At 47.5% G+C, this 52,699-nt stretch carries 47 protein-coding genes, 1 other RNA gene, 2 pseudogenes and 1 riboswitch; of the genes and pseudogenes, 17 read left to right on the top strand and 33 right to left on the bottom strand.

The annotated features are described in order from the left end of the window. Window positions 1–231 precede the first annotated feature (231 nt). Both Q1B11_RS16175 and Q1B11_RS16170 read left to right on the top strand, forming a co-directional pair. Complete coding sequence (locus Q1B11_RS16175) at window positions 232–618, top strand: GTPase (protein WP_299734349.1); 387 nt, start codon at window positions 232–234, stop codon at window positions 616–618. A 25-nt stretch (window positions 619–643) separates the two neighbouring features. Then, window positions 644–1,345, top strand: coding sequence for a hypothetical protein (locus tag Q1B11_RS16170; RefSeq protein ID WP_299734348.1), 702 nt, complete (start codon window positions 644–646; stop codon window positions 1,343–1,345). A gap of 97 nt (window positions 1,346–1,442) precedes the next feature. Here the strand turns inward: Q1B11_RS16170 and Q1B11_RS16165 are convergent, their stop codons facing one another. Further along, entirely contained in the window at window positions 1,443–2,600 is a 1,158-nt protein-coding gene (locus Q1B11_RS16165; protein WP_299734347.1) for a DUF819 family protein, read from the bottom strand. 222 nt (window positions 2,601–2,822) lie between these two features. Here Q1B11_RS16165 and Q1B11_RS16160 point away from each other — a divergent pair, with 222 nt between their 5' ends. Next, window positions 2,823–3,251, top strand: coding sequence for an OsmC family protein (locus Q1B11_RS16160; RefSeq protein WP_299734346.1), 429 nt, complete (start codon window positions 2,823–2,825; stop codon window positions 3,249–3,251). A 23-nt stretch (window positions 3,252–3,274) separates the two neighbouring features. On the opposite strand, the pseudogene Q1B11_RS16155 reads toward Q1B11_RS16160, so the two are convergent. The 11 genes and pseudogenes from Q1B11_RS16155 to Q1B11_RS16105 all read right to left on the bottom strand — a co-directional run bounded on the left by Q1B11_RS16155 (window position 3,275) and on the right by Q1B11_RS16105 (window position 13,544). After that, window positions 3,275–3,978, bottom strand: a pseudogene (locus Q1B11_RS16155) (IS1 family transposase). Between the two features lie 49 nt (window positions 3,979–4,027). Beyond that, on the bottom strand, window positions 4,028–4,576 hold the full coding sequence (locus tag Q1B11_RS16150) for a hypothetical protein (protein WP_299734345.1): 549 nt from the start codon (window positions 4,574–4,576) through the stop codon (window positions 4,028–4,030). 121 nt (window positions 4,577–4,697) lie between these two features. Beyond that, on the bottom strand, window positions 4,698–5,549 hold the full coding sequence (locus Q1B11_RS16145) for a DUF72 domain-containing protein (protein ID WP_299734344.1): 852 nt from the start codon (window positions 5,547–5,549) through the stop codon (window positions 4,698–4,700). 3 nt (window positions 5,550–5,552) lie between these two features. Then, entirely contained in the window at window positions 5,553–6,152 is a 600-nt protein-coding gene (gene recR / locus Q1B11_RS16140; protein WP_299734343.1) for a recombination mediator RecR, read from the bottom strand. 76 nt (window positions 6,153–6,228) lie between these two features. Continuing rightward, window positions 6,229–6,555, bottom strand: a complete 327-nt coding sequence (locus Q1B11_RS16135) for a YbaB/EbfC family nucleoid-associated protein (RefSeq protein WP_299734342.1) — start codon at window positions 6,553–6,555, stop codon at window positions 6,229–6,231. Between the two features lie 30 nt (window positions 6,556–6,585). Then, window positions 6,586–8,730: a DNA polymerase III subunit gamma/tau gene (gene dnaX / locus Q1B11_RS16130; RefSeq protein ID WP_299734341.1), complete on the bottom strand. Its 2,145-nt coding sequence runs from the start codon at window positions 8,728–8,730 to the stop codon at window positions 6,586–6,588. A gap of 166 nt (window positions 8,731–8,896) precedes the next feature. Then, window positions 8,897–8,993: signal recognition particle sRNA small type (ffs, locus tag Q1B11_RS16125), an RNA gene on the bottom strand. Between the two features lie 222 nt (window positions 8,994–9,215). Continuing rightward, window positions 9,216–10,607 (bottom strand): MATE family efflux transporter, encoded by a 1,392-nt coding sequence (locus tag Q1B11_RS16120; protein ID WP_299734340.1) that lies wholly within the window; start codon window positions 10,605–10,607, stop codon window positions 9,216–9,218. A gap of 104 nt (window positions 10,608–10,711) precedes the next feature. Next, window positions 10,712–11,278 (bottom strand): TMEM165/GDT1 family protein, encoded by a 567-nt coding sequence (locus Q1B11_RS16115; RefSeq protein WP_299734339.1) that lies wholly within the window; start codon window positions 11,276–11,278, stop codon window positions 10,712–10,714. A 1-nt stretch (window position 11,279) separates the two neighbouring features. Beyond that, a riboswitch (yybP-ykoY riboswitch) is annotated at window positions 11,280–11,459 on the bottom strand. A gap of 229 nt (window positions 11,460–11,688) precedes the next feature. Continuing rightward, complete coding sequence (gene pncB / locus Q1B11_RS16110; protein ID WP_299734338.1) at window positions 11,689–12,858, bottom strand: nicotinate phosphoribosyltransferase; 1,170 nt, start codon at window positions 12,856–12,858, stop codon at window positions 11,689–11,691. An 11-nt stretch (window positions 12,859–12,869) separates the two neighbouring features. Continuing rightward, window positions 12,870–13,544, bottom strand: a complete 675-nt coding sequence (locus Q1B11_RS16105; protein ID WP_299734337.1) for an isochorismatase family protein — start codon at window positions 13,542–13,544, stop codon at window positions 12,870–12,872. A 104-nt stretch (window positions 13,545–13,648) separates the two neighbouring features. Here Q1B11_RS16105 and Q1B11_RS16100 point away from each other — a divergent pair, with 104 nt between their 5' ends. Further along, complete coding sequence (locus Q1B11_RS16100; protein WP_299734336.1) at window positions 13,649–14,323, top strand: NUDIX hydrolase; 675 nt, start codon at window positions 13,649–13,651, stop codon at window positions 14,321–14,323. Between the two features lie 158 nt (window positions 14,324–14,481). Here the strand turns inward: Q1B11_RS16100 and cysS are convergent, their stop codons facing one another. Continuing rightward, window positions 14,482–15,864: a cysteine--tRNA ligase gene (gene cysS, locus Q1B11_RS16095; protein WP_299734335.1), complete on the bottom strand. Its 1,383-nt coding sequence runs from the start codon at window positions 15,862–15,864 to the stop codon at window positions 14,482–14,484. 207 nt (window positions 15,865–16,071) lie between these two features. Continuing rightward, on the bottom strand, window positions 16,072–17,745 hold the full coding sequence (locus Q1B11_RS16090) for a glutamine--tRNA ligase/YqeY domain fusion protein (RefSeq protein WP_299734350.1): 1,674 nt from the start codon (window positions 17,743–17,745) through the stop codon (window positions 16,072–16,074). A gap of 184 nt (window positions 17,746–17,929) precedes the next feature. On the opposite strand from Q1B11_RS16090, the gene Q1B11_RS16085 reads away from it, so the two are divergent. Both Q1B11_RS16085 and Q1B11_RS16080 read left to right on the top strand, forming a co-directional pair. After that, window positions 17,930–18,436, top strand: coding sequence for a peptidylprolyl isomerase (locus tag Q1B11_RS16085; RefSeq protein ID WP_067522018.1), 507 nt, complete (start codon window positions 17,930–17,932; stop codon window positions 18,434–18,436). After that, entirely contained in the window at window positions 18,437–19,165 is a 729-nt protein-coding gene (locus Q1B11_RS16080; protein WP_299734334.1) for a UDP-2,3-diacylglucosamine diphosphatase, read from the top strand. Here the strand turns inward: Q1B11_RS16080 and Q1B11_RS16075 are convergent. The 3 genes from Q1B11_RS16075 to Q1B11_RS16065 form a co-directional block, all read right to left on the bottom strand. Then, window positions 19,136–20,017: a hypothetical protein gene (locus Q1B11_RS16075; protein ID WP_299734333.1), complete on the bottom strand. Its 882-nt coding sequence runs from the start codon at window positions 20,015–20,017 to the stop codon at window positions 19,136–19,138. The genes Q1B11_RS16080 and Q1B11_RS16075 overlap by 30 nt on opposite strands. Before the next feature lie 44 nt (window positions 20,018–20,061). Further along, the gene (gene miaE / locus Q1B11_RS16070) at window positions 20,062–20,730 is read right to left on the bottom strand and encodes a tRNA isopentenyl-2-thiomethyl-A-37 hydroxylase MiaE (RefSeq protein WP_299734332.1); all 669 of its coding nucleotides are present in this window, start codon (window positions 20,728–20,730) and stop codon (window positions 20,062–20,064) included. 204 nt (window positions 20,731–20,934) lie between these two features. Beyond that, complete coding sequence (locus Q1B11_RS16065; RefSeq protein ID WP_299734331.1) at window positions 20,935–21,609, bottom strand: OmpW family outer membrane protein; 675 nt, start codon at window positions 21,607–21,609, stop codon at window positions 20,935–20,937. Window positions 21,610–21,896: 287 nt separating this feature from the next. On the opposite strand from Q1B11_RS16065, the gene Q1B11_RS16060 reads away from it, so the two are divergent. Next, window positions 21,897–22,757, top strand: coding sequence for a universal stress protein (locus Q1B11_RS16060; protein WP_299734330.1), 861 nt, complete (start codon window positions 21,897–21,899; stop codon window positions 22,755–22,757). Window positions 22,758–23,287: 530 nt separating this feature from the next. Next, complete coding sequence (locus Q1B11_RS16055) at window positions 23,288–23,560, top strand: HU family DNA-binding protein (RefSeq protein WP_067522001.1); 273 nt, start codon at window positions 23,288–23,290, stop codon at window positions 23,558–23,560. 96 nt (window positions 23,561–23,656) lie between these two features. Here the strand turns inward: Q1B11_RS16055 and Q1B11_RS16050 are convergent, their stop codons facing one another. From Q1B11_RS16050 to Q1B11_RS16020, 7 genes are all read right to left on the bottom strand, one after another. Next, window positions 23,657–23,986 carry a helix-turn-helix domain-containing protein gene (locus tag Q1B11_RS16050; protein WP_095210618.1) on the bottom strand — a complete coding sequence of 110 codons (330 nt, stop codon included), beginning with the start codon at window positions 23,984–23,986 and terminating at the stop codon, window positions 23,657–23,659. Window positions 23,987–24,137: 151 nt separating this feature from the next. Beyond that, on the bottom strand, window positions 24,138–24,308 hold the full coding sequence (locus Q1B11_RS16045; RefSeq protein ID WP_095210617.1) for a DUF1427 family protein: 171 nt from the start codon (window positions 24,306–24,308) through the stop codon (window positions 24,138–24,140). A gap of 73 nt (window positions 24,309–24,381) precedes the next feature. After that, a complete protein-coding gene (locus tag Q1B11_RS16040; protein WP_299734329.1) occupies window positions 24,382–25,632 on the bottom strand; it encodes a NupC/NupG family nucleoside CNT transporter in 1,251 nt (416 codons plus the stop codon). 316 nt (window positions 25,633–25,948) lie between these two features. Then, window positions 25,949–26,845: a 3-hydroxyisobutyrate dehydrogenase gene (mmsB, locus tag Q1B11_RS16035; RefSeq protein ID WP_299734328.1), complete on the bottom strand. Its 897-nt coding sequence runs from the start codon at window positions 26,843–26,845 to the stop codon at window positions 25,949–25,951. 227 nt (window positions 26,846–27,072) lie between these two features. Then, window positions 27,073–27,873, bottom strand: coding sequence for an enoyl-CoA hydratase (locus tag Q1B11_RS16030; protein WP_299734327.1), 801 nt, complete (start codon window positions 27,871–27,873; stop codon window positions 27,073–27,075). Next, window positions 27,873–29,042, bottom strand: a complete 1,170-nt coding sequence (locus Q1B11_RS16025; protein WP_299734326.1) for an acyl-CoA dehydrogenase family protein — start codon at window positions 29,040–29,042, stop codon at window positions 27,873–27,875. The genes Q1B11_RS16030 and Q1B11_RS16025 overlap by 1 nt, the downstream gene beginning before the upstream one ends. Window positions 29,043–29,124: 82 nt before the next feature. Next, complete coding sequence (locus Q1B11_RS16020; protein ID WP_299734325.1) at window positions 29,125–30,306, bottom strand: acetyl-CoA C-acyltransferase; 1,182 nt, start codon at window positions 30,304–30,306, stop codon at window positions 29,125–29,127. A gap of 369 nt (window positions 30,307–30,675) precedes the next feature. Between Q1B11_RS16020 and Q1B11_RS16015 the strand changes: the two genes are divergently transcribed. The 3 genes and pseudogenes from Q1B11_RS16015 to Q1B11_RS16005 all read left to right on the top strand — a co-directional run bounded on the left by Q1B11_RS16015 (window position 30,676) and on the right by Q1B11_RS16005 (window position 34,246). Next, window positions 30,676–31,638 carry a carcinine hydrolase/isopenicillin-N N-acyltransferase family protein gene (locus tag Q1B11_RS16015; RefSeq protein WP_299734324.1) on the top strand — a complete coding sequence of 321 codons (963 nt, stop codon included), beginning with the start codon at window positions 30,676–30,678 and terminating at the stop codon, window positions 31,636–31,638. A gap of 191 nt (window positions 31,639–31,829) precedes the next feature. Beyond that, a pseudogene (speG, locus tag Q1B11_RS16010) lies at window positions 31,830–32,366 on the top strand (spermidine N1-acetyltransferase). Window positions 32,367–32,641: 275 nt separating this feature from the next. Then, a complete protein-coding gene (locus tag Q1B11_RS16005) occupies window positions 32,642–34,246 on the top strand; it encodes an RING-HC finger protein (RefSeq protein WP_299734323.1) in 1,605 nt (534 codons plus the stop codon). A gap of 311 nt (window positions 34,247–34,557) precedes the next feature. Here Q1B11_RS16005 and fabV read toward each other — a convergent pair whose 3' ends face one another. Further along, window positions 34,558–35,760, bottom strand: a complete 1,203-nt coding sequence (gene fabV, locus Q1B11_RS16000) for an enoyl-ACP reductase FabV (protein ID WP_299734322.1) — start codon at window positions 35,758–35,760, stop codon at window positions 34,558–34,560. 306 nt (window positions 35,761–36,066) lie between these two features. On the opposite strand from fabV, the gene Q1B11_RS15995 reads away from it, so the two are divergent. Beyond that, window positions 36,067–36,636, top strand: a complete 570-nt coding sequence (locus Q1B11_RS15995) for a phosphatase PAP2 family protein (protein ID WP_299734321.1) — start codon at window positions 36,067–36,069, stop codon at window positions 36,634–36,636. Here Q1B11_RS15995 and Q1B11_RS15990 read toward each other — a convergent pair. Next, window positions 36,614–37,783, bottom strand: a complete 1,170-nt coding sequence (locus tag Q1B11_RS15990; RefSeq protein ID WP_299734320.1) for a 5-(carboxyamino)imidazole ribonucleotide synthase — start codon at window positions 37,781–37,783, stop codon at window positions 36,614–36,616. The two genes, Q1B11_RS15995 and Q1B11_RS15990, sit on opposite strands and share 23 nt — an antisense overlap. Window positions 37,784–37,855: 72 nt before the next feature. Then, window positions 37,856–38,320, bottom strand: a complete 465-nt coding sequence (gene purE, locus Q1B11_RS15985; protein ID WP_299734319.1) for a 5-(carboxyamino)imidazole ribonucleotide mutase — start codon at window positions 38,318–38,320, stop codon at window positions 37,856–37,858. Window positions 38,321–38,638: 318 nt separating this feature from the next. Here purE and Q1B11_RS15980 point away from each other — a divergent pair, with 318 nt between their 5' ends. After that, window positions 38,639–40,243, top strand: coding sequence for a hypothetical protein (locus Q1B11_RS15980; protein ID WP_299734318.1), 1,605 nt, complete (start codon window positions 38,639–38,641; stop codon window positions 40,241–40,243). A 179-nt stretch (window positions 40,244–40,422) separates the two neighbouring features. Here the strand turns inward: Q1B11_RS15980 and Q1B11_RS15975 are convergent, their stop codons facing one another. Together Q1B11_RS15975 and Q1B11_RS15970 are read right to left on the bottom strand one after the other, a co-directional pair. Continuing rightward, the gene (locus Q1B11_RS15975; protein WP_299734317.1) at window positions 40,423–40,989 is read right to left on the bottom strand and encodes a YceI family protein; all 567 of its coding nucleotides are present in this window, start codon (window positions 40,987–40,989) and stop codon (window positions 40,423–40,425) included. Window positions 40,990–41,019: 30 nt separating this feature from the next. Next, window positions 41,020–41,565, bottom strand: a complete 546-nt coding sequence (locus Q1B11_RS15970) for a cytochrome b (RefSeq protein WP_299734316.1) — start codon at window positions 41,563–41,565, stop codon at window positions 41,020–41,022. 118 nt (window positions 41,566–41,683) lie between these two features. Here Q1B11_RS15970 and Q1B11_RS15965 point away from each other — a divergent pair, with 118 nt between their 5' ends. Continuing rightward, window positions 41,684–42,577 (top strand): LysR family transcriptional regulator, encoded by an 894-nt coding sequence (locus Q1B11_RS15965; RefSeq protein WP_299734315.1) that lies wholly within the window; start codon window positions 41,684–41,686, stop codon window positions 42,575–42,577. Window position 42,578: 1 nt separating this feature from the next. Here the strand turns inward: Q1B11_RS15965 and Q1B11_RS15960 are convergent, their stop codons facing one another. Next, on the bottom strand, window positions 42,579–43,136 hold the full coding sequence (locus tag Q1B11_RS15960) for a hypothetical protein (RefSeq protein ID WP_299734314.1): 558 nt from the start codon (window positions 43,134–43,136) through the stop codon (window positions 42,579–42,581). Between the two features lie 93 nt (window positions 43,137–43,229). After that, on the bottom strand, window positions 43,230–44,282 hold the full coding sequence (locus tag Q1B11_RS15955; protein WP_299734313.1) for an aldo/keto reductase: 1,053 nt from the start codon (window positions 44,280–44,282) through the stop codon (window positions 43,230–43,232). Between the two features lie 202 nt (window positions 44,283–44,484). On the opposite strand from Q1B11_RS15955, the gene Q1B11_RS15950 reads away from it, so the two are divergent. Together Q1B11_RS15950 and Q1B11_RS15945 are read left to right on the top strand one after the other, a co-directional pair. Continuing rightward, entirely contained in the window at window positions 44,485–45,081 is a 597-nt protein-coding gene (locus Q1B11_RS15950) for an HNH endonuclease (protein WP_299734312.1), read from the top strand. Between the two features lie 61 nt (window positions 45,082–45,142). Continuing rightward, window positions 45,143–45,454: a TusE/DsrC/DsvC family sulfur relay protein gene (locus tag Q1B11_RS15945; RefSeq protein ID WP_299734311.1), complete on the top strand. Its 312-nt coding sequence runs from the start codon at window positions 45,143–45,145 to the stop codon at window positions 45,452–45,454. Window positions 45,455–45,466: 12 nt separating this feature from the next. On the opposite strand, the gene Q1B11_RS15940 is transcribed toward Q1B11_RS15945, so the two are convergent. Beyond that, on the bottom strand, window positions 45,467–46,564 hold the full coding sequence (locus tag Q1B11_RS15940; protein WP_299734310.1) for an enoyl-CoA hydratase/isomerase family protein: 1,098 nt from the start codon (window positions 46,562–46,564) through the stop codon (window positions 45,467–45,469). Window positions 46,565–47,383: 819 nt separating this feature from the next. Between Q1B11_RS15940 and Q1B11_RS15935 the strand changes: the two genes are divergently transcribed. Beyond that, complete coding sequence (locus Q1B11_RS15935; protein WP_299734309.1) at window positions 47,384–49,591, top strand: J domain-containing protein; 2,208 nt, start codon at window positions 47,384–47,386, stop codon at window positions 49,589–49,591. Window positions 49,592–49,648: 57 nt separating this feature from the next. Here Q1B11_RS15935 and Q1B11_RS15930 read toward each other — a convergent pair whose 3' ends face one another. Then, entirely contained in the window at window positions 49,649–52,468 is a 2,820-nt protein-coding gene (locus Q1B11_RS15930; RefSeq protein ID WP_299734308.1) for an insulinase family protein, read from the bottom strand. Between the last annotated feature and the right edge of the window lie 231 nt (window positions 52,469–52,699).

Here is a 52,699-nt window from a genome sequence, read left to right as displayed (position 1 = left end):
GGGTTCTGAAAAATAACTGTGCAAAAAGCGACCAAGTCAACTTTCAAATGCTCTTACATGTTTTGTCCCGTACATAGCACCAGTACATCCCGACTGAGTCATCCATAAATTGCGACATAATCTCTGGTAGTAATCCGCGGATAAAAAATAACACCAGCTAATGGTTACTTGGTTAACTCTCTGCACCCGTTTTTTGGTTTATTTGTCAGTAGTATTCTTAAGGGTAAGATTGTGAATCTAGAAAACCTGCTCGATGACGCCCTAGAGTACGCAACTAAAGATCAAGGCCACGTCAATATTCTTATTGCCGGGCGATCTGGCGTCGGCAAAAGTACACTTATCAATTCCGTATTCCAGTCTGATTTTGCTGAAACCGGTAAGGGAAAGCCCGTCACGCGCAACACAGTGGAAATAGTTAAAGAAGGCTTTCCATTGTCCATCTTTGATACCCGGGGGCTGGAAATGACCGAATTTTCCGACACCCTCGGTGATCTTGAGCGCATTGTTTCACATCGATGCAGTGACAAAGACGAAAGACGAAAGACGAAAGACGAAAGACGAAAGACGACACATTCATTTAGCCTGGATTTGTATTCAAGAAGATGGCAGACGCATTGAAGACGCCGAAATCAATCTCCATGATATGTTATCCAAATATATGCCGGTGATTACCGTCATCACCAAAGCCCGTTCAGACAATGGCTTCAAAGCAACCGTCGAGAGCCTGATGACGAAAAGCCGAAGGTTCGCCAGAGTTCGCGCTTTGGAAGAGAGCCTGGATGACGGCTACCAGCTTCCGCCAATGGGGCTCGAAACACTGATCAGTTTGTCTTCAGAAGTGATACCTGAAGGGAAACATAGAGCCCTTGCTGCAGCCCAAAAGGCAAACCTGCACTACAAAAAAACGCAATCTGTAAAAATCGTTCTTGCGGCAGCTAAAGCAACCGTAGCGGCGGTCGGCAAAAAGCCCATTCCACTCTCAGATGCTGGCGTTCTTGCTCCAATCCAGATAGGCATGATTGCCGGCATCCGCTCAATCTTTGGCATAAAGCTGGCTAAAACCGATATATCCTCACTGGTGTCGTCCGCCATTCAAGGAGAAACACCGATATTCCGGGAAAAGGATATTCTTACCAATGTACTGAAACTGATCCATCGAGAAGGCACTGCCAGCGGCGGCATCATCTCAGCTGCCACAGCAAGTGCCATTACCGTTGCACTGGGTGAAGCCTATATCTCGGTACTGAGCACATTCCAAACCAATCAGCCGGACAAGGTTCCAGATAGCTACTATATTTCGAGCAAATTACGAGAAAGTTTGGAAGGATATGAACTGGGCATGTAGCCTCGTTGAAAGCCACTCAGGCTGCAACACCCTGATTACTGTCAATATATGGAAAGGCTTTGATACCCACACCAAGTATCAAAGCCTTTAAACGTGACTAGCTCAGCATCTGCAAAATTTCACTGACCGTTAAGCCAACAAACGAACCAATCATAGAACCAATCAACGCCATAATAATGGCAATGGGCATCAGGTTCTTGTCGTAAGCAGCCGCAACCACCGCCGCAGAAGGGGCACTGCCAATATTGGCAATAGAGGCTATACCACACATATGCAGGTTCATGCGCAGTAAACGACCAAGTAATAATAGCAGGGCTCCATGAATCGCAAGTATCATGACACCGGACAATAAATACATTGGCGCTTTGGTAATCGCACTCAAATTCACCTCTGCACCAATCAACGCCACAATTACGTAAAGCATGATGGAAGAGATTTCATCACCACCACCGAGTTTTCCAACCGGGGTTGAGGCCAGAGCGATACCCGCTACTGAAGAAATAATAATGGCCCAAACCATTGGATTCAGCAGTCCAAATCCGGCAATAACCCCACCAAAATGATGAGACAACGCCGCTACGATTAATGATGCACCAAACATCAGCATCAATGATTGCGTATCGGTTTTGCCAGTTTGCCCCAAACCAGACAACCGCTCCATCACCTCATCAAGCCCATTGTCTTCAGCTCTTAAAAACGTCTGTAATCTGGCTTTGAACGGTTTTAGAGCAATAATGAGGATCAGCCAGAAGGAATAACACAGCGCCCCCATCAACAAGGTGTAAGCCATGGCCGAATCGCTAACGTCCAGCGCTTGCTTAACCGCCACAAAATTCTGGGTCCCCCCTGTCCAACCTGCAGACATCACACCAAATGTCAATGGTGTTTCATCGCCCAGGAAAGTGTTCATCAATAGATAAGTGACGACGAAACCAATCATGATGGTGACGGTAGAACCCAGCATTAATAAAATCAGCCGGGAGCCCAGTTTTCGAATGATGGAAAGGTCAAAACGAAGCGACATAAGGAACAACATGGCAGGGATCAAATTATCTCGAACCGCCGCCCGTGCTACAGCGACTTCCGGCGTCATTTGCCATACACCTGCCGTGTATAAAGCCATGGAGCCAAACATCACAAGAACGATACTGGGGAACCATTGAAAAAAACGGCTGGGATAGCGTTGCTCAATCCAAACCAGAAAACCACACAGCCCGGCCATGACGGCGATGAAAGGGAACCCCGTCGTTATCATATTCGACATCCTTAATGTTGTTTTTCTACAGTGTCCAGAGCCATGCCAAATTGATTTAAAAACACAAAAAACACCTGAAATCAGGCACTTGAACAGTAAAAGCCGGCAGCTACTGGTTTGTGCGAAGAATAAGCCAGCTGGCTAATGTTGCTTTGACCGGCATCAATAAATGCATCCCAATGTCTGGCTATTCTCTGCACCAGCAATTAACCGGAGTTATGAATGAAAGCTACGATTCAATGGACAGGCGACAAAGGGTTCGCTTGCGAAACGGAATATCTTGAAGGACCTCATCAGTTCCACATGGATGCACCCACCAAGTTTGGTGGCAAAAACGAAGCCGCTTCACCAATGGAAATGTTGCTCGCAGCAGCAGGCAGCTGTGCGGGTATTGATGTCACTTCCATCCTTGCCAACTCGCGACAGAACCTGAAAGATTGCAGAATCGCCCTCACCACAGAACGTGCACCAACACCGCCCACTGTTTTCACCAAAGTTCATATGCATTTTGATCTTTATGGTGAGAACCTATCCGAAAGAATGGTGGAGCGCGCCCTGCAACTCACCTTCGAAAAGCATTGCTCCGTTTCCATTATGATGATTCGCTCAGGCACGGAAGTTACCTGGGATTACACGATTCATGAAGCCTGATTGATTGCTTTGAAGGTAAAGGTTCAGAAGAGTTGATAGTACTCTCGGTAGATAAACTCTCCGATCACTTTGTCGTGAACTTCTTCTGACCTTGAAAAGCAGATAGACCTGCGACACAAGCGCTTCAGACGGGTTCTGAAATTGAGGTTTTGCCGTTCTATACGCTGAGTAAAATGTTTACCAATAATATGCTTCTCTTCTGGCAAGAGCTTCGCATAAAATGGCCAATCATCCGTACACTAGAACTCAAAACGATAGGGCTTCAGCAGGTTGAGTAGCTTTTTCAGAGTTGAATTCGTTCTGCGACCAATAGCGTGTGTAATTATCCGTTTGAACCGAGGTTCCCAAGCGTACCAGAGCCAGCGCTGATTCTTCTTACTCCCAACAAAGCTCCACTGCTCATCCATCTCACAGATCAACTAAACCTTTGCGTTTTCAAATGGGAGCTCTGTTGCTGATGGCGGAGATAGCTTTTTAAGTGGGCGATGACAGTGGTTCGGCTTATTTTGAGGACTCGCTCAATATCCCGGACGCCTGAGCCATTATGCGTGAGCTAAACAATCTGTTCGTGAGTTCCTGACTGGTTAGCGTTGTAGAGGTAGTCCAGCTGAAAGGTTTTATTGCAACAGCGGCAAAGAAATCGTTGAAGCCCTGATCTGGCTTTCCCATTTCTGACAATATCATCAGTTGTACGACAATGAATGCATTTAACTTCAACAAGAGCCATACAAAAGCCATAAAAGTACAGAACAAAACTAGCAGAATAGCAGGCTTTATTAATGCTTCCCCTCCATCAACTCTTCTGAACCTTTACCATTTTTTGAGCCTACATACTCCCTAACTTTATTTAACAGTACCTGATCATCATCTTCAAACTCATTATGAGACAAAATTATTCCTATATCCTCCTCCAACTCCACCCTCGCCTGCTTGAGCTCGCTAGGGACTTCACAAGTATGTTCAATAAAATCGGCAGGATACTTATCACTATGAGATTGAACATATTCCATATAGCGAACAAATCTAAACGATTCTAAAGCCACACTCAAATCAAGCATCATTTTTTCACCATTTTTTGGTGAAATAATATCAATCTTTCTACCACTCAGTTTTTTAAAAAAATCAGGTTCTGAGCTGTACAAATCTGACGCTTCGTAATCCTGTAGAAATTTAGACTCATTGCCATCTTCCTTTTTAACCTCTAAGCCAAATGATAATTGCTTGTTGTCAGGTAGATTAGAAGCATTAGTTGCAGCGCTGGACTCTCCTACGTCAAAACCTGTGTTATTTAAAGGCACATCATGACTTCCCCCAACAGATGACATTTATGGATCCTCACTTCAGCTTGATTATTAAATATCATTATTTAACTCTCTATAGAGTACGAGCACTTGGAAAAAGTTCATGGAAGGTAATACAAACACCTAATAACCTGTCGTTTGATTATTAGATAAAGTTCAGTTGCTCAGGATGAATATTCATTCGCAAAGACTCCCAGCCAGAGAGCTGATTCATTGTTGTGTGGAAGGCATTAGCTAATGCCGGAACCTCTGAATTACAAGGGCTATGCATAAAAAAGAATGGCTGCTTACCTTCTGTCGTCCATTCCAGCATTTTTTTTCGCCAGGGCTCCAGATAAGGATGATCATCGGTGGCATTCCCGATTCCTATAAAACGAACGATGGGGTATTGCCCCGTTGCGATAGCATGCACAGGCAACCGTGGCTTTTTTCTCTGAGCATCCCGTTCAAGTTCATTACGAGGATCTTTGGCAAACAACGATCGGCTATCAAAACAAACCCTATCAACATTTAACGACATTAGCAGTCTGTTTAACGTTCGCTCCTCATCGCCTTTCTGAAAAAAGGCTGAATGACGCACTTCTACGGCATAAGAATAAAGGGATGGGAGCTGAGCGAGAAACCGTTCAAGCTCTGGTAGACGACTTGGGGTAAACGATTTAGGCAACTGAATCATAAATGGCCCTAGATAAGACGCCAACGGACTCAAACGTTCAAAAAACAGGTTTACTTGTTCACTGGGCTGGAGGCGTCCGCTATGGGTAACTTCACGAGGTAACTTGAAGCAGAACCGAAAACCATCTTGCAGCTGAGAAAGCCAACTGGCAACGGTGTTTTCACTGGGCAAGGCATAAAAGGTGGTATTCCCTTCTACCGTATTAAAAACCTGGCTGTAGTGTTGCAGATAAGAGCGGCTGTTGGCATTACCGGGGTACAAACTCCCCACCCAATCCCGATTGCTCCACATGGGTAAGCCGAGATGGTAAAGAGCGCTCATCAATCAAATCTCAACCCGTTTACGACCAGCCAATGCATGAGCCAGTGTACCGCCATCCACAAACTCCAGTTCACCACCCAGCGGTACACCGTGCGCAATACGACTGGTAGCAACGCCCAGGGTTTTCAACTCTTCCGCAATGTAGTGAGCGGTGGCTTCGCCCTCCACGGTTGGGTTGGTGGCAAGAATCACTTCTTCTACCTGATTGTCGGTTGCTGTCTGCAGTAGCTGATCAATGCCAATATCATCCGGCCCAATGCCATCAATGGGCGACAAATGTCCCATAAGCACAAAGTAACGACCACCGTAGCCACCCGCCTGCTCAAACGCCATGACATCAGAAGGATTCTCGACAATACAAAGCAGTTTCTCATCCCGGGATGGGCTGGCACAAATCTGACAGACGGGTTCTTCCGTCAATGTACGACAGTGTTTGCAACGCCCAACACCATCCGCAGCCTGCTTTAAAGCGACCGCAAGACGAACAGCGCCATCACGGTCACGCTCCAGCAAATGCAGCGCCATGCGCTGTGCTGAACGTGGCCCCACGCCGGGCAGGCAGCGCAAAGATTCCATCAATTCCCTGATCATCGGGCTGAACATAGAGTAGACCTGAACGTAAACCTGAACTTAGACAATAATGCCGGCATCACCTGATGGCGATGCCGGTAACATTAATTTAGAAAGGGAGCTTCATACCTGCAGGCAAACCCATGCCTGCCGTCAGTGCGCCCATTTTTTCTTTGTTAGTGGCTTCGATCTTACGCACTGCGTCGTTAACCGCTGCAGCAATCAGATCTTCCAGCATTTCTTTGTCTTCTTCCATCAAGCTTGGGTCGATGTCCACTTTGCGGATATCATGACGGCCGGTCATTACCACTTTGACCAGACCAGCACCGGATTCGCCGGTGACTTCCGCATTGGCCAGCTCTTCCTGGAGCTTTTGCATATCTTCCTGCATTTTCTGGGCCTGCTTCATCATGTTGCCCATGCCACCTTTAAACATATAAACCTCTGCAATCAGTCGTTTAAAAATCTATTTAATCACATTGCCTATGGGCTGGATGCTGTCATCCAGCACCGTGGCGGAAAAAGCCTCAACCAGGTTCTGCACCTTGGCATCGGAATAAATACTGTCTTTCGCTTCCTGCTGACGCTCTGCGATTTTACGCTCTCGCCAGGCGGCAGGAGTTTCACCAACAATACGACCAGTGTCAATTGTCAGGGTAATGGACTGCTCAAAATACTCACCCAACGCCTTTTCAATGCGCTGCCGATGGGTGTCGTTATACAACGTGCTGCGTTCAGCATCTAGACGCAGCGCAATAGTGCCCTGCTCTTTCTGCACCAACTCACAGTGAGAACCAATGGTGCCGGTCACACCACCGAGCGGCAAGCCACGGTATACTTGAATCCAGCTGGCTTCATTCAAGGCATCGAAATCCACCCGGTGTTCTTTTGCGGGTAACTCAACAACGGCTCTGACGGGGGATGCCTGGGGCTTAATTTCTGGAGCGCTGACAACCGGTTGCTCCTGAACATAAGATGCTTCTGCACTGTTTGAAACCGCCGTTTCTGCTGACCATTCCGGTGGAGGCGCATCATTAAAAGACTCTTCCTGCCCATAATGATCTGCCTGCTCATAAGCGGATATCGGCACTTCTTCCATGGCCGGTGGTGCATGGTTATCCGGTACTTGAACGTCCACCAGTGAAGATGGCGGCGTTTCTTGTTGAGCAGCTTCTTGTTGAACCGCCTTTTGTTGAACAGTCTCTTGCTGAACAGCTTTTTGTTGAACGGTCTCTTGTGGCTGATCGTCGATGACCGGAGGCTCAAAGTTATCTTTGACAGGCTCCTGTGTCTCTGAGTGTTCTTCTACTTCCACCAGCGCAGCAACCTTCTCCACAACCTGCTGGTCATGGGCAGGCGACTCAACCACTGGCTCTGGTGATGATAGATTAACTGCCTCAGGCTCCGGATCTGAGGTTTCACCCTCAGCCAGAGAATCAGACGACTTCGACTGAGTATTATCGTCAGAAGACGTCGGCGACGGTGTTGTTACCGCAATCTTTAATGTTTTCGGTGCCACCGGCGCACCATCCGGTCGGAATGCCAGCATCCGCAACAACGCCATTTCAAAACCGCTTCTTGGGTCTGGCGCTAATGGCAGGTCTTTTTTCCCCACCAAACCTATCTGGAAATACAGTTGGACATCTTCTGCCGTCATCCCAGAGGCCAGTTCCAGAATTTGCTCCTGATCACCCTGACTGTTATCCACGGCATCGGGCACCGCCTGAGCAATGGCAACACGATGCAGCATGGAAAGCATGTCATCCAAGACGGCAAGATAATCGGGAGAATGCTCAGCCAACGTGGCAACCGATGCTAATACATGGGCTGCGTTTGCGGAGGCCAGAGAGGTGACCATTTTCAGCACCTGCCCTTGATCGATGGTGCCCAGCATGGCACCGACGTCGACTTCGCTGACCTTACCATCACCAAAAGCAATGGCCTGATCCGTCAGGCTAAGGGCGTCCCGCATACTGCCATCCGCCGCTCTGGCCAGTTGCCATAGGGCGGGGGTTTCAGAAGGAATCTGCTCCTGCTGAAGTATGTTTTCCAGATGCCCAACAATCCGTTCCGGCGTCATGTTCTTTAAACTGAACTGAAGACAACGAGACAAAATAGTGATGGGCAGTTTCTGCGGATCCGTGGTTGCCAGCAGGAATTTCACATGGGGAGGCGGCTCTTCCAGCGTTTTCAACAGCGCGTTGAAGCTGTGGGCGGAGAGCATGTGCACCTCGTCAATCAGGTACACTTTGTAGCGGCCGCGAGTTGGCGCGTACTGCACGTTATCCAGCAACTCCCGGGTGTCTTCCACCTTGGTGCGGGAGGCTGCATCCACTTCGATCAGATCAACAAAACGACCGTCATCAATTTCTTTACAGGAAGAACACTGACCGCAGGGTTTGGAGCTGACACCCTGTTCACAATTCAGACACTTGGCAAATATCCGGGCGATGGTGGTCTTCCCAACGCCCCGGGTGCCAGTGAACAGATAGGCATGGTGCAACCGGTTCTGATCCAGAGCATTAACCAGCGCTTGTAGAACATGAGATTGCCCGACCAGCTCCTGAAAAGAGCGGGGCCGCCATTTACGTGCAAGAACCTGATAGCTCATTGAGTCGCGTTAATACCTGAAAGATGTACGATAGAATGCATTCTATGCTAACCAAGAAGACCTTGAAATGCACGAGTTAGACTGGATGTAAGCGAAGGAAGAAGATATTTGCCGGAGAACCCGAAGCAGATGCAAAAAAGATGATCCAAAAAATATTGGAGGCAAACCCTGTCAGCCACACCCCGGCACATAACGTCACCACTACCGTTGCTCCCTTCCGGGCCTGGCGGAGTTCGTGGTTGATTATTGCGGGGGAACCAACAGGGTTCACCATAAAGACCGAAGACATCGCGTCTCGATGCAGCGCATTCTCCACAAAACTCTGCCCGACGTCAACTCCCTATATTCCACTCTATACCCAAAGCATTTCAAGTTGCTACGCGGCGGCAAACGAGTGAATCCCCATGAGCTTACAGCTAGTAAGTGATTGGGGTGAGCGAAAGCAGCCAACAAAGTAGCAACTTGAAAGGCGACGGGTATAATACTTAAATTGCCGGCGTCAGCGGTACAATCGCATCCTGCCTGGTCAGCATCTCTTTTTTCAGACGTGATCGATAGTTTCTCAATAAAAAGACACTGCTCTGCAGCACCAACAAATCGGCGATCAGCACATTGGCCCAGACAAACGTGTTATCAATAGCCAAAGGCAACAGCAATAAGCCAGCAACGGGAAAGACCAGGCTGCGCAACAAAGATAACAAACTGGACGCCTTAGCTCGGGCGGTAGACTGATACACCGTCATCATCAAAATATTAATGCCCATGGGAATAGCAGCAAAACCATAAAGACGCATGGCCCACCGCCCAAGCTCAATCATTTCCGGCGATGGATTGGCAACAAATGCCGACACCACCTGCCCGGGAAACAGCACTACTACTGTGGCAAAACCGGCACACAAAATCACAATAAGCACTAAACCCAGGTTCAGTGTTTCAAGAATCCGATGATGCTGACGAGCACCGTGATTGAAACTCACCAACGGCTGAACCGCCTGACACACGCCGTATACCAACAAGCCCAGCAGCCACATACAGTTCAACACGACAGTGTACACCGATAGGTACAACGCACCGCCCAAACTCAGCAGAATCCAGTTAGAGGCCAGAATCACAATCCCCACCGACGCTTCCATAAACAAAGTGGGCAGCCCAGTCATCAGAATCAGTTTGATTTCCCGCATCCGCAACCAGGCAAAACGAAGTTTCAGATTGGCAGAGCCACCACGGAAATGCAGCAGTTGAACACCTGCCATCGCCAGTTGCGCTAGACCCGTAGCCAAGCCTGCACCAAACATCCCCCAGTGAAAGACCATCATAAACAGCCAGTCTAAAAAGACGTTCAATGTCGCACTGGCGATCATGGCTTTCATAACAAGCGATGGGTTGCCATCGTTACGGACAAAATTAGACAACACCCAACCAATAGCATACGGCGCTGCAAACCATGTAAGGGCAATCACATAATCTTTGGCCATGGGTGCCAGATCACCCCGGGCACCAAAAGCCATGATAATTTCATCCGCCCAGATCATGGTGACCAATGTCAGGCTGACCATTACCAACGTCACCAAGGTGAGTGCTTGCTGAAACAGCTTCTGCCCTTCTTCTTTATTCCCTTCACCAAAACGAATACTCATCACGGCGGCACCGCCCACACCAATCATCATGGCGATGGCAAACATAAAGGAGAAGTAAGGTAATACAAGATTAATCGCAGCCAGCCCCTGCTCACCCATGCTGTGCCCGATAAACATAATATCCGCGACAATATAGAGCGATTTAATCACCATGCCGGTAATCGCAGGCATTAAAAAATGGCGAAAACATTTACGCACCGGGTCTTGCCCGAGATTCAGGGGTGCAATGGGTTGTGGCATGGACATATCTCGAAGGAAACCGTTGCCAGAATGAACGGCAACGGGATTCTAGAGACACTAGGTTTGGAGGGCTATGAGTGGAAACCGATATTAGGCGCCTGTCGTCAGATCAATGCGATCACACCTAGCACCGCGAATAGTAGCGCGGCTCCTCGACGAATCCAATTCAGCGGTAACTTATTGGCCAGTTTCTCTCCAAAAAATACGACGGGCACATTGGCCAGCAGCATGCCAACCGTTGTGCCAATAATAACCATGGTTGTCGCTGAATACTCCGCCGCAAGCAGTATCGTCGCCACCTGCGTTTTGTCGCCTATTTCAGCGATAAAGAAGAGAAATGCGGTGGTAAAGAAAACCCCATAGCCATTCATGGTCGTTTCTTTTTCATCCAATTTATCAGGAATCAACGCCCATAGCGCCACAGCAAAGAAGGAAGCCGCAACAAGGTATTGCAGAACATCAGGGGAAACCCAGTCAGTTACCAAGCTGCCAACCCAGGCCGCAGCGGCATGATTCAACAGGGTTGCCAGCAGAATCGCCAGCGTAATCATCCAGGGAGCACGGAAACGAAGTGCAAGCATCAAAGAAAGGAGCTGGGTTTTATCGCCAATCTCTGCCAGAAACACGACAAAGGTAGAAATAGACAGCGTAGAAAGTGAAAGCGTTTCCATGAACGAACCAGGCGGGAGCAATTCAAGTGGCACAACCGACCTCCCGCCATGGGGCTCAGCTATACCACAGGTCTTGTCCAGCATATTCATATGCTGCTATCGCCATGAGCATTGAGGCTCAAGCATGTTGACGATAGCTACCGCTGTTACAACGGTCAGACTACTCCCCCGAGGTAGGAAGGAATTTACAGAGATCACATCATAAAATCAAACAGTACTCTTCCGTATAATCAACCAAGGGTTTGCCCTGAAATAGCTTCGACATTTGGAACTCTCTATCCGTTCACCCTGAGCGGAGTCGAAGGGTGCTTACCGCGATCCCTCATGGCTCGGGGGTCACATCCTTCGACAGGCTCAGGACGAACGAATTTTGAATACTACGAAATGTAGGAGTTATTCAGTGACTATTCCTAAGCCGCACTTAATCGATAATCAAAAGTGGATTTCAGCAATTCAATATAAGCCGGATCTTTGCACAGTGTTTTACCAGGACTGTCAGACAGTTTTGCAACCGGGCTGCCATTGAGCTCGGTCAATTTCAAAACAATATTGGGGGCTTTATACCCCATATCATTGGTCAGATAGGTTCCTATACCAAAGCTGACGTTTATTTTGTCAGCAAACCATTGATGGATATCCAGCGCTTTTTCAAAGTTCAGTTTGTCACTGAAGACCAGACTTTTTTCGCGGGGATCAATACCCAACTTGCGATAATGATCGATAGCCAACTCTCCCCAGATAACAGGATCACCGGAATCGTGTCGCATTCCCTGGTAAGCATGAGCCAGGCCAACATCAAAGTCTTTCAGAAAGGCTTCCATACTGATGGTATCCGTCAAGGCAATACCCAGCTGGCCATGATACTCCTCCAGCCAGACATTCAACGCATCCTGCTGACTGGTGCGCAGGCTTTCACCTAACACCTGATGAGACTGCAGCCATTCGTGAGCCATGGTGCCCACCGGTTTCAACCCCAGACTTCTCGCCAGATTTAAATTACTGGTTCCTACAAAGTTCTGAGGCAAACGCTGCTTTAACGTTTCCACTACGTGATAATGCCAATCCCTGGAAAAACGACGACGGGTACCGAAATCCACCAACTGAAGACGGCTGCCTTCTGGCAAACGTTTCAGTTTCTCATCTAATCGCGCCTGCCCCTGGGCAATCACATCACCTTGAAAACCATACCCATGGAGTTCACTGATAATCGCCAGCAGGAAAATCTCAAAGTGCGTAACCTCACTCCATAAACCTTCTACCGAGATCAATAACTGCCCGTAGTGCTGCTCTATGGAAACAGCGTTTGGGTCTAGCCGGAAACGACTGAGATAGCCCAGATATTCTTCACTGATAAATGGCAAGTTCGATAACCACTCCAGCTCATCAGAGCCGAGTCTCAGGTCGCCAAGAAATTCACACTGTCGTTTAAGGTGCTTTTTGGTCACCGCCAGTGTTTGCTCATCACGACAGTGAAACTCCATGCGCGCCCATGCATCCGGATAACGCCGGAACATCGACTGCTGCATGGTGTATTTGTAGAGATCGGTATCAAGAAGGGTTGGTATGACAGGGTGATCCATATACCCCTCCATCAGTTAGCAACGGTATCAGCGGCGACATCATCAACGGACAGCTCTGTAACACTGTCAATCATAATGGCGCCCGCTGATTTTAATTCTTCAAGGGCTGAAACTACAGTACTTTCACCCAGCCCCCGGCAGGCAGCCCGATTTATATAAACGACAAAACCCGCACGACGCAGTTGCAACGCCGTGGTTTTTACACAGAAATCCAGCGCAAGGCCGCCCACTAATACGGTTGTAATACCGCGGCTTTTCAGGAACTCAATAACACCGGTACTCATTTTTTCTTCGAGATCGTGAAAACAGGCGCCATAAGGATGAATATTCGTTTCGACACCTTTCCAGACAAAGTAATCATACTCCGTTACATCCGGCAGGCCATCTACCAATTCAAAACCCGTGGTGCCCGGAACGGCATGGAGATTCCAGCGAAGATCCACATTCTTATAACCTTCAATCGGTGTTAACTGAGGGGATTCTTCCGTAGCTACCCATACGGCAGTGGCAGGATGTGCATCCTTGGAACCCACACGGACAGCCGCCAATTCCGCCTGACGATTCAATTCATCAGCTATCAGGTGCCCTTCTGGAACCGGCAGTTCATCAGGGCAAAGCGGAGTGAAACACTTCTGGGCGTCCACATCAAAAGCGGCTACGGTCTCTCGGGTCCCTATGGAGTACATATTTTCACCGTGACAAAAGGAATCAAGTTCACTAACATAGTGAATCATGTTCCATAAGCTGTCAACCACGCTTCTGTGAACTCGCTATCAATGAGGGAGCGCCAATGAGCTTAAGTACCGCCTTAATATCTGTTGATCTGGTTGTCTTTCAACTGAGTGAAAATGGAGAGTTACAGGTACTGGGCCATGAAACGCCAGAATCCCCAAAACCACGCCTGCCCGCCGGTCGAATTGATGCCAGTGAGGATCAGTGCCTGGAAGATACCGCCAAACGACAATTGGCTCGTTTTATCTCCACGCCCGCCAGTTATTTTGAGCAGGTAGTAACCATTGGCGATAACCAGAGAGATTCTCGCGGATGGTCAATGACCGTCGTCTATTACGCACTGGTTCGCCCCTGCCCCAATAACATTATTGAAAGCAGCGCCCGATGGATTGATATGTCGAAAGGCTTGCCTGTTACATCGTTAGCGTACGACCACGATCAACTGGTAACAGAAGCCCTTGAACGTTTAAAGAATAAAATTCAATACAGCGTACTTCCGCTGTATCTTTTGCCGGATGAGTTCATTCTCTCGGATATTCAGAAAGTCTTTTCGGTGGTGCTGGGCAAAGCACCACCCATGCGCTCTATTCGCAACCGTTTTCTCAGCTGTGATATTTTGCAGGAGACGGGAGACAAACGTTATGGCAGTAATCGGCCAGCGGTGCTGTACCGCACCAATCCTGATTCAAAGCAGTGGTTGTTTGATCGGCTTTATCAGACAGTAAAGATGTGAAAAGGCCACAAACCTTGTTGCTCAGGTTATGAGCTGCGTAGGTCGGTAAACCTGCAAGGTTTGCCGACAATATCACAGGAAATGCAACAATGGGATGTGGGTCACGTCGGCAAACCCGTTGGGTTTACCGACCTACCCTATTGGGAACAAACGCTCAACTAGCGCTCAATCTTCCAGGTCGTACCTTCACGACTGTCCTGCAGAATAATGCCCTGCCCTGCCAGCTCGTCGCGAATGCGATCGGATTCCGCGAAGTCACGGTTTTTCTTGGCATCCGCACGTTTCTGAATCATTTCTTCAATCCACGATTCATCCACGTCGGAACCGGACTTCAGGAACGCTTCCGGACTTCCCTGAAGAATGCCCAGAATACCGCCCAGTTTCACCAGCAGTGCCGCCAGAGGCAGAGCAGCGGTTTCGTCCTGACTGCGAACGGTATTCAGATGGCGCACCAACTCAAACAATACCGCCAGAGCTTCTGGTGTATTAAAATCGTCGTCCATCACTTTGAAGAAGCGTTGCTCGAACTCATGATCTTCCGCTGCAGCAACACCCGTCAGATCCAGCCCTTTTAAAGAAGTGTAAAGACGCTCAAGGCGAACACCGGCTTCTTTCAGGCTCTCTTCTGAATAGTTGATGGAGCTGCGATAATGACTGGAGATCATAAAGTAGCGAACCAGCTCTTCGTCGTATTTATCCAGCACTTCACGGATGGTGAAGAAGTTGCCAAGGCTTTTGGACATCTTCACGTTATCCAGACGAATGGCGCCAGAATGCATCCAGGTGTTCACGAAGGTGGCATGATTGCAAGCTTCGCTCTGGGCGATTTCGTTTTCATGGTGGGGGAACTTCAAATCCGAACCACCGCCGTGTATATCAAAGGTGTCACCAAGGCAGCTTTTGCCCATCACAGAACATTCGATGTGCCAGCCCGGGCGACCTTCACCCCAGGGGGAGCTCCAGCTTGGCTCACCCGGTTTGGCGCCTTTCCAGAGAACGAAATCCAGCGGGTCTTCTTTTTTCTCTTCCACTTCGATGCGGGCGCCGGCTTCCAGCTCTTCCAGAATTTTGCCAGAGAGTTTGCCGTAACCATCAAACTTGCGAACGCGATAATAAACGTCACCGTTCCCAGGTGCGTAAGCAAAACCTTTTTCGATAAGCTGCTCGATCATCTCCACCATGCCCGGCACGTATTCTGTGGCTTTGGGTTCATGGTCTGGCGGCAGGTTGCCTAAACGCTGAAAGTCTTCCTGCATGGCAGCAATCATCCGACCGGTTAATGCCATGAAGTCTTCACCGTTTTCCGCAGCTCGCTTGATGATTTTGTCGTCCACATCGGTGATGTTGCGAACGTAGGTCAGATCATAACCCCGGGCGCGCAGATAACGGGCCACCACATCAAAAGCCGTGACCGTGCGAGCGTGACCAATGTGACAGTAGTCGTACACAGTCATACCACAGACGTACATACGCACATGGTTGTCTTCCAGCGGGGTAAACGGCTCTTTTTTTCGGGTCAGGCTGTTATAAATCTGCAGCACTTTCTATTTTCCTGTTTTCAATTTTTGCCACATCTTATGGCTCCCATGCTCCGAGGCTGTCGCAAAACTCCAGAAACCTCGTTCCCATGCTCCGCGTGGGAATGCATACCCCAAACATCAGGGTGTCCGGCTCCCACGCAGAGCATGGGAACCAGGGGTTTTGCGACACTCTCAGACCGTGGGAACGAGGTGCTTGGGAGCTTTAAATCAAGCTTTATTTGCCCAGGTATCTTTCAGACCAATGGTCAGGTTGAACACTGGGTGTTCTGGCTTGTGATCAAAACGATCGGCGACAAAGTAACCTTCCCGCTCAAACTGGAAGCCCTGCTCTGGTTCTGCATTCACCAGAGATGGTTCTACCCATGCCTGCTTCACCGTCAGAGATTCTGGATTGATGTGATTCAGGAAGTCCTCATCACCACGATCCGGAGACGGATGGTTAAATAGACGATCGTAGATTCTCAGCTCTGCCTGCTTACCTTCGGTGGCAGACACCCAGTGAATCACACCGCGCGGACGGATACCTTCTGGCGGATCTTCACCCACAGTGCCCGGCACATAAGACGCGTGAACTTCTTTGATCTCTCCGTTTTCATCACGAATGACATCATCAGCCTTAATCACATAGGCACTTCGCAGACGAACGTATTCACCAATGACCAGACGCTTGAACTTCTTACGGGAGAGCGTGGTGTCTTCGGTAAAATCTTCCTGATCAATATAGATCTCACGGGTAAACGGCAGTGTACGTTGACCCAGCTCCGGACGGTTTGGATGCGCCGCTGCGATCATTTCCTGCACTTCGCCTTCTGGCAAATTGGAAATCACCAGCTTCAGTGGCGACAATACTGCCATGGCACGAGCCGCATTGGTGTTCAGGTCGTCACGAATGGCGTGTTCCAGCATGGAAACATCAGCAGTACCATCGGAACGACTCACGCCCACCATATCGGCGAAACGACGGATCGACGCTGGCGTATAACCACGACGACGCATACCGGAAACCGTTGGCATGCGGGGGTCGTCCCAGCCGTGCACTACCTTCTCATCCACCAGCTTCTTCAGCTTACGCTTGGAGGTGACGGTGTAGTTCAGGTTAGTACGGGCAAATTCGTACTGCTTCGGTTTTGCCGGCACCGGCAGGTTTTCGATAAACCATTCATAAAGTGGACGGTGATCCTGAAACTCCAGGGTACATATGGAGTGTGTGATGCCTTCAATGGCATCTTCCTGACCGTGGGCAAAATCGTAACTTGGGTAGATGCACCATTTATCGCCGGCCTGGTGATGAGGCACTTTGCGAATTCGATATAACACCGGATCACGCATGTTCATGTTCGGGCTTTGCATATCGATTTTGGCACGGAGAGACACTTTGCCTTCTTCGTACTCCCCGGCGCGCATTTTTTCAAACTCCGCCAGATTGTCTTCCACACTCTTGCTGCGGTGGGGGCTATCCACACCGGGCTTGTTGAAGTCACCACGGTTGAGCCGCATGCTTTCTGCGTCCTGATGATCCACATAGGCTTTGCCTTCGCGAATCAGGTGCAGCGCCCACTCATAAAAGGTATCAAAGTAGCTGGAGGCATAACGAACGTCGCCGGACCATTGAAAACCGAGCCACTTCACGTCTTCCTGAATGGCATCGACGTAAACCTGTTCTTCTTTCTCCGGGTTGGTGTCGTCGAAACGAAGATTGCACTCACCCTGGTACTTTTCTGCCAAACCGAAGTTCAGGCAGATGGATGTCGCGTGGCCAACATGGAGAAATCCATTGGGCTCCGGCGGAAAGCGCGTGTGAATACGAGGCACCCGGCCTTCGGCCAGGTCTTTTTCAATAATCTGTTCCAGAAAGTTTCTGGCTTTGTCGGTAGCAGTCATTGTCACTGATGCGTCTTTGGAGGGTTATTGGTGATAGAACATCACCATAATCGGGCGAGATTATCATATCCGCAATCTCTGTAAAACAATCCGATGCCCGACGTGTTTTACACGGACGGCAGAAACACCTAAAATCCGTTGCTTACCGCTGCAAAAGCGGCCTGACTAACGAGAGTGGTTCCCCATGGTTGTACTACACACGAATTTTGGTGACATTAAGTTGGAACTGGACGCAGAAAAGGCGCCTAAAACCGTTGCCAACTTCCTTGAATACGTAAACAGCGGTCACTTCAACGAGACCATTTTTCACCGGGTAATCGATGGCTTCATGATTCAGGGCGGCGGATTCGAAGCCGGCATGAAGCAGAAATCCACCAAAATGGCGATTGAGAACGAAGCCGATAACGGTCTGAAGAACGAAGCCGGCACCGTCGCTATGGCCAGAACCATGGACCCGCACTCTGCGTCTTCCCAGTTCTTTATTAACGTTAAAGACAACAGCTTTCTGAACCACACCTCTAAAAGCCCAGACGGCTGGGGTTACTGCGTATTCGGCAAAGTGGTTGAAGGCATGGACGTGGTCGAAAAGATCAAGAAAGTGAAAACCACCATGAAAGCTGGTCACCAGGATGTGCCGGTAGAAGACGTGGTGATTGAATCTGCAGAAGTACTGGAAACTGCGGACGCCTGAATGAAGGCGCTGTTTATTTCAGACCTCCATCTCACACCAGATTGCCCGGCGGTTGCCCGGGCTTTCTATACGTACCTTGAAGAAAGAGCCATGGAGGCAGACGCCCTCTATATTTTGGGTGATTTCTTTGAGTACTGGGTGGGCGATGATGCCATGGACGAGTTTCAGCACGATATTGCCCGCCGGTTAAAAGTCTATACAGACAGTGGTCGGGCGGTTTATCTGATGGCTGGAAATCGGGATTTCAGTATTGGCAAAGGATTTTTAAAAGCCACCGGCGCCCAATGGCTGAAAGACCCTTCTTTAATCACCGTTAATGACCACAGAATCCTGTTAATGCATGGTGACCTGCTGTGCACTGAAGACCGACAATATCAGCGATATCGACGTATTATTCAAAACCCGTTGGTGCTGGCTCTGCTGAGGATGACATCCCTGAACTGGCGCAAATCGCTGGGTCAGAAGATTCGTCATAAAAGCAAACTGGCAAAAAAAGGCAAAGTGCTGAGCATTATGGATGTATCCGAGCCTGCCGTGAGAAAAGTGATGGAGAAGTATCAGGTCAACACGTTGATCCATGGCCACACCCATCGGCCCGACATTCATCAGCACTCACTGAACAGTGGAACCGGGACACGTTATGTTCTCGGGGACTGGACGGACAAAGGCTGGGAAATCGAACTCAGCGAGCATGGGCTGTCACTGAATGCGTTTCCGATCAACCTTTGAATAAACATCATCAAAGCGCTTGATGACTGACTCAGGCAAGTAACTCTTCAAGTGCTCATTCATCCGTTCACTTGAGCCATTGGAGGCCATCAGATCGATCCCCCAAAGCAGCCCCAGCATCAGAAAATCAGCGCTTTTTTCACTACCCCCTCCCTTGAATGATCGGTGATGGGAGTCAATATTCAATTCAAGCTCAACAAGTGTTGAGCTCATATTCTCTCTCTTTTCAACCAGCTTGCCAAAACAGGTCTGAAAAGCATCACTTTGATAAAAAAATGCCCGCCGATTATTGCTGTTTGGATTACTTACCCAGTGCCAGTTTGAAGCAAGAAACAGAGGCAGGCTTGACCTGTCAAAATAGCGGTTGACCTCTTTGCCTCGGGCATGCAGATATAACAGGATGTACAGATAATAAACGACAGTTTGCACTACATCACTGGAAAAGCACCCCTCAAGAGCAAGGCCATGATCTCGCTTCTTATCTTTATTTCTAGCACTTTTAGCCAGTTCATCAGATTCAAAGCTGTCTGCCACTTCTTTCTGCAAGCTTTCAACAGAAGGCAGTAACACATCATCGCTAAAGGCACTTTCAAATACCTGCTTCAATGTCTTTTCGCAGCGGTGATCAAACTTTTGGATAGAATAACCACTGATTCTTGTCAGCCGCTTCATCAAACTAGAAACCGAAGAAAAATCAGTAATTACATATTGCTCTATCGGTTTTTGCAGATGATCATTCTTGTCCGGATTAAACAACTTTTTCTGAGGCGCTTCCTGGTGATCATCATCATTTATTGCAGTCTCTTTAGTAAAACCCGGCGACAGGCGTCTTTCCGGTATCCCTTCCGGCATAATCACACCCCTTTATTAACGCAAACTGAAGAGGCATATCCTCATCAATCAGCGGGGACACCACTGTGAAAACGAAACGTGGCATCCTGTGATTCAATAGCACCTTGCTCTTTTGCTGCAAATACCTGAACTCGATCAACAATTGACTCTCCACAAATAGACTCGGCAAGGGCAAGATAATCCTGAAAATGGCGGCTCTCGGATTTCAATAACGAACGATAGAATTTCGCCAGTTCTTCATCAAGGTAAGGCGCCAGAGCAGAGAAACGTTCGCAGGAGCGGGCTTCGATAAAAGCGCCCATAATCAGCGTATCGATCAGTTTTGCCGGCTCAAAGGTTCGTATCTGCTGACTCATCTCACCAGCATAACGCCCTGCTCCCAGGTAGGTATAAGGAATATCCCTTTTCGCCATTATCGCCAGCACCTGCTCATAATGCCGAAGCTCTTCACGGGCAAGACGGGACATTTTATTCAGAAGATCCAGCTGGTTTACTCGTTGAGCCTGATCAAGCGCTTCTTCTCTTTTGGCAGACCAGGATTGCCCTGAACGATAACGACTCATTATCGCTATAGCGCTCTGGGCCGCTTTTAATTCATTATTGGCGTGATCAATCAGAATCACCGGTAGATTTTCCGGCTTTCGGGCCTCTTCAATCCAGGCATCCGGAGTACGGCAGGGAAGGAATTCTAGAATAGGCGATATATCGGTCATAACTGGCTCGCTGTTTGGAGCCGGTATGTTATCACAAGGAGCTTTAGGAGTAGCAACGGTCAGGACATATCATCCAGCGTTTTCTTTTTCTTATACATCATCAGATCAAGCATGCCCACCTATCATCAGGCACATTTCCTAACAGAAAAACCACAGTCAGAGTCACCAACTGCGGTTTCGATTTTACTGAACAGTGCTCGTTCGTTAGAACTTATAAGCGACACCCGCCATATACACCCACGGGTCGATTTCTACGTCAATCTTATAGTTTGTGCTGCCATCAATACTCTTGAATGTACCGGTTGTATCAATATCCATGTACCAGACCGCCGCATTCAAACTCCAGCTTTCATCAATTTGATAATCAAAACCAGCTTGAGCGGTTAAACCCAGCGAATCATCCAGCTCCAGACTTTTGAAGCTACCCTCATTTCCTTTGATAAATTCTTCATCAAAAAAGACAGTGTAATTCAAACCCGCACCCACATAAGGCTGGAAACTCGATTCTTTACTCATTGGGTAATACTGCACACTCAGCGTTGGTGGCAGATGTTTGGTTTTCGCAAACTCACCCAGGCCTGCAATTCCACCTTTTCCTTTTAGCTTGTGGGAAAACGGCGTGGCCGCCAACAACTCAACACCAATGTTATCCTGAATCATATAAGTCAGAGTCAGTCCAACCTGAGTATTGCTGTTTAAATCAACAGTACTGTTGGATTGCTCAGCACCATTGGCATAGAGATTTCCGCTATCAACATTCGGGCTAACAGTGGCAAGGCCACCACGAACAATGTAATCCCCTGCATCGTAAGCCTGCACCGCACCGGACAACAAAACAGATGCACTGATGATAGCGAGTGACAGGTTGTTTAATTTCATTTTTTATCCTTATTTGTCAGCGTCGTGTAATTAGTTTGCAGGGGCAGTGTATTAATTCAACAGCTGATATTTATTGATTTGGATCAATGTTTTTCAAACAAGAAAAAACAAACTTTCTCATTACATTTCTCACTTTTTTAATGAAATCTTTATTTGTTTATTTAATGATCATAAATTCCGATAAACTTATTGACCCAGATCATTAAAACACCGGTTTGCCTAATGCATCATTGAACAATATAAATAGAAATATAAACCATTAGTCACAGTAAGGGAGACAGACAACAATGCGTGGAATCAAACGAGTTCTAGTGGTTGTTGATAGTCGAAAGGATCAGCAACTGGCACTGGCAAGAGCAGCTCAAATCTGCCGGATCGCCAAGGCCGCCATGCACATTCTGGCGCCCAATCCTAAAGCCTGCGCCGAATCCATGACGCGCCTGGAAGCCATGGCTAAACCGCTGATGGAAGAAGGTCTGGAAGTCTACCTCCATGAAACCTGGAGCGGCTCTGTGATCGATACAATCATCCATATCCGTCAGATGGAACGCTGCCATTTGGTAGTGAAAGACGCCAAGCTGATGACCACACTTCAGAAAGCGTGTGGTACGGCGGAAGACTGGAGCCTGCTCCGTCGCAGTCGGGTGCCTGTATTACTGGTTCAAACCGAAGGTACCTGGCAGAACGGCGCTATGGTGGCATCCATCAATGCCGATCCTCGGGATTACTACCACAGCATTCTGAATCAGGCGATTCTGCAATACGCCAATGATTTCGCCAATGGCTTTTCTGCAACACTGCACCTCGCGTCTGCTCATCCAACCGTGATGATGGCCATTCAGGATCATGGTGACGGTAAGGTGGATAAAGATCATCATATGCGCCAGAGCAAGGAATACGCGGATGAGTATGGTCTTGAGGAGAAAAACCTTCATGTTCGCCCCGGGCCGACGGAAAGCATGGTGCCTGAGCTCATTGAGGAGATTGATGCCAAGCTGCTGATTCTGGGTACCCATGCCCGCAAAGGCATCAGCGCCATCGCCATCGGCAATACGGCCGAACAGCTGATCGCCGATGTGAAGACCGACATCCTGATCCTGCAACCCAAACATCATATGATCCCGCTAGAGCGTGAACTGGATCATTAATACTTAGGATTTATCCTGAAATAACTTTCACATTTCAATTATCGTTGTCCGTTATCCGATGTCCGAAAAAGCTGGAAGCATCCTCGCTTTTGCGGGTCACGGATTACGGGCTTCGGATAGCGGTCTCAACGACGCTTCAAGACCTCAATAAATGTGGACCATATTTCGGGACAGCTCCTAGCCTTCCATGCTGTCTGACTATAACTGACAGGCAGCATCAAATTCCTGCCCTCTTTCTGAAAAGCTTCTATATTGTCTAAGTGACTTTTGATCGTGAATGGCTAAGCTCTAAACGCCGGCCACCAAAACATCAATAGTTGTTATTTCCTCTTTTAAGAGTATCAGTTTCGACACTGACTCTTATCGCCACTCAGGTTTAGCCCTGAGTCAATCACTACCGGAACCTGTTGATAGCGTCTGCCTATGATTTTCCTGCGTATTCCTCACCTTTCGCTGAACATGACTGGCACGCGCTAGAACAGGTTTCTGGTATTTCTTTCCACATAACTGGTAATTTCCTGAGACTGGATATGAACAAGAAAGAATTGGTAGAACAAGTCGCCGAACAAGCCAACCTTTCCCGCAGCAAAGCGGAACTGGTGGTTAACGCTTTCGTCCATCAGACCCAGGAGTCCCTGGCCCGGGGAGGGGTTGTGCAGCTTATTGGGTTTGGCACCTTCTCAGTAACCGACCGGGCGGCTCGAAAAGGCCGAAACCCGCAAACAGGCCAGGAAATTCATATTCCCGCCTGCAAGCTACCTCAGTTCAAACCCGGTAATAAATTTCGGGATCTGATCAAGTAGGTCGTTCTGAAATAAATGAACACATAAAAAAAGCGCCTCAGGGGCGCTTTGTTAAATTCAAAAGAGCTTCAAACTTCTTGGTATGTACCTAAAAAATTACCCCATTGCTCGCATCACATTCAGAATGGCTCTTTTCTTCATCAACGTCATTCGATGCAGCTGATTAATAATCTCATCATCCACATCAGAATCATTCACGCCATCGCCCGGATGGATCAGGTACTGATTTCCCCTCCCCGTCGCCAACCATTCAAAAGAGACATTCAGAACCTCTGACATTTTCCTCAGATTCTCCAGGCTCGGGCTGCTCATGGCGGTTTCCCACTGAGCTAAAGCACTTCTGGATACACCAATCATATCTGCCAGCGCCTGCTGGGATAATTTTTTATCCTTCCGTGAACACAATATCCTTGTTGTCAGATCCATCACTTACTCTCAAGAAATCCGTATCAAACAGCAGACATAAAATGTGTCGGCCACAGAAAGGAGTTCTTTCAAAACAATGGATATTCACTGACCAGTGGAAAGGACGGAGCATAAACCTCTTCCGTGAGGTGCCCTCCCTGAGATTAAAGCCTCAACCAGAAAAAAGCGCGATCAACTCGCGATGACAGAGAAATCCCAGGTACACACCGACAATCCCCATAACACCAGCAAGAGTCGGAGGCGCAGGAATAGGAAGGCGGAGAAAGCTGAAGAGAACACCAACAGCAAAGCCGGTAAACGCGGCAAGAAAGACGGAATACATAAAACGGCTCCAACACAATTGAAACAGTCTTAGTTATAGGTCATACCGAGGAGGTATGACCTATAAAATCACATTACAGAGCCAACATAAGGCCTGCAATGGTCGCACTCATCAGGTTAGACAGCGTACCAGCACACACCGCCTTGATACCCATACGGGCAATATCCTGACGTCTCTTTGGTGCCATCACGCCCAGACCACCCAGCAAAATCGCGATAGAAGAAATGTTAGCAAAACCACACAGCGCGAAGGTGATGATCACCTGTGTACGCTGAGACAGCATTTCAACACCCGCGGCAGCCGCTGCTTCAGGGTTCAGATACTTAACAAAGTCCAGGTAAGCCACGAATTCGTTCACCACGACTTTCTGACCGATGAAGCTACCGGCAGTGACGATCTCATTAAACGGGACACCAATCAGGAAAGCCAATGGGCTGAACACATAGCCCAGAATGATTTCCAAGCTCAGATCAGGGTAACCAAAGAAACCACCACCCCAACCAATAATACCGTTGATCATGGCGATCAATGCGATAAAGGCCAACAGCATGGCACCGACGTTAGCCGCCAGCTTCATGCCGGAAGACGCACCAGAAGCCGCCGCATCAATGACGTTGGCAGGCTTTTCATCAGCGCCTTCTTCATCAGAGAGTTCGGAGTCGTCTGGTGTTTCGGTTTCTGGCTTGATCATCTTAGCCATTAACAGGCCACCTGGCGCCGCCATGAAGCTGGCAGCAATCAGGTATTTCAGTTCAACACCCAGACCGGCATACCCCGCCAATACGGAACCAGCCACAGAAGCCAAACCACCCACCATGATGGCAAACAGCTCAGAATTCGTCATACGACCAATGTAAGGACGAACTACCAGAGGAGCTTCAGTTTGACCAACGAAGATGTTAGCCGTCGCCGACAAGGACTCTGTACGACTGGTGCCCAGTAATTTCTGCAGCGCACCACCGAGAATCAAAACGACTTTCTGCATAATACCCAGGTAGTAAAGAACCGCCACCAGAGAAGAGAAGAAGATGATGATCGGGAGTACGTTGATGGCAAAAATAAAGCCCAATTTAAAGTTGCCCAGATCACCAAACAGGAAGCCAATACCATTATTGGCGTAGCTGATGACATTACTGACAACATTGGAAACATTACCCAGGATTTCCTGACCCAGCGGCACATAAAGAACGAGGGCGCCCAGACAGACCTGAATGGCAAACGCGCCACCCACCGTTCGAATATTTATGGCTTTCCGATTATCGGAAAGCGCAAAGGCAATGGCCAGCAAGCCGGCTATGCCTACGAAACTCATCAGGATTTCCATGAGGACTACCTACCTTCAAGTGGAGAATGGTTCTGTGAATTAGATTTTGCGGGCATTGTATAATCAGACTTACAAAAACAGAACAGTTTCATAACAAACTTGATCAAAAGAAGGTCAGAACTTATCCAAACATTGAGTTGAATCAACATTTTTTCGAAAAACTGATCCAGAACCGGCAAGCATCTTGCTTCAAATCAATTCAACGTGCATTCAAAACAATTTACTGCCGGCTGACAATTGCGGGAAGTACGAACGTTGTCCATAAAGTATTTTAGCCGCTACTTTATAGACAACAGTGAGCGTCTGATGAAAGAAGTTAAGCGTCGTACAACTTGATAATACTGGAAAAGTCCAACGTGGTTCCAGAGCGAGCACTATGCATTCGATAAAGGTTATCTGCCAGAGAGCCCAGAGGAGTCGCGGTGCCACTGGCTTTCGCAGAATTCAGTGCAAGCCCGAGGTCTTTCGCCATCAACCCCACCATAAAGCCACCCTGATAGCCATTGCTGGCCGGTGTTTGAGGCATCACTCCGGGCACTGGGTTGTATTTGTCCAGCACCCAATTACCACCAGAACTCTTACTCATGATTTCTGACAACACGGCCGGATCAAGCCCATTATTGATACCCAGTGTTAATGCTTCTGAGGTACCGGCCATCAAAATAGCCAGCAGCATGTTGTTACAGATTTTTGCCACCTGCCCTGCGCCTGCTTCACCTGCATGGAAAATATTCTGCCCCATCACTGCCAAAAACGGTTTTGCCTGATCTACAGCAACCTGAGAACCGCCCACCATAAACGTCAATGTTCCAGCAGCTGCACCCGCTGTGCCGCCGGATACCGGCGCATCAATAAATGGAATGCCACGGGCAGTGGCATCTGCTCCTACTTCTCTGGCAACATCGGCTTCGATGGTGCTGCAATCAATGACCAGGCAATGCTTTGGACAGTGCTCTGAGAGTCGACTAAACACACCCTCTTCACCAAGATACAGTGACTTCACATGTTTTCCGGCGGGCAGCATGCTAACCACCACATCGGAGCCCTTCACTGCATCGGTTACCGAATCTGCAGTACGACCGCCGGCCTGCTCGAACTGACTCAACGCGTCGGGCATCAAATCAAACCCACAAACATCATAACCGGCTGTGACCAGGTTACGCGCCATGGGACCGCCCATATTACCAAGACCGATGAAAGCTATCTTTGTCATTATTATTATCCTTTAATCGTCGCCTAAGGATTTGCCCTGAAATAACTTCCACATTTCAATTAGCGTTGTCCGTTATCCGCTTTCCGTTGTCCGAAAAGCTGGAACTACCTGCGCTTTTGCGGATCACGGATCACGGACTTCGGATAGCAGTCTCAACGATGCTGCAAGGCCTCTGTAAATATGGATCTTATTTCGGGACAGTTCCTACGGTTTAATCGTCTAACTGATTAATCGTAAAACCACTCTGGTTTCCGTTTTTCCAGAAAAGCACTTACGCCTTCCTGCTGGTTTTTACCCTTGAACAATTCCAGAAAGAGTTCCCGCTCAATCGGTAAAACATCCGCAGAAAAACCAGAGCGCCCCATTTGAATCAGCTTCTTACATGCTTTGAGCGCATCCGGACTTTGCCTTCCGGCTTTCTCGGCCAGGGATTTGGCCTGGTCAAGGCCTTTGCCTTTTTCCGTCACCTCTTCCACCAAGCCAATAGCCAGCGCTTTTTCTGCATCGATTTTTTCGCCACAGAGAATCATCCGCTTGGCCCACGCTTCGCCTACTAACAAGGTAAGATTTTGAGTACCGCCCGCACAGGGCAATAAACCGACACCGGCTTCTGGTAATGCCATAACGGCTCCCGCTTCAGCCACGCGAAGATCACAGGCCAGTGCCACTTCAAGACCACCGCCCATGGCGTAACCATTGATGGCCGCAATGGTGAGTCCGTTGAAGTGCGTTAACGCCTCAAAGGCTCTGCCAAAGGCTTCGGCAAAAGGCCTTGCCTGATCTGGCGTGAGGTTATCAAAACGCTTCAAATCTGCACCGGCACTGAAAAATTTGTCGGAAGCGGAAGTGATCACCAAAGCCACCACATCCGGTTTCTCATTAAGTTCGTGAACCATGCCCTCCAGCTCAATCAGACTTTCTGGCGTCCAGGTGTTCGCAGGTGGGTTGTCCAGTGTTAAGACTGCAGTCTTCCCTTCAACACTCAATTTCAAGACCGATGATGCTTTCATTGATAACGTGACAGGCATTATTGCAACTCCATTCCGGTTTCCGATATTCCCTGATCCAACAAACGACGGGCGACAATCAAACGCATAATTTCATTGGTGCCTTCGAGGATCTGATGAACACGAGTGTCTCTCACATAACGCTCCAGCGGATATTCTTTGATATAGCCATAGCCACCATGAATCTGCAGGGCTTCATTACAGACGTTAAAGCCCACATCCGTCGCAAAACGCTTTGCCATGGCACAATAGGCAGACGCTTCAGGATCTTTGTTATCCAACTTAAACGCCGCCAGTCGTACCATTTGACGGGCAGCCACCAGCTCGGTGTTCATATCGGCCAGTTTGAACTGTAAAGCCTGAAACGCTGCCAGCTCACGTCCAAACTGTTGCCGTTCTTTCATATAAGAACGCGCAGTATTTAATGCCTGCTGCGCAGTGCCCAGGGAGCAGGTGGCAATATTAATCCTGCCGCCATCCAAGCCTTTCATGGCAAAAGAAAACCCTTGCCCTTCTTCACCGAGAAGATGATCCGCGGGTATACGGACATTGTCGAAAGCAATTAAACGGGTTGGCTGGGCATTCCAGCCCATTTTCTCTTCCTTCTTGCCGTATTCAATACCGTTCAGATTGGCCGGCACCGCAAATGCAGAGATGCCTTTTGGCCCCGTCTCACCGGTTCTGGCCATTACCAACAGCAAGTCAGTACTGCCAGCACCCGAGATGAACATCTTCGAGCCGTTAAGCACATACTCATCACCCTCACGAACAGCGCTGGTTTTCAGTGAGGCGGCATCACTGCCTGAGCCGGGTTCCGTCAGGCAGTATGAAGCGAGTTTTTCTCCGCTGACCAGCCCTTCACCCCAATCGGCTTTCACTGATTGGGTGGCAAATTCACCGATCATCCAGGTAACCATATTATGAATGGTGATATAGGCGGTAGTTGCCGTACAACCCATGGCCATCTGTTCAAAAATAATGTGGGAATCCAAACGGGATAAACCAAGACCGCCCATGGCCGTGTTGGTATAGAGGGAACAGAAGCCAAGCTCGCCCGCAGCCTGGATCACATCAACAGGAAAGTGGGACTCAAGATCCCATTGTGCAGCGTTAGGTGCCAGTTCAGCACTGGCGAACTGCTGAGCCAGATCACGAAAAGCAATCTGCTCTTCAGACAGGTTGAAGTCCATGGTTGTGTACTCTTATTCTTTTTATTGTACTGTCTATTGACCGGCAATTCTTACCAAATTACCGACCAACCTGTATTCAACATCAGATCATTTCAATGGCAACCGCTGTGGCCTCACCACCGCCAATACACAACGAAGCAACGCCTTTTTTGCCACCGGTTTTCTTAAGGGCATTTAACAACGTCACCAAAATCCGTGCACCACTGGCACCTAAAGGGTGACCCAGGGCACAAGCACCACCATGGATATTGACCTTGTTGTGATCAAGCCCCAATTCACGCATCGCCATCATAGCGACGACAGCAAAGGCTTCGTTGACTTCGAATAAATCCACATCGCTGGCCTGCCAGTCAATTTTCTCCAGCAGCTTACGGGTGCAGTCAACAGGAGCAATGGTAAATTCTTCCGGCTTTTGGGCATGGCTTTGATAACCAACAATCCTTGCCACTGGCTGAAGCCCTTTCGCGACTGCATCACTTTCACGCATCAACACCAGTGCCGCTGCACCATCAGAAATAGAACTGGAGTTCGCTGCGGTCACAGAGCCATCTTTAGCAAATGCCGGACGCAATTGACGGATTTTTTCAGGGCGTGCTTTACCCGGCTGCTCATCAATCGCTACCAATCCCTTACGGGTCTCAACAGGCACAATCTCATCTTTAAATGCCCCGGTTTCAATGGCCTTCTTAGCACGATCCAGAGATGCCAGTGCATAGTCGTCCATTGCCTCACGGGTTAAATCAAAACGATCTGCTGTCTGCTGAGCAAAAACACCCATGGCTTTACCGGTATAAGCATCTTCAAGGCCGTCGGTAAACATATGATCTTTTACCTGACCATGGCCAATGCGCATACCCGAACGGGCTTTATCCAACATATACGGCGCATTACTCATGCTTTCCATGCCACCAGCAACCACAACATCTGCCTCACAGGTCTTTAGCTGGCTTGCACCCAGCATGACGGTTTTCATGCCAGAACCACACAGTTTATTGACCGTGGTCGTTGGTACAGAGACCGGAATACCCGCACCCACAGCAGATTGTCGTGCGGGCCCCTGGCCGGTGCCAGCCGGTAAAACACAACCCATGATGACTTCTGATACTTGATCAGACGCAATACCTGCTCGCTCAAGAGCCGCCTTAATCGCTACGGTGCCAAGTTCAACCACAGGCACTGACGACAAATCACCCTGAAAGCCACCCATCGGTGTCCGGACTGCAGATACAATGACAATATTCTCGTTTACCGGGTTAGAGGACATATCAAGACTCACTTGTTTGTTCTTTTTCTAGTATGGAAAAACTGGGTAACGTCAATGTTCATCCAGTGGTATAGGAGGCTGTCAGACTTACCACTGACCTACTGCCTTCCAGTCTGGTATGGGATGCCCATCAATAAACAACAACATCCACTTATTAACGCATCATAGCGTTTATGATCACAAAAAACGACACCGTTTTCCTGTCTGGCATAGCCAAGGCATTAGTCAAAAACGGTCATTCTGTGATTAGACAAACAACAGATTACTGATACTTTTTATAAGAAGCTGTTCATGATCTTTTGCGAATAGCGAAAGCGAGGAGAAAGATTGTGAACAGCTTCTAAAAACTAATCATACTAGGAGAACCCCATGCCTGCCCCCTCTCTACGCAAGCCGCTTTCATGTTTATTACTGGTTCTGGCTGCCACACCCCCTCTCATCAGTGAGGCATGTACCACCTTTGCCTCGGTTGGCACAGCCAATAAAGATGGCGGACTGATTATGGCTAAAAATCGCGATTCCCTGGCAGCCTATGAACAGCTCACCATCAAAAGAGAAGCAGGAAAAAGTGCCTATCTTGGTCTTTTCTATAACCATTCAAACCATTCGCCCTACCCGTATCTGGCAGCAGGTATAAATGAACACGGCCTGTCTGTGGTTCAAAACGAATCCGCATCCATTAACAACGCTAACCAGTTTAACGATAAAGATCAGTCTGCGGTTTTGTATGAGCTACTGGAAAATTACCAATCCGTCGCTGAAGTTCTCAACGATGAAGAAAAACTATTCGGAAATGGTATGGCCAATTTCCTGATCATCGGTGACAAAACCGAAGCCATTCTGGTGGAGGTTGGGCCGAATAAAAAGCAGTACCAGATAATGAGCGCCCGCGAAAATAACAACCGGTTATATCACACCAACCACTACGTCCTGGATTCAATGAGGTCACTGAATCAAGTGTACTACCCAGACTCTGCGGATCGCTTTGACACCATTAAAGCCATGATGCAGGCCAATACGTCGGAACTGACCGCAGTCGGCGATTATTATCGCTGGGTGAACAGCGCACAAAACGGTTATTATGACAGCATTATTCGGGAAGTGACTGTCGCCAGTTGGATTGCCGAGGTACCCGACAGCGGCACACCCCAGCTCCATGTTCGCTTCACATCGCCCAGCCAGAACTTTGAACGTTTTCAGATATCCCTTACAGATTCGTTTTGGCGTGATGCGCCAACCGCCGTGAAATCACAACCACTCAGTGGTAAAGGTATCACCAGCGAGCCTGTCGGCAGTGAACGCCGTTACCGTTACACTGAAGGCGAGTTATAGGACAGATCTCCCTGAAAAATCAGTTCACTCATCAGTTCATTTACCAGTTAAATAGTGCAATCACGTCAAAGGTCATATTTTTGATAGTCACCAGCATCGGTAATCACTTAGAATCCCGAAAAATACCTCCCCGGTTTACTCAACAAGTGGCTATTTATATTCATTGGTCACAAAATCATTGAGATTTTCGGATGAAAAGCAGTATCCGTTTACGAGCTCTAGAGAAGAAAGACCTGCGCTTTATTCACTCGCTGAACAACAATCGCAGCATCATGTCCTACTGGTTTGAAGAGCCTTATGAGTCGTTCGATGAGCTGGACGATCTTTACGGCAAACACATTCACGATAATACCGAGCGTCGCTTTGTTGCGGAATACACCCCGCAACACAGCACCACACCGGAATCCGTTGGGCTGGTGGAACTGATTGAGATTGACTATATCCATCGAAAAGCAGAATTTCAGATTATTATCGCGCCGGGGCACTAGGGAAAAGGCCATGCCAGAGCCCTGATCAAATCCGCACTGGATTATGCGTTCACCATACTGAACCTTAATAAAGTGTACCTTGTGGTTGCAGTAGAAAATGAGAAAGCAATTCACCTTTATCGTGAAACAGGCTTTATTGAAGAAGGAAGACATATTCAGGAGTATTTCACGAACGGCCAATACTGCGATGTTCTACGGATGTACATTCTGCAACAGACATATCTGACAAAAGCGCCGTGAGCTCAATGCTTAATTAATACCCCCATTCATTAATAACTACTCTGATATAAAAATCAGACATTTCAGTGAACCTAGTACCACTTAAGCCATCTAACCCTTAATTCATAAATATTACGGGGAAGCTGGCTTAAACCCTTATTAATAGCTTCACTCGTTAGAAAAAATGAGGTTTAACGATGGAAGTAGCAACCACCCCCCTAAGCCCTGGGAATATCAATCACAACCCATTTGATCAAAGCTTTAGGGCTGCTATCATCCGCCGACAGGAAGGCAGGATGTTTAACTATGATGTCACACACGTGCCTGGCAGAGGAACTATTCAGTCTGATGCCCCCAACGAGTCATCAGGCTCTAACGAAACCGACAAGATGTGCAGGCATGTTGCCCGCATTGCCACTTATGAGACAGCTGAGGACTCCCTTTTTCCCCTAGCAGAATTCGGTTTTTTCCATATTGGTAATAACCGGTTGCAGTGCTTTAGCTGTCAATCCATTATCGCTGACTTGCCTGATGGGTATTCGGTAAGCGACAGGCACTGGCATAAAGCCAACTGTGCACTTGCTAATGGTAGCGAAAACAAGAATATCCCTTTATCTGGAGCTCAACCTGCATTTTCAGGCAGCTTTCCTGCTGCGCACTCCACTCAGGAAGCTTCAGGTCTGCTTCCTTCAGTTCGCCATCCTGAAGCAACAAACAGAAGCCCCTTTGATGAGCTGGAAGATTTTTTTCAAGACAGAAGCACACGTCCATCTACGTCGAACCAACAAGGTAACGGCCAATTATCCGCAACAAGCACCAGTAATACACACCAACACGCTCAGAGGACTACTCAGGAGCCTACTCAAAATCATTACCCAGAGAATCAAGCACATCGACATCCAGATGCAAACTCTGCAAGCGTTAATCTTGAACGTTTGCTCGCCGAGCAATACCCTTGCCTTAACCCTTTTAAGCCTGAATATGCTGATCTTGCCGATCGAATAGCAACTTTTTACGACGTACAGGGGCGCTGTATATGGCGTGGACTAACAAACGCAGAACCTATAGACATTGCCGCTTCGGGCATGTTTTATCTAAATAATGAAGATCGGACAAAATGCTATTACTGTAATGGAGGCCTGAATAATTGGGAACGTGACGATGACCCATGGTTCGAACATGCCAAATGGTATCCCCGTTGCGAGCACTTACTGAGAAAAAAAGGCCCTCTTTATGTTCATGAAGTCACCTGTCAGTTCCCTGACCTGGAGCGCCCTGACCCCGATGGCCTCTTAAGAGAACCTCTGAGACAACAAGCACCAGGGCGGAGGCAGGTTGTGTCGGGGATTCAGAGACTGAATACTTTAAACAATGGGCGCGAGACACCTTCCTTCCCAATCATTGACCCTCAAAGGGAACGACAAAATCAAGAGAGCAAAATACGTGGCTGGATGGACTCCAATGAATGTGCCAATGCCGCAAAAGATATGGGCTTTGAAGAGTCACACATCGTTATGGTCATTAAGAGAAAACTGGATGGAGGTAATAATAGTCAGGACTTCTTTCCATTCTCCTCAGTCGTTGATCTTGTAGACGCGCTGGTGGAAACACAGAATGAGTATGAGAGTCTGGCCTCAAACAACGAAGAACAGGCAACCACCTCCGAACCACACGTTGAGCAAATGTCTGGAACATCTCAACCCCAAGAACAGACACCGGAAGCCGAGATTGCCAGACTGGAAGCTCAAAAAAAATGCAAGATATGTAACAGAGAGGAAAGCTGCGTAGTATTTGTACCCTGTGGTCATTTAAATGCCTGCGTGCCCTGCGGGGAAAGGGCAAGCAATTGTCCTGTGTGCAAGAGACACATCACAGAAAAGGTCAGATCCTATCTTTCTTGATGGGGCAACTTCGCAGTCATTTAAACCAACGATATAGAGGTTCTCAACGGTCACATAAACGGTCCACTGAGAACGCTCCCTGAGGTTTTCATTAGTCAATTGCGATCATACTTCCCGACAATGTTGCCGGATATCGTCCCATCATCCAATCGTAAGTGGTTGCTGTTGTCCAAATCTGGAGCTTGTCCATCAGTAGGGTATAGGCGTTTTTTCCTGATCATCACTTCAAGACTGAGTTATTTGATCATTCGCTCAGTCTTGAAGCATCTTTGTAAATTAATGTAGAACTTCAACAGCCTATAAGGAGAAGTTTATATAGTAGTAACCTCAAAATCATCCTGTAGATTGACATCCGTTTCATAATCAACCCCGTCTACACCAAAACCAAACAGCTTCAGGAACTCTTCTTTATAAAGGGTATAATCCGTTAACTCCCTGAGGTTTTCATTGGTCAATTGCGACCATACTTCCTGACAATGTTGCTGGATATCGTCCCGTAGCTCCCAGTCATCCAATCGTAAACGGTCGCTGTCGTCCAACTCCGGTGTTTGTCCATCAGTACGGTATAGACGATCACGGAACATCCGGTTGATCTGCTCGATACAACCCTCATGCACCCCTTCTTCACGCATTTTCTTAAAGACCATGGAGATATAGAGCGGCATTACCGGAATCGCTGAGCTGGCCTGGGTCACGACACTTTTCAGAACCGCGATATTCGCAGAACCGTCGATGGCTTTCATATTGTCGTCGATAACATGAGCTGCACGATCCATGTCTTTCTTAGCCACACCCAGCGCGCCTTCCCAATAGATTGGCCAGGTTAGCTCTGTACCGATATAACTGTAAGCAACACTTTTGCAGCCTTTCGCCAGAACACCGGCTTCAGACAGGGCTTTCATCCACAATTCCCAATCCTGACCACCCATAACGGTAACGGTTGCCTCGACTTCCTCTTCCGTTGCGGGTTCTACCGTGGCTTCGAATAGTGTGTCTTTGTTGGTGTCCACGGCGGTCGCCGTATAAGGTTTACCCATGGGTTTTAACACTGAGCGAATGACTTCTCCGGTGTCCGGCATTTTACGCACTGGCGATGCCAGAGAATAAACCACCATGTCCACCTGGCCCAGGTCCTGCTTGATCAGCTCAATGGTTTTCTGCTTGGCAGCATGGCTGAACGCATCACCGTTCAAGCTTTTTGCGTAAAGACCGGCTTCATGAGCCAGTTTTTCAAAAGCTGCGGAATTGTGCCAGCCGGCGGTGCCAGGTTTGGTTTCAGAGGCCGGTTTTTCAAAAAACACACCGATGGTGGCAGCGCCAGAACCAAAGCCTGCCGTGATGCGAGAAGCCAGCCCATAACCACTGGAAGCACCAATCACCAGCACTTTTTTAGGGCCATTGTCTACCGGGCCGAGGGATTGAGTGTATGCAATTTGCTCTTTAACATTGGCTTCACAGCCCACCGGGTGAGTGGTGGTGCAAATAAACCCGCGGATCCTTGGCTTGATGATCATCGTTGTCCCCAGCTGGAATCATACAGTGCAGGGTGAATCACCCTGATGGTAAATAACGGAGTAGCTTATCCAAAAGCCGTAACGGGGAAAAGATAAAGTACGTTTAAGACGGTAGCATTCTAGAACTGTTACGTTACAGGTTGTATATAACCATTCATAAAATCAACCGTAATACGCCCAAATTCTTCTGAACAACTATTCAAACAACTATTCAAACAACTAGCAGTAGCCACCCTTTCAGCTTTCTTCTGCACCGGCGATAAAAACAAAGAATCAAAAAAACTTTACTGTTTTTCAGGAGCTCTGATGAAAAGTCTAAAGCTACTGTACGTAGTCATGCTGCTGACAGCATCCGCAAAAGCATTTCCAGAAGAAAATAAACAATTACATCGAATTGGAGGCTTCCTATCCGGAAACCTTGTCCATTTCGCCACCATCCACACTCTGTGGAAAGAGTCTGGTGATCAGGATTACGAATGGGTAAATGGCCTTGTACAATTGCATCTTGGTCACACCGTCAGCAAGCAGTTGGTCATTCCCAAATTAAAGGACACCTTCGACAGGGAAAGGCCTTTTGGTCACGGCAATGACTCTTTTCCATCAGGGCATGCAGGCACTGCGTTTTATCCGGCCTGGTATATCTATGAACGCTATGGCATGGCGGATGCCTTGCCATATCTTGTCGGAGCAACCATCGCAGGTTACGCCCGGGTCAGGAACGATCACCATTACTGGTCAGATATTGCTGGAAGTGCGTTAGTGACCTATGGACTAAATCAGCTGTTTACCTCTTCAATGGATAATCCTGCCTCTCCAGTATTGGGTGTTGGTTTTAATAAAGACGGTACCTGGATCAATGTCGGAATGCGGTGGTAGTTTCTGAACTTAAAAAAGCCCCCATCCCAGCTACACCAGGAAAATCAGACTCTGCCAAGCTTCCAGCCAAAATCGATAGCTTATCACCGAGCCGCGCAGAGTCTTCAGCAACAACATTGATATGCCCCATCTTACGTCCGGGACGTTGAGTTTTTCCATACCAGTGACTGGTAACACCCAATACCGACAGTACATCGACAGGGATTGACGGTTGCCCCAGCACATTAATCATGGCGCTGACACCCAGCATCTCCGTTGACCCCAAAGGCAAGCCAGCAACAGCCCGCATATGGTTTTCAAACTGACTGCATAAAGTGCCCTGCTGCGTCCAGTGGCCAGAGTTATGAACCCGAGGAGCAATTTCATTCACCATGAGCTGGCCATCAACCTCAAAAAATTCGATGGCCAACACACCGACATAATCCAGCTCGGTGCTGAGGCGAGTAAAGGCATCTACTGCCTGCTGTTGAATGGATTCTACAACGGGGACGGCGATGGATAACGTCAGCACACCGTTGGTGTGCTCATTTTCTGTGACCGGGTAAATCGCCACCTTGCCATCTTTACCTCTCGCACCGATCACGGAGACTTCACGCTGAAACGGAATCATCTGTTCCGCAATAATCGAGTGAGGATGATCGGTACTGCCCTTGTGCAGAAAAACCTGCATTTCTGACCAGATCTGCTCAATATCCGAACCGTCTTTGATTCGCCATTGGCCTTTGCCATCATACCCTGCCTGACAGGTTTTGATGACCAGGGGCTTGCCGAGGATCTCAATCGCAGTATCAAGATGCGCTCGTTCGGTGATCAACTGCCAGGGCGCACAGGGCACACCGGTTTTTTGCAACAACGCTTTCTCAATGCTGCGATCACCACCCGCCTTGATCGCCTGTCGGCCAGGATAAAATTTGCCCGAGGCATCGCACAACGTCAGCACGTCATCGGGAATATGTTCGAATTCTGCGGTAATAGCGTCACAACCAGCAATGGCTTCTGCCAGGGTCAGGCTGTATTTTTGTTGCGTCAGGGGATGAATGATGTGACCGGAGCCAACATCATAAGCGGTGACATTAAGATCCAGCGGCGCACCCGCAAGGCTCATCATACGGGCAAGCTGACCGGCACCGAGAACTAATATGTCCATGAAACTCTTCTGCACACTCTCTAGTTATTGGCTCTACGTTAGTGGCGTTACTGCAACGGAATGTATGGCTGTTTATTCTGCAGGATCCGGGTTCGCCAGGATGGACTCAGTCTGTTCTTTTCTGAACGCATCAATTTTAGCCAATAATTCCGGTTGCTGGCAGCCAAGAATCTGAGCAGCCAAAAGGCCTGCATTAGCAGCACCGGCTTCACCAATTGCCAGGGTGCCGACCGCCACACCTTTGGGCATTTGGCAGATAGACAGTAGAGAATCAATACCGTTCAGGGCTTTTGACTTCACCGGAACACCCAGCACCGGCAGGCTGGTATATGCCGCCGCCATGCCCGGAAGATGTGCAGCACCGCCAGCACCGGCAATAATCACTTTAATGCCTCGATCTGCTGCTTGGGAGGCGTAGTCCGCCAGTAACTGGGGCGTACGATGGGCAGAAACAACCTGTGTTTCGTAGTCGATTCCGAAGTGGTCCAGCATATCCGCTGCGTGTTTCATTGTGGGCCAGTCCGATTTAGACCCCATTATTATACCAACCGTCATAACCGCTCCTTTCTCAGAACGCAGAATCATAGCATAGGCTTGGAAGGAGTGAATGGATCGACTATCAATTTCTGGGGCTAACTGCCTGCATATAGAGCCATATAGTCAACACCGGCGATATATTTGCTAACAATACGCTGGATTTTGAATGATAGAGAGTAACTTTGTTAGCACCCTGAACACTCTGGTTAGGCAAACCAGAGTCACTCATCATTATTATGTGGAGAATTACCGCCTGTTACTCATCACGGAAGGTTCTGGCGGCTAAGACTGTATGCTCAGAATAAAGGGTAATAGGTAATGAGTAGTACCAACCTGTATTTGAACGCTTTACCAGCGGCCTCATATGCATGGAATCTGTCTAAAAACAGCTACTTGCACATGAAGTGCCTACGAACAGCAATGGCTTATGTTGCAGGTGTTTTTGGCTTATATAAAGTCACGGTTGCGGATGCAAAAAGTTATCTGAAAACCTTTGATCAACCTGATAATTCTGGTACCTGCAGCACAAAAGCAGGCAGAAGCTTATACAAACAACTCACTGAACGTGACATTTCTATAGTGCCAGAGGATCAGATTGTCGTGAAGACAGTCCAACGACCCACCCACTCTAGCGTGGTTCCAACTCAGCCCGCAACGCCAAGTAATAATGACCAAACACCGCCCCCAAAGACAAAAAAGAAGGTCACTTTTGCTCTTCCTGATAGTACCGAGCCAGGTACTCACGCGGTTAACAAAGTAACTCCATTTCAGGGTGATAACGAAACCACATCTTCCAATCAATCATCAGCCCCTATAACAGGCTCTGATCCAATCAGGCAAATGAAGGCAGAGGATTATTCAAATTCAAAAGCACCTGTCATTCAGCCAAAACAGCAGCTGAATTCAGCTGAAATCAGACAAAACATTGATCGACTACTGGCAGGTATTGACAAAGAGATTGATCAAATACGTATTCCGGGTTATCTCACAGATCACGATACGCTTCGTAACTTACTGAAAAAGCCATTCAACCAATATCGGGAGCAACTAGGGAGCTACGTTAACCCTACTGCCAATAAGCTGCATGAGGATCTGAAACAGCTAACGATCATGCAGCGTACGATGTATGCCGCAGTGCGATCACCTAATGCTGCTGACAAGCTTGAAGATTTGCCTCTTAAGGGTATTCGCAACCCTACAGCGACTCACTGTTACTTCATTTCTCGATGCCAATATCAGATACACAACCAGATTTATCGTTTCTTTATAACTTCATACGGGCTCCTCGGAGAGAAGGCACTTAACATCAAAGCGCTTACACCAATTGAACTTGATAATGAAATGAGGAAAGACGGGAGGTTCAATAGATTGTCGTCAGAAGCTAAAGCGTTAAACCGTCAGTTGAGTAACGGAGAGCAAGTTACTGGTCTATGCATGAATAAAGAAGACGAGCTTAAAAAATATAAAGAAGAGCTCAGCACACAGGTTATTGAAAAGTTCAGGCAAAAACGGACAACCGAAGCTCTAAAAGAGGTGGATATCTGGTACAAGTTTTACAACAGCCATATGTCCGATAAAACCACAGGACCAAGCCAGATACCCTTTAATCTTGGAGCATACCAATCCATAGATTTCCCATATAGCGCCTTTAGCATTCCACGTAAACTGGAATTTTTGCCATACGATATTGCCAAAAATGATCTAGATAAGTTAAAAAAGCCGGGTCAAGAAATTGCTTTGTGCGTTAACAACACAGCCCATCATCATTGGGCATTGGTGAAACGCAAGGATGGTTCGTTTGCAGAACTGAATGATAGCTATGTGACGCTTCGACAATTCAATAACGTCGGTGATTTAGTCAAGCATTATTCAAAAGAGCGTATAATAAAACTGGCTTGCGATTCGATTAAAAAGGACGAGTGAAGTATGAATTTTCATCTCCTTCAAGCTTGTCCAGGGATGATTTTCCAAGTTATCGAACCAATTTGTACAGGGCTTCAGTAATTAGGGTATTTGACATAGGGTTCCACTCTCAGCGCAGTCATACTGGATATTAGAAATGGATAGAACGTAGCCGTACAACTACGCTCTCACTATTCTAATTACTGACGAACCCCTTCAATGTGCAGCTCAATATCCACATGGGTAGACGCTGGGCCAAGGTTATAATCAATACCGTAATCAGCTAGCTTCAAAGTAGTTTTTCCTTCAAAGCCTGCACGATAACCACCCCAAGGGTCACTGCCTTCACCAATAACGCTCACCGGAAAACTGATATCTTTGGTGACGCCGTGCAACGTGAATTGACCGGAAATAACACCTTCACCTTCGCCAGTGGCTTCAAAGCCGGTGCTCTTGAAGGTGGATTTAGGGAACTTTGAGACATTCAAAAAGTCAGAACCTTTCAGGTGCTTATCACGCTCCGCATGATTAGAGTCGATACTGGCCGTATCGATTTCAACAAAGACAGACGATTTTTCCGGGGCACTGGCATCGTATTCAAACTGACCATCAAAGGTGTTAAAGCGACCCAGCAACCAGCTATAGCCTAAATGTTTGATCTTGAATTGCACAAAAGCGTGCGCGCCACGGGTATCAATATTATAGGTGGCAGCCTGAGCCAGAGTTGCAGAGGCCATTAATCCCAGGGCCAGTATTATTTTTTTCATTGTGTTTCCTTTTCTTTCCGTTGTTTTTCTTTAATCGGTTTTCAACATCCGCATCAACGTACGGTCTTTATCAATCACATGATGTTTAATGGCGGCGGCAGCGTGTAAGCCCACCAGCACCATCAAACTCAATGCAAGCCACCAGTGAATCATGCCAGCAATATCTTCCTGATTGTCCATCATCAAACTGGCAGGCACTTCGAACACACCGAAGACATCAATGGAACGACCATCGGCTGTCGAAATCAAATAGCCGCTGACAAACAACGACAGCATGAACAGATAAAGCACACCGTGAACCAGATGCGCCACTTTATGCTCCCAGGCCTTATTTCCCAGTGGTTTTGGCGCCGGGTTCAGCAGTTTCCAGACCAATCTCGCCACCCAGGCCATCGCCAGCAGGATGCCAATGCCCTTATGAAGATCAAGAGAACCTTTGTACCAGGCATCGTAATAGGTGAGCTCCACCATATATAAGCCCAGTCCGAAAAGGCCGAAAATGGTCAGCCCCATCAACCAGTGAAAGGCGATACTGATCCAACCGTAACCTTCATTATTGTTTTTTAGCTGTGCCATCACGGTCACCAGAGTACGTTAATGGCACTACATTACCGCTAGTCAGTTGTGTAAGAAATAGCTTTATCTCAACAACAAATGTGCAAAAATGCACAGATAACGGTATTGGGATAACGTAATGAAGAACCTGAACTGGGATGACATCCGTATCGCACTGACAGTAGCCGACACTGGCAGCCTAAGTGCGGCAGGCCAACAACTGGAAATGACCCACTCAACCGTGTTGCGTCGGGTAAAACAGCTGGAAAACCAGCTCGGTCAACGTTTGTTTATTCGCCATCAGCGCGGTTATCGCCTGACCGAAGTCGGGCATCAATTGTTGGAAAAGGGAAAGTCGGTAGCAGCAGATATGCAACTGTTGCAATCCAGCCTGACCATGATGGGAGATTCGCCTTCAGGAACCCTGCGCATTTCTACCGTCTCTGATTTCTCACAATTTCTGGTGCCACTGGTTGCTGAGTTTCAACAACAATATCCAAGCATTCAGATTGAGGTTGTCGCCACCGACGAGATCCTTACCCTTAACCGTGGCGATATTCATGCTGCTCTGAGAGTGGGGTCCTCATTAACAGAGCCGGACCTTATTGCCAAACCATTGATGCAGGTCACACTCAGCTATTTCGCATCGGGCTGCTATGCAGAACGTTTTGGACTACCGCAAACGCTTGATGAGGTAACGCAACATCGCTGGGTTCTACCGGCTGGGGGAAAACAACGCATTCCCGGTATTAAAGCGCTGTATGATCGCTTGGAACCGGAAAACATTGTCTTCAAAAGCAATAGCTTCCACGATATTTATTTTGCTGTACTGCATGGAATGGGTATTGGTCCTTTCGAATCCCTGAACCGACAAAGCCAGGCTCAAGGTCCTATCCACCAGGTTGACTTCGGGCTGGCAACAGAAGCGTCACCTATGTGGATGGTCTATCATAAAGATTTAAAAGACAGCATTCGTATAAAGTTGTTTCAGGACTATTTAATGAAAGCCTTGCCAGCGTTCATCAGCTATTGAGCTAATCAAGCTTACGATGGGTCGCCACAAAGCCCGAACCAATACCAAGGACAAATAACAAAAGACCCCCCCAGAGAGTTATGGGGAAATCAGCTGCAACGTTTCTACGAACTTCCAGAAAGGCATGATTAATATGCGACTGGTGATTCATAAGCAAAAGCTTCCAGGAATAAACGCCGGCTTCCTCTACAGATATCGTGCCCATGGTATGAACCCTGTTACGCTGTTTAGCGAATTCATTCACGGGAATCTCTTTTTTATCCCGCCGAAGGGTCAGGGCTTTTTCTGAATTCAAGATGGCTTCATCAAGCGGATTTTTCAACTCAAACGTGTAGCTGTAAAAGCGGGCTGCCTCTGTTTTGGTGCGACTTTGAAAGCGAGTATGTAATATGACTTTGATCGGATTCATATCCGGACTTAAATCCATCTGCCCCTGATCACGCCCCACACTCTGCACCGGAAACTCATAAACCGTCTCACCGGATTGAATGTAAACAGAACCGCTATAAATGATACAGCCAAGCCCTGCAACCATCATTAATGTAGTCATCCATTTCATGGTGTTTACATTCCCTGTAATGTGGTTTCTTTCAGACTAACAAAGCAAGACTGCATGCGTCACGTATAAAATGTCATTACCCCATACCGGCCTTTAAAACGGCACAGGATAGGCTTTGAACACCTGATTCACTTCCTCCATCAACTCTGCCGACGGTTTCAGGTAATAGGCATCAATATTCTCCTTCAATTGATCCAGACTGGTCGCACCAATAATGGTCGAGACAACGCCTTCTGTTTGATAAACCCAATACAGTGCCAGCTGTGCCAACGTTATGTGATGACGCTCAGCAATCTGCAAATAGTGTTCGATGGCTTCATGAGTTTGCGACTGGTCCCGGAACAAACCGTTTCTCTGAGAGAGAGACCATCGTGCCCCTTCTGGCATTTGTCCATTGCGGTATTTACCGGATAAAACACCGCCCGCCAGTGGCGACCAGGGCAAATACGCCAGCCCTTCCAATACGCAGGACTCAAGCATATAAGGGGAATCTTTAGCATGAATGAGATTGAATTCATTCTGAACCGACACGGGGCGAGGTAACTGATGCTTCTCACTGAGTCGGACATACTCCCCGATGCCCCAGGGCGTGTCATTAGAAAGACCAAAGTGCTTAATCTTTCCTTCATCGATACACGTTTGCAGGCTGTTGAGAATATCCAGCATCTCTTCTTCCTGGCGTGCACAATCCACCGTTGTGTGGGGCACCATACCGGGCCAGTGTTTACCAAAATGCGGCGATGTCCGGTTTGGCCAGTGCAATTGGTAGACGTCAATGCATTCAAGATTTAGTCGTTGCAGCGAACCTTCCAGCGCGGCTTTGAGATCAGCGCCACTGATGGGGCGACCTTCTCGAATCCAGGGTAAACCGGCGCCGACCATTTTACTGGCAATCACCAATCCGTCCCGTTTCTGCGGATTCGCCTTGAGCCATTTGCCAATATAGCGTTCAGTATCGCCACTCAGCTCCGGTTTGGGTGGCACCGGATACATCTCGGCAGTATCAATAAAATTAATGCCCTGATCCAGGGCAAAATCGATCTGCACAAAGGCATCATCTAACGTATTTTGCCTGCCCCAGGTCATGGACCCAAGACAGACTTCAGACACCTCTAGATCACTGGTTCCCAGCCGGACTTTTTTCACAGCACACTTCCTGTTCACAATGGATTTTCTAATAGATAAACACAGCGCCAAGAATAATCAAACCTCAGGTTGCTTTTTTGCGGCAAAAAAAGTGTGTTAAGTTGAAACTATAAAAGTCGGTAATGGAACGCCGATAATTTGAGTATCACCCGCCTGGCAAACGAGTGATGACAATCAGGGAATGATAAGAGGAATCTCTGTCGTGTATATTCTACGCCTGAACACTGCCGGACAGCCCGTTGAGTGGCTCACCTGGCAGGAAGCCGTCTGTCTTTATTCACGAGAACTCGTCCATTGGAGCCTGGGCGACATCATATATCGCATTCACGGCGGTTATAACCGCTTTCTGGGCGATCGCACCGTGGTGGAACTGCCCAGCATTATTGCCTGCGGGGGCAAACGCTTATTTCCCTCCCGTAATAACCCTGCTCTCAGTAACTACTCCCTGTTTGAAAGAGACAACTATCAATGCCTCTACTGCGGGCACTATTATAAACGCCGGGAGCTGACGCGGGATCACATTATCCCCAAGTCTAAAGGCGGTGCAGACAATTGGATGAATGTAGTGGCCGCCTGCCGACGTTGCAATCAGCACAAAGGTGATCATCTGCTTGAACATACCAACTTATCGTTGATCGCCCTGCCCTACCGGCCGAATGCGGCAGAGTATCTGGCTTTGATTAACAGCAATCGAATCCTGCCGGAGCAGGAAGATTACCTGAGCAGCCAATTTTCCAAGAATTGTCGCTGGAAGAGTCGCAACCGTGAGTCCGATACCGGCTTATTGATGCCAGTCTGAAAGATGGTTTATCAGCGGCAGGTGCCGTAAAATCCTGCCCGATAATACTTCGGAACCTTCTATGACCCTGACTCTCGATAAAGATGGATTTCTCGCCAACCTTGAAGATTGGAATCACGACGTTGCGGAACAGCTAGCCCAGCTGGAAGGACTGACTCTGACAGAAGCCCACTGGGAGATCATCAACGCTACCCGCGAGTTCTATCAGCAATACGACATGGCGCCGAATCAGCGCCCCTTTGTGAAGCATATTGAAAAGTGTTTCGGGAAAGAAAAAGGAAACAGCCTCTACTTACTGAAGCTGTTTCCGGAAAGCCCGGCCAGAGTGGCTTCCCGCATTGCAGGATTGCCCCGGCCAACCAATTGTTTTTAATGAACGGTCATATTACAGATCACTGAGTGGATTCTCAGCCCAAGGTGAAGTAAAAATCTCACCCAACAGATCAGGGTTCACTTTGCTGGCGTCCGCAAACTTCCATTGTGGTTTATGATCCTTATCCACCAGCACCGAACGAACACCTTCACAGAAGTCTCCCTTCAACACGGTGTTGACCGACAACACCAATTCGCTCTGAAACACCTCTTTTAGCGACATATGACGTGCAGCTTTCAATTGCCGACGGCAAATGGCGGCCGACAGAGGCGAACCTCTTAGCGCTGTTTTGCGGGCAGTTTGTAGCCATTCATCATCGGTCACCAGGTTTTCCAGCCCTTCCATCACTTCTACCAAAGAGGATTTATCCATCAAACCCGCAATCAAATCACGATGCTCTCGCACTTTGGAATAAGGTAACCAGCCGGTACTCTTCTCCCGATATTCCTGCAGAATCCCATACACCACTTTATGGGCTTCCTGCGCACTCCAATCCGCCTGAGAAAGCGACGCCAGAACATTCTCGCGAAACGCCTGATCAATAAAACGATTAGCAAGGCCCACATAAATGGCATCCGCCGCATTTAAACGACAGGCGGTCAGCCCCATAAACAAACCAATGCCTGCTGGCATATGACTTAACAACCAACTGCCTGCCACATCGGGGTACAAACCAATGCTAATCTCTGGCATCGCCAGCATAGAGGTATCCGTCACCACCCGGAAATCAGCACCTGCCATCAAACCAATACCGCCACCCATAACAATGCCATTACCCCAGCAGATCACCGGCTTGGTATAGGCATGAATCAGGTAATCCAACCGGTATTCGTCTTCAAAAAATCGAGCGGGAGATTCAATTTGTCCGTCGACAACCGCCTGACGCAAAGAGCGAACATCACCGCCGGCACAAAAGGCTTTTTCACCACCGCCCTGCATAAACACGGCGACAATATCCGGATTGTCCTGCCATTGTGTGAGCTTGTGGTACATCTGCTCAATCATGAATGGGTTCAGGGCATTCAACGCCTTTTGAGCATTGAGGGTCACCAGGCCAATTTTTTTATTATCCCGGGCTTCCAGTTCAGATAGCAGAACGTCAGCGGTCATAGCAATTGCCTCATATATCCTATGAAGAAAAAGGATATGTAACAGTGGGGTTATTATCAATGGGGAGGGAGTAATCTTTTGTGAAAGAAATATCAGCAAGACAATGATTTGCCAGACAGAGCCCAACCAGTTCTCCGGTTACACTGTGCACGCCTATGTTGTTGTGAAAAATTCTCTAACAAAAACTGTGAACACCGGCGTCCGTGGGCGGAAGATAGGCTTAAGAAACTATCGGATAATTTGCCTCAGGAGCATGAAGGAGGTCGAATAAACCATAATAATGGACGATGTAGCAATAACAATAATAGCGACAATTGGTTTTAGTAGTTTCAATGGACTTTCCTATGCTACTGAAGCTTCAAAAATTTTGATTATGACTTTTTAGCCAACCAAAACAGCATCATGTTACGAAACAAATTTGAACAAAGGCTTAATGGAAAACACTGCTTTCTGACTAACAACCTAAAAGAAAGTAGGAGCTACAGCTCTGTTAAGCTGCGGTAAAATATCAGCCATCCTATTAAACCTTAAAACAATAGGCACATCATAAGAAAAAACGAGCCATTCATATCAACAACCCACCACCATCATCTCTCGAAAAAAATCAACTAAACCATAAAAAAACAACCAACAAAAAAACCATTTAAAACCTTGCATACCAATTTAGATCTTCAATTTAGACAAAGGTCTAATATTAAATGATATGCAAACCTAAACACCAATCAATTAGTCGTAATTTGTTAAAAACAACATGAAAACAACCAAAAAACCTTATAACATATAATTAATATAAATTAAAAATTAATTACAGAGGTTAATATGGCAAGCTCAAGAATACCAAGAAGCTCATATTTCAAAAACACTGACTTTGGAAAAAACACTCCAAACATTAATAAAGAAAAAGGTGCTTTTTTTAATGGAAGAAAAGCCACTTCCAGCTCAACAAATAGATCCACAAAAACAAACACGAACCATTCCAACAAGCCTGAAGAGAAAAAAAGATCTACAGATCCGATCTACTATCCAGTAGATCCAACCTCAAAAAATTCAAACATGTGGAAAGAAATCAGTAAATTAGTTGAAGCAGATGATTTAAATGGCGTAGACCCAAAAGTCATTGCCAAAAAAGTAAATGGCACATTCGAAAGAACAACTAACAACAACATTAGATTCGACCCAAACAGCTTCATGCCTGCTGTTTTTTCAACCATGCCACTATTGATTAATTTAAACAAATGCCATCCAAACGACATTCTAGATTATTTCAATGACAGCGGAATGTCAGCCGACAAAGATTTCAACCAGATTAAAAAAACTCTATCCCTAAAATCAATTAAAGAAACTCTTGTCGACTGCCCTGACTCCGTCAAAAACAACATGTATATAGAAAAGATAAATGCGTTACTATCTATTCAAAAGAACACACATCAATTAAAACCATCAATGTTCGAAGGTATTAATGAAAAAAGTACATTTATAGACTTTTTAAATATGAAAATGAGTTTTCTTGTAAAGCAGGATATGGAAACACTCTTTGACAAAGTTACTAAAAAACAACAATCATCAACTAGACCAGAAACAGAAGAGTCAAGCAAACCTCAGAAAGCCGATAAGAAAGACAATACTGACTCCAAAACAGCACCCGACGCTTCTAGCAAAACCACAAAGCCAACAAAGAACAACAGAGCGAAAAATGAAAGTCAAGAGCAAGCCAAGAAAGATTCCTACAAAGCCTCTGAGCCATATAAGATGTCAAAACCACAGAACACTTATGGTTACTGGCAACAGATGAAAAAGCTTGTTGCAAACGATATAGATCATGGTATCGGTGATGAATTAGTTGCGCAAAAATTAAACCAGATTTTCGAGCAATCTGATGTTTCGGGCGTTTGCGATGTGAAACGATTTAAAGCGAAATCATTCCTTAATGTACTTGCTGATGCAATACAACGTGTCGATTCGATATACGGAAAATCGGGTAACGAAACAAATCGAAACAATCGACTGAAGAGCCATCTTTTTCCTACGTGCATTACAGAGAAAATTTTAACCTGTAAAACTAAGCACCAGGTTCAAAAAATGTTGTCTCAGGTTGAAGGTAAACTCGCAGGTCTTTCAACCATAGAAGCATTAAACCTGATAAACCGTGAGCTTTCCAATGCGGGCTCCTCATACCGACTCAGCGTAGAAAAATTATTCCCTATCCACCCTGAACTGGGGATAAGTACAGGAAAGATTATCGCAGACATCAAATCCGACCTGCATAGCTGGTATAAACCGGAGCACTCCCAGATGTTTGTTACCAAAAAACAATTTAAAATTGAACTTGATCATTACACGACAAATGTAAATTTCAATAAAGCACAGAAAGAAGCCAAGGCTCGCCGAGAACAGGCGAATAATGAAAGGGCAAAACATGAAAAGGCAAGACAGAAAGAGAATTCAGAAAGTAACGCCCGCTATGAGAAAACTCGTCAGGAAAATGCCCGCAAACGCAGAGAAAGGCAAGAGCAATTCCGCCAAGAGCAGGAACAGAAACAGAAACAATACAATCGATCCCGTCAGGAAAGGGAACACGACAGACATCATTATAATTTTGACAGCGGCTTTGGAGCAGGTTTCGGAGCAGGGTTTGGCGGGGCAGGCACTGGATATCATTCAAAATATACCGGTCATGGCCAGAACCGTTCAGGCAGACAGCAGTTCTTTACTAACAATGCTCCCCCAAAGGTCAATGACTATCCAAAATCCACTAACAAAACATTAAATGATTTACTGGCTCGGTTTTATGGTAAGTCTATGGATAATGTCGGTGATGCGATGGCCATTCTGTGCATCAAGGGAGATGAACTTTCTGCAGGAATCGTGAAAAAAGCGTATCGAAAACTGTCGTTACAATATCATCCAGATAAGTTCAAACCTGAAGGTCTGAGCGATGCTGAAACAACTTTACAGAAAAAACAGTATGAGGAAATTTTTAAACTGATTAGTAATGCCAATACCGTATTGGTACAAATGTTCGATTAATGAACCAACGTTACTGACACAGAGTGTCAGTAACGTTATTCATGCACAGATTTAGGATTAATGCTGCAATGGCAAATCGCTAAAACAATCCATGGAGGTGCACTCCATTCTGGATCCCTCTGCTTGATAGGCTGATTTATGCGGCTCACCAAAGGAACGAACGACCAGCTTGCCCTTATTCTCCAGCAAACGATCCAGAGCAGCCTGCATATCCGCCGGCGTCAGCTGACGAACCGCTTCCGCAATCCGTTCACGGTTATCAAAATCCGTTTCACCACTGGCAATGCCTTGCCAGAACCGATTGTTGCGCTCATCCTGGTTATCATCTTTCTTTAGCAGATCGCCGATCAGGCCCTGGCGATACTGCTCCAGCTCTTCATTGGTCAGGCTGGCAAAGGCTGCTTTCTGGGATTGCAAAAACTGCTCAACTCGACCCTCAAGACCTGTGGGATCCAACTTTGGCGATTGCACAACAAAGATAATACCCGGATGCTTTTCAAACGGCCTTGGCCCGGCAAACACCACATAGCCCAACTGTTGCTCAGTACGCAACACATTAAAGAATGGGTTAGCCAGTAACCGACCTAATAATGCATATTGTGCCCGCTCGCGATTACCGGTCTCCGGCAGTTGGTAATAACTGATCAACATGGAATCGTCGTGTTCAATATCCATGGTGACCACACGATCCGTGTCGCCCAACAGGTGATAAGGAAGATCAAACCGATCGCTGCGATTGGTATCACTTAACAAATAGCGTTCAACCATCGCTCCCATTTGCAGGGCACTGGCTTCGCTATGGTTGCCGAGCACCAGCATCTCCACATGAATGTGCTGATAGAAGGCATTGGCATACTGTTGCAGTTGTTTCCAGGTGACCTTCTCTGCCGCTTTCAATAACGTAGCGTCGTCCGGATAACTTGGGTAAGCCAACTGGCTCAGAGCATCCAGCCCCAGGCGGTAAGGTGTATGGAACTGTTTGTTCTTCAGTGAACGAAGCAGTACCGCCTTTTCCTGCTCAAAAGCGTTTTCCTGGGGATTAAACGTTTTCACCGCTTCCAGAATGTCTTCAAGCAACAGTGGTTGTTTATCAGAATAACCCGACAAACTGATCATCACCCCCCGACGCCCGGCAGTGATGCTGTAATTCAACCCCGCTTCTTTAGCTGGATAACCATATTCGTTCAGACTTCTGGACAATAGCGCTTTATAAAGCTGCACCATCACATTTTCAGCCGGTGTTTTCGACGCTTCTTCCGAAGAAATCATGACCCGGATATTTCCCCGAGGCATGCCAAAGCTGGTATCGGTAAGATTCCAAAGACGAAGCCCTGACTTCTCCAGAATCACCTTTGGATTGCCGATACGGCTTCCTTCCACTAAGTCCAGATTATCCGCTATAAAGGGGTTGGGTTCAGGAATGGTCAGCTCACGGTCGACTTCAGGCGTACGCAGTCGTTTAACCAATGCCGCTGGCAGCTTTTCAATGCTGTAAGCCGTTTCAAAATAAGGCTCTACTTTATCCGTAGGCAAACCTTGGGCAATCACCACCTGACGAAGATTCTCCGGGGTCATCTTATTGAGATAACTCAGAATCAATTCCGGATCATAGGCTTCGTATATATAGTTCGCTTCCAGCAGATGTTCCGCCGGCAAATAATGCATTCGAGATGCCAGACCCGAAACGGTCTGCTGAGGATTACGATCTTCCTGGAAACGGAAACCCAGCTCTGCCACCTGTTTGCTTTCCTGATACAGGCTGGCCTGCATGCCTTCTTGACGAATAAGATCGAGATAATCAAAAACAATGGCGGTAATGTCGTCGACTTTTTTCAGTCCTTCTGGCGTCAGTTCCATGCGAATATTGAATTCACTGTATTCACCGGGCAGATCGCTGCCGTAGGATGCTAAAGAGTCGATCCAGCCACGGTCTTTCAGATAACTGTGCAGACTGCCCTTGCCTTCATAACCGACAACTCTTGCCAGATAGCCAAGGGGTTTAAGCTGGTAATATTCCTGCGTGCTTGGCAGCGGAAAACTTAACGACAGAACACGAGTGTCTTTCAAAGGCACGATATTGATACGCACCTGAACTTCATCATCCGAATAGGGCGCTTTACCAATCTTTAACTCTGGATGAGTTCCGGAAGGCACTTCACTGAAAGAGGCATTAACCCATTGTTCAAGCGTATCTAACGACTCTTTACCATAAACCACCACGCTCATATTGGAAGCAACGTAGTATTTTTCATGAAAGTCTTTCAAGGACTGCCACAGTTGACCATCGTCGTTATTCAGAGTGTCCAGACTGCCAATATTGAACCGGCTTTTCGGGTGCTCCGGATTGGACGTTTTGTTGGTGGCCATAAACAGACGCCAGCCGTCTTCGCGAGCGTGGAGTCGGTATTCAGAATCCACCGCGTTCTTTTCCCGCTCCACATATTCCGGGTCCAGCTTTGGCGCGATAAAAAATTGAGCTAACCGATCCATCGCCGGCTGAAACTGATCACTATTGATATCGAAATAATAATTGGTGCGGACATCCGCAGTATAAGCATTACTGCCACCGCCGTTGGCGCGGATAAACTCAGAATAGCCATCCACGTCCGGATATTTTTCCGTCCCCATAAACAACATGTGTTCAAGGAAATGCGCCAGACCCAGACGATCATCCGGATCCTGATAGCTGCCAACATTCACATCCACCGCAGCGGCAGACTTGTCGGTATCCGCATCAGAAATCAGCAGCACCTTCAAACCGTTATCCAGAGTCAGATACCGGTAATCCCGATCATCCGCCGGGCTTTTAATCACATCGCCAGGTGTCACCAGGGCTTCTCTCTCCGTCGTCATTGAACAACCTGCTATTGAAACCATGGCTATTACTCCTGCAACCATTGACACCAGTTTGGTAAACATATCAGTTTTCACAGTCTGAGCACCATCACTCCACAGAACATTGCCTGTGCGTCGAATTATGTATGTAAACAATGCAAAGAATTTATTGTTACCTATTCGCAAGCCATAAAGATAGCCTCGTCAGTAAAATCTGTGGGCAATTTCTGGTTCAGGTAGCTTGCCAAGTGCATGGTATAACGCAACTTCCGC

This window comes from uncultured Endozoicomonas sp., assembly GCF_947495845.1.
Lineage (GTDB): Bacteria > Pseudomonadota > Gammaproteobacteria > Pseudomonadales > Endozoicomonadaceae > Endozoicomonas.
The sequence above is the reverse complement of the archived record's forward strand: the minus strand, read 5'-3'. Positions and strand labels throughout refer to the sequence as shown.

Excerpts from the sequence above, each read along its gene's own strand:
- Q1B11_RS15960 (WP_299734314.1), bottom strand. The coding sequence starts at position 43,136 with ATGAAATGGATGACTACATTAATGATGGTTGCAGGGCTTGGCTGTATC.
- Q1B11_RS16115 (WP_299734339.1), bottom strand. The coding sequence starts at position 11,278 with ATGGAAACGCTTTCACTTTCTACGCTGTCTATTTCTACCTTTGTCGTG.
- Q1B11_RS16015 (WP_299734324.1), top strand. The coding sequence starts at position 30,676 with ATGCCTGCCCCCTCTCTACGCAAGCCGCTTTCATGTTTATTACTGGTT.
- Q1B11_RS16165 (WP_299734347.1), bottom strand. The coding sequence starts at position 2,600 with ATGATAACGACGGGGTTCCCTTTCATCGCCGTCATGGCCGGGCTGTGT.
- Q1B11_RS16030 (WP_299734327.1), bottom strand. The coding sequence starts at position 27,873 with ATGCCTGTCACGTTATCAATGAAAGCATCATCGGTCTTGAAATTGAGT.
- Q1B11_RS16075 (WP_299734333.1), bottom strand. The coding sequence starts at position 20,017 with ATGCCGGAAGGGATACCGGAAAGACGCCTGTCGCCGGGTTTTACTAAA.
- Q1B11_RS16160 (WP_299734346.1), top strand. The coding sequence starts at position 2,823 with ATGAAAGCTACGATTCAATGGACAGGCGACAAAGGGTTCGCTTGCGAA.
- Q1B11_RS16135 (WP_299734342.1), bottom strand. The coding sequence starts at position 6,555 with ATGTTTAAAGGTGGCATGGGCAACATGATGAAGCAGGCCCAGAAAATG.
- Q1B11_RS16025 (WP_299734326.1), bottom strand. The coding sequence starts at position 29,042 with ATGGACTTCAACCTGTCTGAAGAGCAGATTGCTTTTCGTGATCTGGCT.
- purE (WP_299734319.1), bottom strand. The coding sequence starts at position 38,320 with ATGGGGTCTAAATCGGACTGGCCCACAATGAAACACGCAGCGGATATG.
- Q1B11_RS15995 (WP_299734321.1), top strand. The coding sequence starts at position 36,067 with ATGAAAAGTCTAAAGCTACTGTACGTAGTCATGCTGCTGACAGCATCC.
- Q1B11_RS16085 (WP_067522018.1), top strand. The coding sequence starts at position 17,930 with ATGGTTGTACTACACACGAATTTTGGTGACATTAAGTTGGAACTGGAC.
- Q1B11_RS16050 (WP_095210618.1), bottom strand. The coding sequence starts at position 23,986 with ATGGATCTGACAACAAGGATATTGTGTTCACGGAAGGATAAAAAATTA.
- Q1B11_RS16170 (WP_299734348.1), top strand. The coding sequence starts at position 644 with ATGTTATCCAAATATATGCCGGTGATTACCGTCATCACCAAAGCCCGT.
- Q1B11_RS15930 (WP_299734308.1), bottom strand. The coding sequence starts at position 52,468 with ATGGTTTCAATAGCAGGTTGTTCAATGACGACGGAGAGAGAAGCCCTG.
- dnaX (WP_299734341.1), bottom strand. The coding sequence starts at position 8,730 with ATGAGCTATCAGGTTCTTGCACGTAAATGGCGGCCCCGCTCTTTTCAG.
- Q1B11_RS16060 (WP_299734330.1), top strand. The coding sequence starts at position 21,897 with ATGCGTGGAATCAAACGAGTTCTAGTGGTTGTTGATAGTCGAAAGGAT.
- recR (WP_299734343.1), bottom strand. The coding sequence starts at position 6,152 with ATGTTCAGCCCGATGATCAGGGAATTGATGGAATCTTTGCGCTGCCTG.
- Q1B11_RS16105 (WP_299734337.1), bottom strand. The coding sequence starts at position 13,544 with ATGTACTCCATAGGGACCCGAGAGACCGTAGCCGCTTTTGATGTGGAC.
- Q1B11_RS15945 (WP_299734311.1), top strand. The coding sequence starts at position 45,143 with ATGACCCTGACTCTCGATAAAGATGGATTTCTCGCCAACCTTGAAGAT.
- Q1B11_RS16100 (WP_299734336.1), top strand. The coding sequence starts at position 13,649 with ATGAGCTTAAGTACCGCCTTAATATCTGTTGATCTGGTTGTCTTTCAA.
- Q1B11_RS16090 (WP_299734350.1), bottom strand. The coding sequence starts at position 17,745 with ATGACTGCTACCGACAAAGCCAGAAACTTTCTGGAACAGATTATTGAA.
- Q1B11_RS16120 (WP_299734340.1), bottom strand. The coding sequence starts at position 10,607 with ATGCCACAACCCATTGCACCCCTGAATCTCGGGCAAGACCCGGTGCGT.
- Q1B11_RS16055 (WP_067522001.1), top strand. The coding sequence starts at position 23,288 with ATGAACAAGAAAGAATTGGTAGAACAAGTCGCCGAACAAGCCAACCTT.
- Q1B11_RS15990 (WP_299734320.1), bottom strand. The coding sequence starts at position 37,783 with ATGGACATATTAGTTCTCGGTGCCGGTCAGCTTGCCCGTATGATGAGC.
- Q1B11_RS16040 (WP_299734329.1), bottom strand. The coding sequence starts at position 25,632 with ATGGAAATCCTGATGAGTTTCGTAGGCATAGCCGGCTTGCTGGCCATT.
- Q1B11_RS15975 (WP_299734317.1), bottom strand. The coding sequence starts at position 40,989 with ATGAAAAAAATAATACTGGCCCTGGGATTAATGGCCTCTGCAACTCTG.
- pncB (WP_299734338.1), bottom strand. The coding sequence starts at position 12,858 with ATGGATCACCCTGTCATACCAACCCTTCTTGATACCGATCTCTACAAA.
- Q1B11_RS15935 (WP_299734309.1), top strand. The coding sequence starts at position 47,384 with ATGGCAAGCTCAAGAATACCAAGAAGCTCATATTTCAAAAACACTGAC.
- Q1B11_RS16080 (WP_299734334.1), top strand. The coding sequence starts at position 18,437 with ATGAAGGCGCTGTTTATTTCAGACCTCCATCTCACACCAGATTGCCCG.
- Q1B11_RS16005 (WP_299734323.1), top strand. The coding sequence starts at position 32,642 with ATGTTTAACTATGATGTCACACACGTGCCTGGCAGAGGAACTATTCAG.
- fabV (WP_299734322.1), bottom strand. The coding sequence starts at position 35,760 with ATGATCATCAAGCCAAGGATCCGCGGGTTTATTTGCACCACCACTCAC.
- Q1B11_RS15965 (WP_299734315.1), top strand. The coding sequence starts at position 41,684 with ATGAAGAACCTGAACTGGGATGACATCCGTATCGCACTGACAGTAGCC.
- Q1B11_RS15970 (WP_299734316.1), bottom strand. The coding sequence starts at position 41,565 with ATGGCACAGCTAAAAAACAATAATGAAGGTTACGGTTGGATCAGTATC.
- Q1B11_RS15940 (WP_299734310.1), bottom strand. The coding sequence starts at position 46,564 with ATGACCGCTGACGTTCTGCTATCTGAACTGGAAGCCCGGGATAATAAA.
- Q1B11_RS16020 (WP_299734325.1), bottom strand. The coding sequence starts at position 30,306 with ATGTCCTCTAACCCGGTAAACGAGAATATTGTCATTGTATCTGCAGTC.
- Q1B11_RS16045 (WP_095210617.1), bottom strand. The coding sequence starts at position 24,308 with ATGTATTCCGTCTTTCTTGCCGCGTTTACCGGCTTTGCTGTTGGTGTT.
- Q1B11_RS15980 (WP_299734318.1), top strand. The coding sequence starts at position 38,639 with ATGAGTAGTACCAACCTGTATTTGAACGCTTTACCAGCGGCCTCATAT.
- miaE (WP_299734332.1), bottom strand. The coding sequence starts at position 20,730 with ATGACCGATATATCGCCTATTCTAGAATTCCTTCCCTGCCGTACTCCG.
- Q1B11_RS16065 (WP_299734331.1), bottom strand. The coding sequence starts at position 21,609 with ATGAAATTAAACAACCTGTCACTCGCTATCATCAGTGCATCTGTTTTG.
- mmsB (WP_299734328.1), bottom strand. The coding sequence starts at position 26,845 with ATGACAAAGATAGCTTTCATCGGTCTTGGTAATATGGGCGGTCCCATG.
- Q1B11_RS16145 (WP_299734344.1), bottom strand. The coding sequence starts at position 5,549 with ATGAGCGCTCTTTACCATCTCGGCTTACCCATGTGGAGCAATCGGGAT.
- Q1B11_RS16150 (WP_299734345.1), bottom strand. The coding sequence starts at position 4,576 with ATGTCATCTGTTGGGGGAAGTCATGATGTGCCTTTAAATAACACAGGT.